At 68.6% G+C, this 57,502-nt stretch carries 45 protein-coding genes, 1 tRNA gene and 1 other RNA gene (1 of these 47 cut by a window edge); 23 read left to right on the forward strand and 24 right to left on the reverse strand.

Annotation, left to right across the window (positions count from 1 at the left end; translation table 11 throughout):
* Window positions 1-36: 36 nt before the first annotated feature.
* The 6 genes from ompA to MKD38_RS02440 all read left to right on the forward strand — a co-directional run bounded on the left by ompA (window position 37) and on the right by MKD38_RS02440 (window position 4,613).
* Window positions 37-690: an outer membrane protein OmpA gene (gene ompA / locus MKD38_RS02415; RefSeq protein WP_012352078.1), complete on the forward strand. Its 654-nt coding sequence runs from the start codon at window positions 37-39 to the stop codon at window positions 688-690.
* Window positions 691-805: 115 nt separating this feature from the next.
* Window positions 806-1,564 carry a bifunctional 2-polyprenyl-6-hydroxyphenol methylase/3-demethylubiquinol 3-O-methyltransferase UbiG gene (gene ubiG, locus MKD38_RS02420; protein WP_252674482.1) on the forward strand — a complete coding sequence of 253 codons (759 nt, stop codon included), beginning with the start codon at window positions 806-808 and terminating at the stop codon, window positions 1,562-1,564.
* A complete protein-coding gene (gph, locus tag MKD38_RS02425; protein ID WP_252674483.1) occupies window positions 1,561-2,235 on the forward strand; it encodes a phosphoglycolate phosphatase in 675 nt (224 codons plus the stop codon). The genes ubiG and gph overlap by 4 nt, the downstream gene beginning before the upstream one ends.
* Before the next feature lie 85 nt (window positions 2,236-2,320).
* Window positions 2,321-2,679: a transfer-messenger RNA gene (gene ssrA, locus MKD38_RS02430) on the forward strand.
* 410 nt (window positions 2,680-3,089) lie between these two features.
* Window positions 3,090-4,112, forward strand: coding sequence for a fimbrial protein (locus MKD38_RS02435; RefSeq protein ID WP_252674484.1), 1,023 nt, complete (start codon window positions 3,090-3,092; stop codon window positions 4,110-4,112).
* A 99-nt stretch (window positions 4,113-4,211) separates the two neighbouring features.
* Window positions 4,212-4,613 (forward strand): hypothetical protein, encoded by a 402-nt coding sequence (locus tag MKD38_RS02440; protein WP_062802065.1) that lies wholly within the window; start codon window positions 4,212-4,214, stop codon window positions 4,611-4,613.
* Between the two features lie 15 nt (window positions 4,614-4,628).
* Here MKD38_RS02440 and MKD38_RS02445 read toward each other — a convergent pair whose 3' ends face one another.
* Window positions 4,629-5,123, reverse strand: a complete 495-nt coding sequence (locus MKD38_RS02445) for a cyanophycin metabolism-associated DUF1854 family protein (protein ID WP_252674485.1) — start codon at window positions 5,121-5,123, stop codon at window positions 4,629-4,631.
* On the reverse strand, window positions 5,113-7,407 hold the full coding sequence (locus MKD38_RS02450; protein WP_252674486.1) for a cyanophycin metabolism-associated ABC transporter: 2,295 nt from the start codon (window positions 7,405-7,407) through the stop codon (window positions 5,113-5,115). Before MKD38_RS02450 ends, MKD38_RS02445 begins: the two co-directional genes overlap by 11 nt.
* Before the next feature lie 239 nt (window positions 7,408-7,646).
* On the opposite strand from MKD38_RS02450, the gene cphA (MKD38_RS02455) reads away from it, so the two are divergent.
* Entirely contained in the window at window positions 7,647-10,280 is a 2,634-nt protein-coding gene (gene cphA / locus MKD38_RS02455; protein WP_252674487.1) for a cyanophycin synthetase, read from the forward strand.
* A gap of 43 nt (window positions 10,281-10,323) precedes the next feature.
* Window positions 10,324-12,894, forward strand: coding sequence for a cyanophycin synthetase (cphA, locus tag MKD38_RS02460; RefSeq protein ID WP_252674488.1), 2,571 nt, complete (start codon window positions 10,324-10,326; stop codon window positions 12,892-12,894).
* A 61-nt stretch (window positions 12,895-12,955) separates the two neighbouring features.
* Here cphA (MKD38_RS02460) and MKD38_RS02465 read toward each other — a convergent pair whose 3' ends face one another.
* The 4 genes from MKD38_RS02465 to MKD38_RS02480 all read right to left on the reverse strand — a co-directional run bounded on the left by MKD38_RS02465 (window position 12,956) and on the right by MKD38_RS02480 (window position 17,039).
* The gene (locus tag MKD38_RS02465) at window positions 12,956-13,615 is read right to left on the reverse strand and encodes an amino acid ABC transporter permease (RefSeq protein ID WP_252674489.1); all 660 of its coding nucleotides are present in this window, start codon (window positions 13,613-13,615) and stop codon (window positions 12,956-12,958) included.
* 106 nt (window positions 13,616-13,721) lie between these two features.
* Window positions 13,722-14,543, reverse strand: coding sequence for a transporter substrate-binding domain-containing protein (locus MKD38_RS02470; protein WP_062797317.1), 822 nt, complete (start codon window positions 14,541-14,543; stop codon window positions 13,722-13,724).
* A gap of 195 nt (window positions 14,544-14,738) precedes the next feature.
* Window positions 14,739-15,650, reverse strand: coding sequence for a glutamate/aspartate ABC transporter substrate-binding protein (locus tag MKD38_RS02475; RefSeq protein ID WP_252674490.1), 912 nt, complete (start codon window positions 15,648-15,650; stop codon window positions 14,739-14,741).
* Between the two features lie 105 nt (window positions 15,651-15,755).
* Window positions 15,756-17,039: a D-amino acid dehydrogenase gene (locus tag MKD38_RS02480; protein ID WP_252674491.1), complete on the reverse strand. Its 1,284-nt coding sequence runs from the start codon at window positions 17,037-17,039 to the stop codon at window positions 15,756-15,758.
* A gap of 144 nt (window positions 17,040-17,183) precedes the next feature.
* Here MKD38_RS02480 and MKD38_RS02485 point away from each other — a divergent pair, with 144 nt between their 5' ends.
* On the forward strand, window positions 17,184-18,149 hold the full coding sequence (locus MKD38_RS02485; RefSeq protein WP_252674492.1) for a LysR substrate-binding domain-containing protein: 966 nt from the start codon (window positions 17,184-17,186) through the stop codon (window positions 18,147-18,149).
* An 83-nt stretch (window positions 18,150-18,232) separates the two neighbouring features.
* Complete coding sequence (gene paeA, locus MKD38_RS02490) at window positions 18,233-19,552, forward strand: polyamine export protein PaeA (RefSeq protein WP_252674493.1); 1,320 nt, start codon at window positions 18,233-18,235, stop codon at window positions 19,550-19,552.
* Here paeA and MKD38_RS02495 read toward each other — a convergent pair.
* From MKD38_RS02495 to MKD38_RS02520, 6 genes are all read right to left on the reverse strand, one after another.
* Window positions 19,434-20,564 carry a phosphatase PAP2 family protein gene (locus MKD38_RS02495; RefSeq protein WP_252674494.1) on the reverse strand — a complete coding sequence of 377 codons (1,131 nt, stop codon included), beginning with the start codon at window positions 20,562-20,564 and terminating at the stop codon, window positions 19,434-19,436. The two genes, paeA and MKD38_RS02495, sit on opposite strands and share 119 nt — an antisense overlap.
* Window positions 20,557-21,504, reverse strand: coding sequence for a DUF1653 domain-containing protein (locus MKD38_RS02500; protein ID WP_252674495.1), 948 nt, complete (start codon window positions 21,502-21,504; stop codon window positions 20,557-20,559). Before MKD38_RS02500 ends, MKD38_RS02495 begins: the two co-directional genes overlap by 8 nt.
* 167 nt (window positions 21,505-21,671) lie before the next feature.
* Window positions 21,672-21,761, reverse strand: a tRNA-Ser gene (locus MKD38_RS02505).
* 102 nt (window positions 21,762-21,863) lie between these two features.
* Entirely contained in the window at window positions 21,864-23,168 is a 1,305-nt protein-coding gene (gene serS / locus MKD38_RS02510; RefSeq protein WP_252674496.1) for a serine--tRNA ligase, read from the reverse strand.
* A gap of 75 nt (window positions 23,169-23,243) precedes the next feature.
* Window positions 23,244-24,638 (reverse strand): replication-associated recombination protein A, encoded by a 1,395-nt coding sequence (locus tag MKD38_RS02515; protein WP_252674497.1) that lies wholly within the window; start codon window positions 24,636-24,638, stop codon window positions 23,244-23,246.
* Between the two features lie 87 nt (window positions 24,639-24,725).
* Window positions 24,726-25,859 (reverse strand): ABC transporter ATP-binding protein, encoded by a 1,134-nt coding sequence (locus MKD38_RS02520; protein ID WP_252674498.1) that lies wholly within the window; start codon window positions 25,857-25,859, stop codon window positions 24,726-24,728.
* Between the two features lie 153 nt (window positions 25,860-26,012).
* On the opposite strand from MKD38_RS02520, the gene MKD38_RS02525 reads away from it, so the two are divergent.
* Window positions 26,013-27,656 (forward strand): ABC transporter permease, encoded by a 1,644-nt coding sequence (locus MKD38_RS02525; RefSeq protein ID WP_252674499.1) that lies wholly within the window; start codon window positions 26,013-26,015, stop codon window positions 27,654-27,656.
* Window positions 27,657-27,761: 105 nt separating this feature from the next.
* Window positions 27,762-28,433, forward strand: a complete 672-nt coding sequence (locus MKD38_RS02530; protein ID WP_252674500.1) for a hypothetical protein — start codon at window positions 27,762-27,764, stop codon at window positions 28,431-28,433.
* Between the two features lie 99 nt (window positions 28,434-28,532).
* Here the strand turns inward: MKD38_RS02530 and MKD38_RS02535 are convergent, their stop codons facing one another.
* Both MKD38_RS02535 and MKD38_RS02540 read right to left on the reverse strand, forming a co-directional pair.
* Window positions 28,533-29,570: a Fe(3+) ABC transporter substrate-binding protein gene (locus MKD38_RS02535; protein WP_252674501.1), complete on the reverse strand. Its 1,038-nt coding sequence runs from the start codon at window positions 29,568-29,570 to the stop codon at window positions 28,533-28,535.
* 183 nt (window positions 29,571-29,753) lie between these two features.
* A complete protein-coding gene (locus MKD38_RS02540) occupies window positions 29,754-30,110 on the reverse strand; it encodes a hypothetical protein (protein WP_252674502.1) in 357 nt (118 codons plus the stop codon).
* Between the two features lie 243 nt (window positions 30,111-30,353).
* Between MKD38_RS02540 and MKD38_RS02545 the strand changes: the two genes are divergently transcribed.
* Window positions 30,354-31,454, forward strand: a complete 1,101-nt coding sequence (locus tag MKD38_RS02545; protein WP_252674503.1) for an NAD(P)-dependent alcohol dehydrogenase — start codon at window positions 30,354-30,356, stop codon at window positions 31,452-31,454.
* 29 nt (window positions 31,455-31,483) lie between these two features.
* Here MKD38_RS02545 and MKD38_RS02550 read toward each other — a convergent pair whose 3' ends face one another.
* Entirely contained in the window at window positions 31,484-31,921 is a 438-nt protein-coding gene (locus MKD38_RS02550) for a hypothetical protein (RefSeq protein WP_252674504.1), read from the reverse strand.
* A gap of 8 nt (window positions 31,922-31,929) precedes the next feature.
* Entirely contained in the window at window positions 31,930-32,565 is a 636-nt protein-coding gene (gene lolA / locus MKD38_RS02555; protein WP_252674505.1) for an outer membrane lipoprotein chaperone LolA, read from the reverse strand.
* A 339-nt stretch (window positions 32,566-32,904) separates the two neighbouring features.
* Here lolA and MKD38_RS02560 point away from each other — a divergent pair, with 339 nt between their 5' ends.
* A complete protein-coding gene (locus MKD38_RS02560; protein WP_252674506.1) occupies window positions 32,905-33,372 on the forward strand; it encodes a hypothetical protein in 468 nt (155 codons plus the stop codon).
* A gap of 49 nt (window positions 33,373-33,421) precedes the next feature.
* Here the strand turns inward: MKD38_RS02560 and MKD38_RS02565 are convergent, their stop codons facing one another.
* On the reverse strand, window positions 33,422-35,758 hold the full coding sequence (locus MKD38_RS02565) for a DNA translocase FtsK (protein ID WP_252674507.1): 2,337 nt from the start codon (window positions 35,756-35,758) through the stop codon (window positions 33,422-33,424).
* Window positions 35,759-35,990: 232 nt separating this feature from the next.
* Here MKD38_RS02565 and trxB point away from each other — a divergent pair, with 232 nt between their 5' ends.
* The 3 genes from trxB (at window position 35,991) to MKD38_RS02580 (ending at window position 38,399) form a co-directional block, all read left to right on the forward strand.
* Window positions 35,991-36,956 carry a thioredoxin-disulfide reductase gene (gene trxB, locus MKD38_RS02570; protein ID WP_252674508.1) on the forward strand — a complete coding sequence of 322 codons (966 nt, stop codon included), beginning with the start codon at window positions 35,991-35,993 and terminating at the stop codon, window positions 36,954-36,956.
* 114 nt (window positions 36,957-37,070) lie between these two features.
* On the forward strand, window positions 37,071-37,745 hold the full coding sequence (locus MKD38_RS02575; protein ID WP_092308121.1) for a Smr/MutS family protein: 675 nt from the start codon (window positions 37,071-37,073) through the stop codon (window positions 37,743-37,745).
* 12 nt (window positions 37,746-37,757) lie between these two features.
* Entirely contained in the window at window positions 37,758-38,399 is a 642-nt protein-coding gene (locus MKD38_RS02580; RefSeq protein WP_115662816.1) for a trimeric intracellular cation channel family protein, read from the forward strand.
* Window positions 38,400-38,481: 82 nt separating this feature from the next.
* On the opposite strand, the gene glnK is transcribed toward MKD38_RS02580, so the two are convergent.
* A complete protein-coding gene (gene glnK, locus MKD38_RS02585) occupies window positions 38,482-38,820 on the reverse strand; it encodes a P-II family nitrogen regulator (RefSeq protein WP_006162803.1) in 339 nt (112 codons plus the stop codon).
* A gap of 243 nt (window positions 38,821-39,063) precedes the next feature.
* Entirely contained in the window at window positions 39,064-41,112 is a 2,049-nt protein-coding gene (locus MKD38_RS02590) for an NAD(+) synthase (protein ID WP_252674509.1), read from the reverse strand.
* 182 nt (window positions 41,113-41,294) lie between these two features.
* Between MKD38_RS02590 and MKD38_RS02595 the strand changes: the two genes are divergently transcribed.
* Entirely contained in the window at window positions 41,295-42,536 is a 1,242-nt protein-coding gene (locus MKD38_RS02595) for a GNAT family N-acetyltransferase (RefSeq protein ID WP_252674510.1), read from the forward strand.
* 12 nt (window positions 42,537-42,548) lie between these two features.
* On the opposite strand, the gene MKD38_RS02600 is transcribed toward MKD38_RS02595, so the two are convergent.
* The gene (locus MKD38_RS02600) at window positions 42,549-43,106 is read right to left on the reverse strand and encodes a cytochrome b (protein WP_252674511.1); all 558 of its coding nucleotides are present in this window, start codon (window positions 43,104-43,106) and stop codon (window positions 42,549-42,551) included.
* A gap of 123 nt (window positions 43,107-43,229) precedes the next feature.
* Window positions 43,230-43,757: an inorganic diphosphatase gene (ppa, locus tag MKD38_RS02605; protein ID WP_252674512.1), complete on the reverse strand. Its 528-nt coding sequence runs from the start codon at window positions 43,755-43,757 to the stop codon at window positions 43,230-43,232.
* A gap of 225 nt (window positions 43,758-43,982) precedes the next feature.
* On the opposite strand from ppa, the gene MKD38_RS02610 reads away from it, so the two are divergent.
* The 5 genes from MKD38_RS02610 to MKD38_RS02630 all read left to right on the forward strand — a co-directional run bounded on the left by MKD38_RS02610 (window position 43,983) and on the right by MKD38_RS02630 (window position 48,876).
* Entirely contained in the window at window positions 43,983-45,419 is a 1,437-nt protein-coding gene (locus tag MKD38_RS02610) for an aldehyde dehydrogenase family protein (protein WP_252674513.1), read from the forward strand.
* Entirely contained in the window at window positions 45,412-45,654 is a 243-nt protein-coding gene (locus MKD38_RS02615; protein WP_010813008.1) for a hypothetical protein, read from the forward strand. The genes MKD38_RS02610 and MKD38_RS02615 overlap by 8 nt, the downstream gene beginning before the upstream one ends.
* 45 nt (window positions 45,655-45,699) lie before the next feature.
* A complete protein-coding gene (locus MKD38_RS02620; RefSeq protein WP_252674514.1) occupies window positions 45,700-46,458 on the forward strand; it encodes an SDR family oxidoreductase in 759 nt (252 codons plus the stop codon).
* Between the two features lie 104 nt (window positions 46,459-46,562).
* Window positions 46,563-47,870: an MFS transporter gene (locus tag MKD38_RS02625; protein ID WP_252674515.1), complete on the forward strand. Its 1,308-nt coding sequence runs from the start codon at window positions 46,563-46,565 to the stop codon at window positions 47,868-47,870.
* 172 nt (window positions 47,871-48,042) lie between these two features.
* Window positions 48,043-48,876: a hypothetical protein gene (locus MKD38_RS02630; protein ID WP_252674516.1), complete on the forward strand. Its 834-nt coding sequence runs from the start codon at window positions 48,043-48,045 to the stop codon at window positions 48,874-48,876.
* A 123-nt stretch (window positions 48,877-48,999) separates the two neighbouring features.
* On the opposite strand, the gene MKD38_RS02635 is transcribed toward MKD38_RS02630, so the two are convergent.
* The 3 genes from MKD38_RS02635 to MKD38_RS02645 all read right to left on the reverse strand — a co-directional run.
* Entirely contained in the window at window positions 49,000-54,888 is a 5,889-nt protein-coding gene (locus tag MKD38_RS02635; protein ID WP_252674517.1) for a hybrid sensor histidine kinase/response regulator, read from the reverse strand.
* A 13-nt stretch (window positions 54,889-54,901) separates the two neighbouring features.
* Window positions 54,902-57,124, reverse strand: a complete 2,223-nt coding sequence (locus MKD38_RS02640; RefSeq protein WP_252674518.1) for a methyl-accepting chemotaxis protein — start codon at window positions 57,122-57,124, stop codon at window positions 54,902-54,904.
* Window positions 57,125-57,236: 112 nt separating this feature from the next.
* Window positions 57,237-57,502, reverse strand: the 3' end of a protein-coding gene (locus tag MKD38_RS02645; RefSeq protein WP_252674519.1) for a chemotaxis protein CheW. 298 nt of this gene lie beyond the right edge of the window; 266 of the gene's 564 nt are visible here — the last part of the coding sequence; its start codon lies beyond the right edge, outside the window; its stop codon occupies window positions 57,237-57,239.

The following is a 57,502-nucleotide window of genomic DNA, read 5'->3' on the forward strand; positions in this document are numbered from 1 at the left end:
GTAACCCTGCGGTGATCTCATCCTGAGAGGAGAAATATGAAAAAATTTGCCAAGCTCGCGCTCGTTGCAGCTACCGCAGTAATGGCTGCATCCGCTCAAGCTCAGTCCGTCCCTTATGAAAAGAAGGCAGTGAACGACAACTGGGGCAACGGTACGAGCGAGTACGTGTGGAAGAATGGCACGAACGAGCTCTGCTGGCGCGACAGCTCCTGGACCCCGGCCACGGCCAACGCGCTGTGCGACGGCGCCCTGGCCCCGGCCGTAGCGGCACCGGCCCCGGCTCCGGTGGCTCCGCCGGTCGTCTCGAGCGAGAAGGTCACTTTCGCTGCTGACACCCTGTTCGACTTCGACAAGGCTGTGCTGAAGCCCGAAGGCAAGGCCAAGCTGGACGACCTGGTCTCGAAGCTGCAAGGCATCACCCTGGAAGTCATCATCGCCGTTGGCCACACCGACTCGTTCGGCTCGGACAAGTACAACGATCGCCTGTCGATCCGCCGCGCTGAATCGGTCAAGGCTTACCTGGTGAGCAAGGGCGTCGAAGCCAACCGCGTCTACACCGAAGGCAAGGGCAAGCGCCAGCTGAAGGTTGATCCGAAGTCGTGCAAGGGCAACCGCAAGTCGCAGATCGCCTGCCAGCAGCCGAACCGCCGCGTGGAAGTCGAAGTGGTCGGCACCCGCAGCGCACGTTAATCGGAACCCTTCCGATCCAAGAAGCCCAGCGCAAGCTGGGCTTTTTTTTTGGTACAGTTGCCCGGACTGTCCCCTTCCTCCACCGCCGCGGCCAGCGCCGCCGGACCCGCATACGATGACGTTGCAATCGCACACCCTCCCCGCAGCCGACGCCGCCAGCCAGCACCCGCCGCGCCGGAATGCCGACCCCAAGGAAATCGACAAATTCAGCGAACTGGCCCACCGCTGGTGGGATCCGCAGAGCGAATTCAAGCCGCTGCATGAGCTGAATCCGCTGCGCCTGGGCTGGATCGATGGTATCGCCGGACTGGCGGGCAAGCGGGTGGTCGACGTGGGCTGCGGCGGCGGCATCCTGTCCGAGAGCATGGCGCGCCTCGGCGCCACCGTGCGCGGCATCGATCTCTCCACCAAGGCGCTGAAGGTGGCCGACCTGCACAGCCTCGAGTCCGGCGTCGCCGTGACGTACGAGGAGATCGCCGCCGAAGCGCTGGCCGCGCGCGAGCCGGCCAGCGTGGATGTGGTCACTTGCATGGAAATGCTGGAACACGTGCCGGATCCGGCTTCGATCGTGCAGGCGTGCGCGACGCTGGTGCGGCCGGGCGGCCATGTGTTCTTCTCGACCATCAACCGCAACCTGAAGGCGTACCTGCTGGCCATCGTCGGCGCCGAATACGTGCTCAACATGCTGCCGCGCGGCACCCACGACTACGAAAAGTTCATCACGCCCTCCGAGCTTGCCCGCTTCGCGCGCCAAGCCGGCCTGGACCTGGTCGAAATGCGCGGCATGACCTACAACCCGCTGTCGCAGGTCTATACCCTGGGCCGCGACACGGACGTGAATTACCTGATGGCGTTCCGCCGGGTGGCGGCATGAGCGCGGCGATCGCAGGCGTCTTCTTCGATCTCGACGGCACCCTCGCCGACACCGCGCCGGACCTGGCTGCGGCGGCAAACCGGCTGGTGGTCGAACGCGGCCGCCCGCCGGTGGCCTATGACAAGCTGCGCCCCGTTGCCTCGCATGGCGCGCGCGGACTGCTGGGCGCGGCGTTCGGCTTGCGCCCGGAGGATGCCGAATTTCCGGCCCTGCGCGATATCTTCCTGGATTACTACGAGGCCGACATCGCGGTGCACACGCGCCTGTTCGACGGCATGCCGCAGGTGCTGGACGCGCTCGAGGCGGCGGGCATCCCGTGGGGCATCGTGACCAACAAGATCGCGCGCTTCACGGTGCCGCTGGTCGCCGCGATCGGTCTGGCGCCCCGCGCCAGCGCCGTGGTCAGCGGCGACACCACGCCGCACGCCAAACCCCACCCCGCCCCGCTGCTGCATGCCGCCGCGAGTGCCGGCGTCGACCCGAGCCGCTGCGTCTATGTCGGCGACGACCTGCGCGACATCCAGGCCGGCAAGGCCGCCGGCATGATCACCGTGACCGCCGCCTATGGCTACTGCGGCGACGGCGACCCGCCCGAGGCCTGGGGCGCGGACCACCTGATCCGCCACCCGGCGGAGCTGATCCCGCTGCTGGTGCCCGCCGCGGTCGCCTGAAAGTGCGCTGGCAGTATCCGGGGACCCGGCCTGGAACTCCCCAAGACAGCTTGCGTCCAACCGGGTACAATCCAGCTTCCTCACTGGGGCCGACCTGGTTTCGACGTGGGTTACAAAGCAGTGGAGGGCATACCGAGGACCCGTCACCTCGTTAATCAATGGGAATGCAATAACTGCTAACGACGAACGTTACGCACTGGCAGCCTAAGGGCCGCCGTCCTCGCACTGGCTCGCTGACGGGCTAGGGTCGCAAGACCACGCGAGGTCATTTACGTCAGATAAGCTCCGGAAGGGTCACGAAGCCGGGGACGAAAACCTAGTGACTCGCCGTCGTAGAGCGTGTTCGTCCGCGATGCGCCGGTTAAATCAAATGACAGAACTAAGTATGTAGAACTCTCTGTGGAGGGCTTGCGGACGCGGGTTCGATTCCCGCCGGCTCCACCAGTATTCAGTCCGATGCAGTACCAGCAGGGCCAGAAACCCGCGACAGCTCAGGCTGCGCGGGTTTTTCTTTATTCGGCCGCGCCACCCGCATGCGCCAGGAAAAAACAACATCCCCAGATTTGGGGATGCGGGGCGCGCCGCACAGGCCCATGATGCGATACGGGCGATCCGCGACTCGCCCGCTGCCACTTCGAGCCCTCGTCCACCCGGCCGAGGGCTTTTTCTTTTTGTGCGACGGTTAGGGACGGGAAAATTTCCGACCCCAAAATAGGCCAAGCCTTATCGCTTCACGAGTGTGCGGGTCCTATCGTAGCAAGGAACTTTGACTGGCATGCCGCTGGCTGTCATGGGCTGGATTCCCGCGCACCCGCGGGAGTTCGACAAGGCAAGCCGCATCCCTGACCCCTGCTATGAACCGAACCCAACTGTTCCATCTCCTGCGCCGCTGGCTGGTCGTGGTGGCGTGCTTCGCGGCACCACACCTTGCTGATGCGAAGTGCACTGCCACGCCATCTCTGCCTTATGACCAGACCCTCAACAGCATGGCCATCGCGGTCAACCTTGAAGAAGGCAGCACGATTCCCGGAACGGTGCGCCAATACCAGTTCAGCGGCAGCTGCGCCAACGTGCTGCCCTGGGTGGTGCCTGGCGCCCCGATCGTCTCGTGCTACTACGGGTCCGGTATCGAAGTGAAGCCAGGGGTCTATTCCACCGGCGTCCCGGGCGTCGGCATACGCCTGCGCAATGCCGCGGGCCAGCCGATGACCAATGCCGCAGGGGTCTGGTGCGACACCCGTGCGGCCAACCTGGGCTACCTCAATGCCGACATGACCTATTCCGTGTCGGTCACCATCGAGTTCGTCAAGACCGGACCAATTTCGCCCGGCAATCTCGACCCCGCCCAGACCCGCTTCGGTTTCGGGGTCTATGGCGGGTCGTTGGAAGGCGCGCTGGGCGGCACGGGCAACCGCGACAACTACATCGGCTTTTCCGGCACTATCGCAACGCGCGAGATCGCCTGCAATGTCGTCGCGCCCACCACGGTGAGCCTGCCTGCGATCAGCGCCAGGACGCTTGCGACGCAAGGCTCCGGCGGCAACACGCCGTTCGCCGTCCAGCTGAGCTGCAACAGCGCAGCCATCGTCGGCATGACGCTGGACGGCGCCGCCGGCACGCCGGTGATGGCGGCCGCGGCCGGCATCCTCGGCCTCAGCAACGCCGGCGCTGCCGATGCAGCGAGCGGCACGGGCGTGCAGATCATGAATGCCGGCGGCACGGCGCCGGTACCCCTGCAGGTGCGCAATGCCATGGGGAGCATCCAGGCGAACGTACCGGCCACCTATCGATTTGGCGCCCGCTATGCCCGCCTTGGCGGCAACCCGTCGCCGGGTAACGTCAGCAGTTCGATGGTGTTTACGCTGGACTACCAATAAGGGCCAGCGCGGCAGTGATGTAGCGGAGGCATGGTTCATCGCTACATCCCGGAACCGAAGGACTACAATAGCCCGCTGCAGTCCTTCAAGGCTTTCGCGATGTCCGACCATCCCCGCTTCACCATCAACCGCTCCATGATCGCCCTGGTTCCGGAACAGCCGTTCCTGGACTGGATCCAGGCGGTCGATCCCCAGCCCGTGGCCGGCCTCACGCTGGAGCAGGTGCGCGAAGACCAGAGCGTCTTCCTGCTGCCCGAGGAGCTGGCCGACACGCACGAGAATGCCGTCCACTGGGTCGAAAAGCGCTGGCAGGATTTCTTCGAATTCATGCTCGGCGAATGGTTCGACGACTCGGCATGGCCCGAGGAACTATCGCTGAAGATGTTTCGCGAGTGGTTCAGCGTGCGCTATCACTCGATGGTGTTCGACATGGCACCCGACGTGCCGGTGATGCACGACGACTGGGACGACGAGGACGATTCGTCCGAGCTGCTGCACTGATCTCCCGGCCGCTCCTCAGAGGAAGCGGTCCAGTATCTTGCGGCTGTGCTTGTCCAGCGCCATCAGGTCGCGGATCAGGTAGTGGATGCCGTGCGTGTCCGAGATCAGCAGCGTGCTGCCGGCCAGGCGCCGGATCGCTTCTTCGCCGCGCAGCACCAGGTCGGTCTGGCCACGGTCGGTCTTGACCGTCCACACGCTGGGCGTGGCGTAGGTCGACACACTGACGATGCGCTCGATCTCCGGCATGAATTCACGCGAGGCCAGCTCCGCCTCGATCATGTCGCGCTCGGCGATGGGCAGGTCTTCCAGCCTGGGAATCCATACCACCTCGTGCCCGTCCGCGCTCATCATGCCGATGCCGCCCTGCGGCGCCGAGATCGGGAAGGCGCGCACCGGCACCACGCCCTCATGGACGGTGCCGTCCTCGGCGATCAGCACCAGGCGGCCGAACGGATTGCGGTCCAGCGTGAACACGGGCGTCGGCGCGGCGGCGGCGATGTCATTGAGCATGGGCAGTCTCCGGGATCTGGATGGCCTCTTCGGTGTCTTCGTCTTCGGTGTCGACATTGCGCGCCTGCGCCTGGTACAGCTTGTAGTACGCGCCTTCGCGCAGCAGCAGTTCGTCGTGGCTGCCCACTTCGACGATCTGGCCGCGGTCCATCACCACCAGCCGGTCGGCCTTGCGCAGCGTCGACAGGCGGTGCGCGATGGCAATGGTGGTGCGGCCCTGCACCAGGTTGTCGAGCGCCTTCTGGATTTCCTTCTCGGTGGCGGTATCGACCGACGAGGTGGCCTCGTCCATGATCAGGATGCGCGGGTTGATCAGCAGCGCGCGCGCAATCGAGATGCGCTGGCGCTCGCCGCCTGACAGGGCCTGGCCACGCTCACCGACCAGCGAGTCATAGCCGTGCGGCAGCCGCAGGATGAACTCGTGCGCATGCGCGGCGCGCGCCGCGGCAATGATCTCCTCGCGCGTGGCGTCCGGCTTGCCGTAGGCGATGTTGTCGGCAATCGTGCCGAAGAACAGGAACGGCTCCTGCAGCACCAGGCCGATATGGCGGCGGTACTCCGATACCGGCAGCGAGCGGATATCGACCCCGTCGACGCGGATCGCGCCTTCCGAGACATCGTAGAAGCGGCAGATCAGGTTGACCAGCGTGCTCTTGCCCGAGCCGCTATGCCCGACCAGGCCGATCATCTCGCCCGGCGCGATCGACAGGTTCAGCCCGCGGATCACCGCGCGGTTGCCGTAGCGGAAGCCCAGGTCGCTCATGTCGATGGCGCCCTCGACCCGGTCCAGCCGGGCCGGCCGCGCCGGCTCCGGCACGCTCGACACATGGTCCAGGATGTCGAAGATGCGCTTGGCGCCGGCGGCAGCTTTCTGCGTTACCGAGACGATCCGGCTCATCGAATCCAGCCGCGTATAGAAGCGGCTGATATAGGTCAGGAACGCCACCAGCACGCCCACCGTGATGGCACTGTGCGATACCTGCCAGATGCCGAACACCCACACGATCAGCAACCCGATCTCGGTCAGCAGCGTCACCGTCGGCGTGAACAGCGACCACACCGCGTTAACGCGGTCGTTGATCGCCAGGTTGTGCTTGTTGGCCTCGCGGAAGCGCGTGACTTCACGCTTTTCCTGCGCAAACGCCTTGACCACGCGAATGCCGGGGATGGTGTCGGCCAGCACGTTGGTGATCTCCGACCAGATCCGGTCGATCTTCTCGAAGCCGTGACGCAGCCGGTCGCGCACCAGGTGGATCATCCAGGCGATGAACGGCAACGGCACCAGCGTCACCAGCGCCAGCCACGGGTTGATCGAGACCAGGATCACCGCCGTCATCACGATCATCAGCACATCGGTGGCGAAGTCCAGCAGGTGCAGCGACAGGAACACGCAAATGCGATCACTTTCCGAGCCGATGCGCGCCATCAGGTCGCCGGTGCGCTTGCCGCCAAAATACTCCAGCGACAGCTTGAGCAAATGTTCATACGTTGTCGTGCGCAGATCGGCGCCGATGCGCTCGGATACTCGCGCCAGCAGGTAGGTGCGCGCCCATCCCAGCGACCACGCCACCAGCGCCGCGCCGAGCAGCCCTGCGAGGTACAGGCGTACCAGCCCATAGTCGATCGGCACGCCGTTCTGGAACGGGATCAGCACCTTGTCCATCAGCGGCATGGTCAGGTATGGCGGCACCAGCGTCGCGGCGGTCGACAGCAGCGTCAGGAAGAAGCCGCCCAGCAGTTGCCAGCGGTATGGGCGGGCAAAGCGCCATAGCCGCAGCAGCGCCCACGTCGACGGCGGCGTCTCCAGCTCTCGGCTGCATTGCGGGCACTGTTCCTCGTCCGGCGGCAGCGGCGCCTTGCAGCTCGGGCACAATACCTCGCCCGCCACGGTGGCCGGTTGCGAGGCGGCGGCATCGCGCTGGGCCTCGAACTGGTCCGCCAGCCGCAAAGCGGCGGGATTGTAACCAAGCGTATATCGCCAGGTGGCGAGCCGGCCTGCCGGGCCGCTCAGTTCCAGCGTGCCCACGCCCGCGTGGTCGGTATGCGACAGGCGCAGCGCCGGGGCGATGTTCCATTCCCGCACATTTTTTTCACCGGGGGCGCGGGCAACGATGCGCTGGTCCGTCACAACCAGCCACCCTTGGGTAAAATGCAGCCTCGCGTCGAGGTCCAGTGCCAGTCCGGCCAGGACAGTCTCGCCGGGTCGGAGCCACGATCCGGCATCAGCCCGCCAGGGTTCATCGGCGGCAGTGGCGATAGGGACAGGCAGGGAGGACTGGGTCATGGATGGCGCGGCGTGCGTCCAGGGATTGCGGACATAACTTGAAACAAATTTAGGCCGGGCACGCGCTGGCGGCCCGCGAATTCGCCCGCAGTATACATAACGACGAACGCGCGGGTAGCCCTGATGCATTGCACAATCACTTTTACACCAAGAAAGTCAACCCGCTTCGTGCTGTAACGTTACTGAAAGGTTAGGCTTCCATTTCTCGGGCGTTCCGCCCACTGCCTCAAGCTAATTCAATGAAAAAGAAGGACATTGAGATTTTCGATGTCATGTCGCTGCGCGGCCCGAATATGTGGACATATCGGCCCGTTTTGGAGGCATGGGTCGATATCGGGGAACTGGAGGACTTTCCCTCCAACACGATTCCGGGGTTCTACGAGCGCCTGTCGGCCTGGCTGCCGTCGCTGATCGAGCATCGCTGCAGCATCGGCGAGCGCGGCGGCTTCCTGCAGCGGCTGAAGGAAGGCACCTGGCCGGGCCATATCCTGGAACACGTGACGCTTGAGCTGCAAAACCTGGCGGGCATGCCGGGCGGCTTCGGCAAGGCGCGCGAGACGCCGGTCCGTGGCGTCTACAAGGTGATCGTGCGCGCCTGGCACGAGGAAGTCACCCGCGCCGCCCTGTTCGGCGCGCGCGACCTGGTCATGGCGGCGATCGAGGACCGCCCGTACGACGTCGCGGCCACGGTGGAGCACCTGCGCCGCCTGGTCGACAAGCATTGCCTGGGCCCCAGCACCGCCTGCATCGTCGATGCCGCGGACGACCGCGACATCCCCGCGATCCGCCTGTCGGACGGCAACCTGGTGCAGCTGGGCTACGGCGCGCGCCAGCGCCGCATCTGGACCGCCGAGACCGACCGCACCAGCGCCATCGCCGAAAGCATCTCGCGCGACAAGGACCTGACCAAGAGCCTGCTCGAATCATGCGGCGTGCCGGTGCCGGAAGGCCGCCTGGTCGAATCGCCGGAGGACGCCTGGGACGCCGCCGAGGACATCGGCGTGCCGGTGGTGGTGAAGCCCTATGACGGCAACCATGGCCGCGGCGTGTTCACCAACCTGATGACCCGCGAGGAAGTGGAAACCGCCTACGGCGTGGCCATCGACGAAGGCAGCGGCGTCATCGTCGAGCGTTTCATCCCCGGCAACGAGCACCGCTTGCTGGTGGTGGGCGGCCGCCTGGTGGCCGCCGCCATGGGCGAGAGCGCCAGCGTGGTCGGCGACGGCAAGTCCACCATCGACGAACTGATCGAGCTGCAGATCAATTCCGATCCGCGCCGCGGCAGCACCGAAGACCACCCGCTCAACCGCGTGCGGCTCGACTCCGCCGCACGGCTGGAACTGAAGCGCCAGGGCATGGACGGCAGTTCGGTGCCACCGGAAGGCCGCACCGTGCTGATCCAGCGCAACGGCAACGTCGCCTTCGATGTCACCGACCGCGTGCACCCGAGCGTGGCCGCGCATGCCGCGCTGGCCGCGCGCGTGGTGGGGCTGGATATTGCCGGCGTCGACCTGGTAGCCGAGGACATCTCGCGCCCGCTGCACGAACAGCGTGGCGCCGTCGTCGAAGTCAACGCCGGCCCCGGCCTGCTGATGCATATCAAGCCGGCCGAGGGCACGCCGCGCCCGGTGGGCCGCGCCATCGTCAACCATCTGTTCCCCGAGTCGGAAGACGACCAGGGCCGCATCCCGGTGGTGGGCGTGACCGGCACCAACGGCAAGACCGTGGTGGCACGCCTGGTGGCGCGCCTGCTGCAGCTGTCGGGCAAGCATACCGGCCTGGCCTGCAGCGACGGCCTGTTCCTGGACCGCCGCCAGGTCGAAAGCGGCGACCGCGCCAACTGGGAAGCCGGCCACCGCATCCTGATGAACCGCGCGGTCGAGGCCGCCGTGTTCGAGAACGACAGCGGCAGCATCCTGTCCGAGGGCCTGCCCTATGACCGCTGCCAGGTCGGCGTGGTCACCAACTTCGACCAGCCCGACCATCTCGGCGACTATTACGTCGAGGACGAAGACCGCATGTACAACGTGCTGCGCACGCAGGTCGACGTGGTGCTGCAGAACGGCGCCGCCGTGCTCAACGCGCGCGACGAGCGCCTGGTCGAGATGGCCGAACTGTGCGACGGCGACGTGATCTTCTTCGGCCTGACCCCGGAGCTGCCTGCGATCATGTCGCATCGCGCCGCGGGCAAGCGCGCGGTGTACGTGCGCGAAGGCAAGGTCGTGCTGGCCACCGGCAACAGCGAGACCGCGCTGGTGGACGTGGCCGCGGTGCCGCTGACCTACGCCGGCCGCGTCGGGTTCCAGATCGAGAACGTGCTGGCCGCGGTCGCCGCCGGCTGGGCGCTGGGGATCTCCAATGACCTGATCCGCGCCGGCGTGGTGACCTTCGATGTGGGCCAGGTCGACGTGCCGGGCCGCTTCACGCTGTTCGAGCGCAACGGCGCCACCGTGGTGGTCGACGACGCCCACAACGCCCCCGCGCTGGAAGCGCTGGCGACCGCGCTGGAGCGCTTTCCGGCCGAGCGCCGCATGGTGGTCTACGGCGCCGGCGTGCAGCGCCGCGACGACGATCTGAAGCGCCAGGGCAAGGCCCTGGGCCAGCATTTCGACCGCGTGTTCCTGTGCGAGGACCGCAGCGTCAAGCGCGCCCTGCCCGACGCCGAGGCGCGCGCGCTGCTCAAGCAGGGCCTGTACGAAGGCCGGCGCGTGACCAAGATCATCGACGAAGGCACGCGCGCCAGCGCCATCGATGCCGCCCTGAGCCAGCTGGTGCCGGGCGACCTGCTGGTGCTGCAGTGCGACGAGGCCGCCACCGGCGCCACCGTCGACCTGGTGCACCACTGGATGGGCCAGCCTGCCCGCCGCGCCTGACGCCCCCAGCCCAACCGCGCATAGAAGACACGGAAACCGTTCTATGGAAGTCTCCCGTATCCGGGCCCTGCGGGGCCCGAACCTGTGGTGCCGCCACACCGCCATCGAGGCGATCGTGGCCTGCCAGGACACCGCCAACATGCTGTCGGCCCTGCCCGGCTTCGAAGACCGGCTGCGAGCCCGCTTCCCCGAGATCGGGCCGCTGCGCCCGGACGAGGAATCGGTCGAGCTGTCGCTGGCCCACGTGCTGGAAGTGACCGCGCTGCGCCTGCAGGCCGCCGCCGGCTGCCCGGTGACATTCAGCCGCACCGCGCAGACGGTCGAGCCCGGCATCTACCAGGTGATCGTGCAATACAGCGAGGAGGAAGTCGGCCGGCTCGCCTTCGAACTGGCCGAGGCACTGTGCCAGGCCGCGCGCCACGACACCCCGTTCGACCTCGCCGACGCGCTGCACCGCCTGCGCGAGCTGGACGAAGACGTGCGCCTCGGGCCGAGCACCGGCTCGATCGTCTACGCCGCGGTCGCGCGCGGCATCCCGTACCGGCGCCTGACGCAGGGCTCGATGGTGCAGTTCGGCTGGGGCAGCAAGCAGCGCCGCATCCAGGCGGCCGAGACCGACCGCACCAGCGCCGTGGCCGAGTCGATCGCCCAGGACAAGGAACTGACCAAGACCCTGCTGCACGCCGCCGGCGTGCCGGTGCCGCTGGGCCGCTCGGTGCGCAGCGCCGACGAAGCCTGGGCCGCGGCGCAGGAAATCGACGCCCCGGTGGTGGTCAAGCCGCGCGACGGCAACCAGGGCAAGGGCGTCGCGGTGCGCATCCGCACCCGCGAGGAAGTGATGACCGCCTATGAGGTCGCCTCGGACATCAGCTCCGACGTGATCGTCGAGCGCTATATCCCGGGCCATGATTTCCGCCTGCTGGTGGTCGGCAAGCAGCTGGTCGCCGCCGCGCGCCGCGATCCGCCGCAGGTGATCGGCGACGGCGTGCATACCGTGCGCCAGCTGGTCGACGAAGTGAACCGCGACCCGCGCCGCGGCGAAGGCCATGCCACCTCGCTGACCAAGATCCGCTTCGACGATATCGCGCTGGCGACGCTGGCCAAGCAGAACCTGACCGCCGATTCCTTACCGGCCGCCGGCACCCGCGTCGTGCTGCGCAACAACGCCAACCTGTCCACCGGCGGCAGCGCCACCGACGTGACTGACGACGTCCACCCCGACATCGCCGCGCGCGCCGTGGCAGCGGCGCAGATGGTGGGGCTGGACATCGCCGGCGTCGACGCGGTCTGCGAGACCATGCTCAAGCCGTTCGAGGAACAGGCCGGCGGCATCGTCGAGGTCAACGCCGCGCCGGGCCTGCGCATGCACCTGCAGCCGTCCTACGGCAAGGGCCGCGCGGTCGGCGAAGCCATCGTCTCGACCATGTTTGCCGACGGCGACGACGGCCGCATCCCGGTGGTGGCGGTGTCGGGCACCAACGGCAAGACCACCACGGTACGGCTGATCACCCATGTCATGGCCAGCAGCGGCCTGCGCATGGGCATGACCGGCACCGACGGCGTCTATATCCAGGGCGAGCGCATCGACACCGGCGACTGCAGCGGCCCGCGCAGCGCGCGCAACGTGCTGCTGCACCCCGACGTCGACGCCGCCGTGTTCGAGACCGCGCGCGGCGGCCTGCTGCGCGAGGGCCTGGCCTTCGACCGCTGCGATGTGGCGGTGGTGACCAACGTCGGCGAAGGCGACCACCTGGGCCTGTCCTACATCAACTCGGTGGAAGACCTGGCGGTGCTCAAGAGCGTGATCGTGCAGAACGTGGCGCCGCACGGCATGGCCGTGCTCAACGCCGCCGACCCGATGGTGGTGCGCATGGCCGACGCCTGCCCCGGCAGCGTCACCTTCTTCGCACACGATCCCGACCAGCCGGCCATGGCCACGCACCGCGCGCAGGGCAAGCGCGTGGTGTTCGTCGACGGCGCCGACATCGTCGCCGCGGAAGGCGATGCCGAAGTGCGCATCGCGCTGGCGGAGATCCCGCTGACGCGCAACGGCACCATCGGCTTCCAGGTCGAGAATGCGATGTCGTCGATCGCCGCCGCGTGGGCGCTGGGCATCGACTGGCCGGTGATCCGCCGCGGGCTGGCCACCTTCGTCAACGATGCGCAGACCGCGCCCGGACGCTTCAATGTGTTCGACTACCGCGGCGCCACGCTGATCGCCGACTACGGCCACAACCCGGATGCCATCCTGGCGCTGTGCAACGCGATCGAATCGATTCCCGCCACGCGACGGGTGGTGGTGATCAGCGGCGCGGGCGACCGCCGCGACGACGACATCCGCCGCCAGACCCAGATCCTGGGCGGCGCCTTCGATGAGGTCGTGCTGTACCAGGACCAGTGCCAGCGCGGCCGCGCCGACGGCGAGGTGCTGGCGCTGCTGCGCGAAGGCCTGCAGGGCGCGCAACGCGCCAGCCAGGTCGAGGAAATCCGCGGCGAGTTCCTGGCCATCGATACTGCGCTGTCGCACCTGCAGCCGGGCGACCTGTGCCTGATCCTGGTGGACCAGGTGGAAGAGGCGCTGGGGCATATCGCCGGGCGCATCGCGCAGGGCTGAACGGTCCGCTGATGCACAAAGGCCAGCTCCGTGGAGCTGGCCTTTTGCTTTGGCGCGGATCTCAATGCCGCCCGGGCAGCGACAACCTGCGCTCCAGCCGGTGCTGCAGACCGGACAAGCTCGTGCTCAGCACCCAGTAGATCGCCGCCACCGCCAGATACAGCGGCAACGGCTGGTAGGTGGCGGCGATCACCTCCTGCGCGGTGCGCAGCAGCTCGGTCACGGTGATGACCGATACCAGCGAGGTATCCTTGATCAGGCTGATCAGGCTGTTCGACAAACTCGGCACCGCCAGCCGCAGCGCCTGCGGGCCCACCACGTAGCGCAGCGCCTGCGCCGGCGTCAGGCCCAGGCTGTAGGCCGCCAGCCACTGCCCGCGCGCCACGCCCAGGATGGCGCCGCGCATGCTTTCCGACAAATAGGCGCCGACATTCAGGCTCAGCGTCAGCACGCCCGCGGGCGTCGGCTCCAGCGCGATGCCGATGCCGGGCAGCCCGTAATAGACCACGAAGATCTGCACCAGCAGCGGCGTGCCACGCATGATGCTGACGTAGCCGCGCGCCACCGCCTTGAGCGTACGGCTATGGCTGATGCCCATCAGCGCCACCACCGTGCCCAGCATCAGCCCGAACACCATCGACCACAACGCAAACTTGATGGTCAGCAGCGTGCCCTGCAGCAGCACGGGCAGGGAATCGACGACGAGCTGGAGAGCGGACATGGCGTGGCGGCGCGAAAAGGATCAGCAATAAAAGGGCACAAAGCAAAGCGGCGCGGCAGCCATGCAGGCCGCCGCGCCGCGACATGATAACGCCCTGCCGGCCGGCTTACTTGACCGGCTTGCCGGCGGGCTTGGTCACATCGGTGCCGAACCACTTCACCGACAGCTTGCCCAGCGTGCCGTCCTTGGCCAGGTCCTCCAGCGCATGGTTGATCGCCTGCGCGAACTTGGGATTGTCCTTGCGGAACGGGATCGCCACCTGCGTGGTTGCACCCGCCACGATCGCGCCAGGGCGCAGCGGCAGGTTGGCGGTCTTGACCAGGTACGCGACCATCAGCCGGTCGTTCAGCGCGGCGTCGACGCGCTGTGCCGCCAGGTCGCGCAGGTACTCCGGCGCGCCGGGATAGGTCTTGACCTCGATGCCGGCCACGGACTTGGCCAGGTCGTTGTAGTTGCTGCCCAGGCTGACGCCCAGCTTGTGGCCTTTCAGGTCTTCCAGCGACTTGAACTGGCGCTTGTCATCCTTGCGCTGGATCAGCTGCGCATCCGAGTAGACGTAGGGCGTGGAAAAATCGAGCACCTGCTGGCGCTGCGGCGTGACGTTGACCTGGTTGACGATGATGTCGAACTTGCCCGCCTGCAGGCCGGCGATGATGCCGCTCCATTCGGTGGTGACGAACTCCGGCTTGACGCCGAGCTTGCCCGCCACAGCTCGCGCCACGTCGACGTCGAAGCCTTCCAGCTCGTTCTTTGCGCCACGGAAGCCGAACGGGGGATAGGTGCCCTCCAGCCCGATCTTCAGCACACCGGCCTGCTTGACGGTGTCCAGCAGGTCGGCGGCATGGGCCGCCGTGGCCGCCAGGCCGGCGCCGGCCACCAGGGAAGCGGCCAGCAGGGATTTGAACCAGCCAGTACGAAGCGATCGCATATGTTCTCCAGTCGATGCGGATAAGCAGTGTGGGGCAGCGCCGGCCGGCCTCTTTTGGAGCGCCGCCGGCTGTTGTGCTGCTATGAGCCTATATCGGGCTCAACACTACCGCAAACACTATCGAATGCTAAATATCGATTCATCATGGCTAAATAACCGCGGGGCCCGGTTCCGCCCCGCGCGGCCCGCCCCGCCCTACTGGTAGGCCTTGTCGTTGGGCGCCGCGAACAGCGCCTTCATGTCGGCCGACATGGGATAGTTCATGTTGATGCCGCGCGGCGGGATCGGTGCCATGAACCACTTGTTGTACAGCTTCTCGGCGCGGCCGCTGGTCTGCAGGTCGGCGATCACGCCGTCGGCCAGCTTCTTGAACGAGGGATCGTCCTTGCGGAACATGCAGGCGTAGTTCTCGGTCTGCAGCGGCGCGCCCACCACCACCCATTCGGCCGCATTCTTGGCCTTGGTGCGCTCGCCGTACAGCAGCGGCTCGTCCATCACGAAAGCGGCGGCACGGCCGGTTTCCAGAATCAGGAAGGACTGGCCGTGGTCCTTGGTGCTGATCAGGTTCATGTTCATGGCCTTCTCGCCGTTCATCTTGACCAGCAATCGCTCGCCGGTGGTCCCCGCCGTGGTGACCACGTTGCGGTCCTTCAGGTCGGCAAACTCCTTCACGCCCGAATCCTTCTTGGTCAGCATCTTGATGCCGTAGACGAACAGGCTGTTGGAGAACGCGACCTGCTTCTGGCGCTCGAGGTTGTTGGTGGTGCTGCCGCATTCGATGTCGATGGTGCCGTTCTGCACCAGCGGGATCCGGTTCTGCGAGGTGATCGGCGTCAGGCGCACCTGCAGGTTGGGCATCTTCAGTTCGCTTTTCACCTTGTCGACGATCTGTAGCAGGATCTCATGCGAGTAGCCCATGACCTCCTTGCCGTCGGTGTACGAGAACGGGATCGACGATTCGCGGTAGCCGAGCGAGATCACGCCGCTGTCCTTGATCTTCTTCAGCGTGTCGCCGTCGGCGGCATGGGCGGCGCCGGCGGCCAGCAGCAGCGTGGCGGCCGCAAGCGCGCGGCGGGTGGCGGATCGATGGGGGTGCAGTGTTTGCATGTGGCGCTCCTTGTAGTGGGGCTTGGTCATTGAGGCATGTTTCATGGACAGCTTCAGGTACTGCAGACTTACCGGTAAGGCAACAACCCCTGCTCAGCCGCGGCGCTAGGCGCGCGCGGCGTCGAAATCTTCTGCGTCGATGGCGGGACGGCGCCCCGCCAGGCGGTCGGCCAGCAAGCCGGCACTGCCCATCGCCAGCGTAAACCCCAGCGCACCGTGGCCCAGGTTGAGCCACAGCCCCGACACCCGCGACGGCCCCACCAGCGGCAGGCCGTCCGGCGTGGCCGGTCGCAGCCCGGCCCACGGCTGCAGTTGCGCCAGCGGCTGGTCCGGCACGATGCCGGGAAACAGCGCGCGGGTCTGGGCCACCAGCGTGCCGACCCGTTCCGGATCGATGCGGGTGCCGCCGCGCACCAGGTCGGCCATGCCCGCCACCCGCAGTGTATTGCCGATCCGGGCATAAACGATCTTGTTGGCAAAATCCGTCACGCTGATATGCGGCGCGGGCGCGCCGCCGGCCAGCGGCACCGTGATGCTGTAGCCCTTGAGCGGCCACAGCATCGGCCGTACCCCGAGCGGACGCAGCAGCGGCACGCTGCCGATGCCGCCCGACACGATCACCACGTCGGCGGGCACCACCCCGGCCGGCGTGCGCACCCCGGTGACGCGCCCGCCCTGCTGCACCAGCCCTTGCACCACGGTGCCAAAGCGCATCGACACGCCCGCGTACGCGCCATCTTGCAGCAAGCGTGCCAGCGACAGGCAGAAGCGATGGCAGTCACCCACCTCCTCGCTGGGGGTATGGATGGCGCCGGCGATGTCGTCGCGGATGCCGGCCAGCGCCGGTTCCAGCGCCACGCAGGCAGTGCGGTCCAGCGCCTGCTGCTCGCAGCCCAGGCTGGCCTGGTAGTCCAGCAGCCGGCAGGCCGAAGCGAACGCCGCCGCGTCGCGGTGCACCACCAGCTTGCCGCGCCGCGCAAAATGGAAGCCGGCGCCGCCGTCGTCATGCTGGTGCCGGGCCACGAAGGCCTGCATCAGGTCGCGCGAATAGAAGCCCAGCCGCAGCAGCTTGCGCGTGGTCGCCTCGCTGGTGGCGGCGTTGCAGGCGGACATGAAGGCAGCCAGCCAGCGCCACTGCGCCGGGTCCGCCGCCGGGCGAAAGCGCATCGGCGAATCGCGCCGCAGCAGCCAGCCCGGCACCTTGGCCATCACGCCCGGCCCCGCCAGCGGCGCCACGTAGCTGTAGCTCAGCTGTCCGCCATTGGCAAAGCTGGTTTCCTCGCCGGGCCCGTCGTGGCGCTCGAGCACCGTCACCTGGTGGCCCTCCTCGGCCAGGCGCCATGCCGTCGTCATCCCCACCACGCCCGCGCCCACGATCACCACCTGCATTGCCGTTCCTTTGCTTGCATCCATCAGGCAGAGCGTAGTGCAACCGCACCGGCTTGCCCAATGCGAATACGTGCCAGAATATGTCTTCAGGCTATGGGCGCCATCGCCGCCTTGCCACGCCCTTTCCAACACGCCCGAGATGCCATGCGCCTGCGCCAGATCGAAGTGTTCCGCGCCGTGATGCTGACCGGCACCGTCAGCGAGGCCGCGCGCCTGCTGCACGTGTCGCAGCCGGTGGTCACGCGCGTGCTGCAGCATGCCGAGGCCTCGCTCGGCTTCCGGCTGTTCGAGCGGGTGCGCGGGCGGCTGCAGGCCACGCCCGAGGCCAACGCGCTGTACGGGGATGTCGAAAGGCTATATGGCGAAATCGAACGCGTGCGCCGGGTCTCGGAAAGCCTGCGTCACAAGGGTGCGGGCCGGCTGCGCGTGGCCGCCACGCCGAGCCTGGCCAACCCGCTGCTGGTGCCGGCGGTGCGCAGCTTCTGCGCGCGCCACCCCGACACCCAGGTGCAGGTGCTGACGCACCATACCGACGAGATCGTCGGCGCGCTGCTGGCCAACCAGATCGACCTGGGCTTTGCCTTCGCCCCGCCGCGCCACGAGGCCATCTCGAGCGAGCCGGTGGCGAGCGGCCGCATGCTGCTGGCGGTGCCGCGCGCGCAGCCGCTGCCCAGCGGCGGGCGCCGCCGCGTGGTGCCGATGCAGCGGCTGATGGAGCGCGCCTTTATCGGCTATGACGACAACAGCTCGCTCGGCCTGCTGGTGCGCCAGACCCTGGCCCGGCACGCGCTGGAACCGCGCTCGACGCTGGAGGTGCAGACCTACTCGCTGGCGCTGGCGCTGGTCGACGCCGGCCTGGGCATGACGCTGCTGGACCAGTACACCGCGCTCAGCGCCAGCGCGGAGCGCGTGGCACTGCATGACGTGGCGCCGGTGCTGCCGTTCGAGATCCAGATGCTGCGCGCCAGCCATCGCGCCGGTTCGAGCCTGGCCGACGATCTGCGCGCGCAGTTCGCGCAGGCCGCCGCAGCGCTGGCGGCAACGCTGCCACAGCGGCTGGAAGCGCCGACGGCAAGCTTCGATGCCGCCCCCGCCAGGCGCCGCGACTGACGGCAGTACAGATTGACAGCCGCGCGCGCCCTGCACCATCATCAAGCCGCCTGCAGGCACAACCTGCCAGCGCAATCCTGCCTATGTTCGTCCTGACCCTGATCCTGCTCGTCCTTGTCAGCGCCTTTTTCTCGATCTCCGAGATCGCGCTGACCGCTGCCCGCCGCACCAAGCTGCAAGTGCTGTCCGAACGCGGCGACGGTCGCGCCACGCGCGTGCTGCTGCTCAAGGAAGAGCCCGGCAACTTCTTCACCATCGTGCAGATCGGAGTCAACAGCGTCGCCATCCTGGCCGGTATCCTGGGCGAGAAGCACGTGTCCGACCTGCTGCTCGAAACGCTGTCGCCCTACATGCAAGTGGTGCACGCGCAGCGCGCCGCCAACATCGGCTCGTTCCTGATCGTGACGCTGCTGTTCATCCAGTTCGCCGACCTGATCCCCAAGCGCATCGCCATGACCTTTCCCGAGGCCTGCGCGCTGGCGGTGATCGATCCGATGCTGACGCTGCTGCGCGTGCTCAGGCCGCTGGTGTGGGTCTTCAACGCCGCCGCCGATGCCATGCTGCGGCTGCTGCGCCTGCCGACCAAGCCGGTCGACCAGATCACCACCGAGGACATCGCCGCGATGGTCGATGCCGGCGCCGAGGCCGGCGTGCTGCACAAGCATGAACTGCATCTGATCGAGAACGTGTTCGAGCTCGACTTCAAGGGCATCACCGCGATCATGACGCCGCGCGACGAGGTGGTCTACCTGAGCCTGGACGAGCCCGCCGACAGCGTGCGCCGCAAGCTGGTCAACCAGCCGCACGCGCAATACCCGGTGTGCGGGCACGACCTGGACGACGTGCAGGGCTATATCGATTCCAAGGACATCCTGCAGCTGCTGCTGGCCGATGAAAGCGCCGCGGTGATGGGCAATATCGGCCGCTACCACGACAAGAACGTGCTGGTGATTCCCGACACGCTGACCCTGTCCGAATCGCTGACGCGTTTCCGCGAGATGCACCAGAGCTTTGCCGTGGTCATGAACGAATACGGGCTGGTGGTGGGCATCGTCACGCTGGACGACATCGTCGGCGCGCTGATGGGCGACATCCTCTATTCCAGCGAAGACGAGCAGATCGTGCGGCGCGACGACAGCTCGTGGCTGGTCGATGGCCTGACGCCGCTGGTCGACCTGAAGAAGGCGCTGGAACTCGATACCCTGCCCGGCGAGGATTACGTCGATACCGCGGCCGGGCTGGTGATCTATGCGCTCAAGCGCATCCCGAAGAAGTCGGAGTCGATCACCGTGGCGGGCTATCGCTTCGAAGTGCTGGACATCGACCATCACAAGATCGACCAGCTGCTGGTGTCGCGCCTGCCGCCAGCACCCGAGGCGGAAGCGGCGGCGACGCCAGCGTAGCCGCGCCGGCCTGGCGATAGCGCTCGAGCGTGTCCGGCAGCCGGAACCACGCCACGTAGCCGAACGCCGCCACCACCGCTACCGCCGCCACCACACCGAGCCGCGACGGCGCCACCGAGCCCTGCGGCGCCGGCCCGTGCAGCGTGCGGTAGGCCGTGCCCAGCAGCGCGATCCACGCCAGCCCGAGCGCATAGCCGGCGGCCACGTCGGACAGCCAGTGCATGCCCAGGTACAGCCGCGACACGCCGATCGCCGCCACCGCCACCACGGTCAGCGCCAGCACCGGAATGCGTACGCGCCACGGCTGGCGCAGGCACATCAGCAAGGCCAGGAAGCCGTACGTGACCATGCTGCTGGTGGCGTGACCGCTGGGGAAGGAATACGACTCGAGGCCGCTGTAGATGCTGGCCGGACGCACCCGCGCCATGCCCAGCTTGAGCGCCATCACGCAGGCGCGCGCGCCGAGCAGCGCGGCCGCCCAGTACAGCGACACGATCCAGGCCCGGCGCCAGCACAGCCACGCGAACACCGCCACGCCCACCGCAACGGAAATGCGCCCGCCGCCCAGCTCGGTCACGGCCACCATCGCCAGGTCGAGCCAGTCGCTGCGCAAGGCGCGCAGGGCCGCGTACACCTGCTGGTCGAGGCGCACCACGTCCGCGTTTTCCGCGACCTCGCCGGCCAGCCAGAACAGCGCGCTGCCGCAGGCCAGCAGCACGGCGCCGGCCAGCAGCACCAGCAGCAGCTCGGCCACGTCGCGCTCGAGCACGCGCAGCGTAAGCGCGTCCAGCCGCCGCGGCCGCGCCGCCACGCGCGACGACAGTGCGCCCGCGCCCCACACGCGCCAGCGGTCCAGCCAGCGCAACACGGGCCGTAACAGCGCCACCAGCAGCGGCACCAGGCTTAGCAGCAGCAACGTCACCAGCGCAAACAGCGCAAGCAGCCCCAGCGCCGTGCCCGGCGTAAGCCAGGCCTGCACCAGGGCGCCCGCGCGCGCCGGCGCGTCAGCCACCGGAGGCCTCCGCCGTGCCGGCGCTGCCGCCGATCCTGGCGAGATTGGCGCGAGCCGGGGCCTCGCAGTCGGCGAACGCCGCGGTCAGGAACAGTCGCGGCCGCTGCGCCAGGTGGTCCAGCAATGCCGCGCGGCGGCGCATGAACTCGGCCCACAGCGCATCTCCCTGCAAGCCGGTGCGCGCCGCCAGCAGGGCGCGGTTCTCGGCGAAGACGTCGAGGCTGTGGGCATCGAACACGTCCGGCGGCGCGGCCAGCCTGAGCAGGTCGAGATCGAGCACGGTGTCGGCGCCCGCGCAGCTGGGTCGATGGCCGCGCGTATCGAGCACGATCTGCGCGGCACGATCCAGCACTGCGCGTGCTTCACCCGGCGCAACAGATTCGATCATGGCGGCCGAGGCGGCTTCGTTGTGCTCGCAGCCTGGCACATAGACCGCGTCATGGCACAGCACCGCCAGCGCCTGCGCGCGGTCCAGCGCCACGCCGCGCGCATGGGCGGCCTCGAACATTTCCAGGATATGGCGGCGGTCGTGGTAGCGCCGGTACGGCGTGTCGTGCAGCGCCAGCACATCGAGCACCGCCTGGCGCGGCAGGAAGTCCAGGCAGGCCATCGCCGCGGGCCAGTCCGGCGCGAAGCGCGGCTCCTCGCCCTGCGGCGTCGCCACCGGCTCGCTGAACACATCGGCGCGGCGCACCCACAGCAAGGACGGATCGCGCATGGCGCGGTAGACCACCACCGGCGCCAGGTCGGCCTCGAAGCGGCCGAGGCCTACCGCCGTATAGGCGCCGCCCTTGTAATGCCGGTACGGCATGCCGTAGACCAGGTCGGGATCGGCCGGCAGTTCGGACGGATCGCCGTGAAAGGCCTGGGAGGCCGATGCGGCGGCTGCTTTGTCGGAGGGCTGGGTCATGGTGCGGCGTCCTGCGTTGCGGATCGCCATGATAGTGCACCGGCCCGCGCGTCCGGCGGCACCCAGGCGCCACGCGTGGCCGCACCACAAAACCGGCCGTGGAAAAAACAAAACCGACGCGCACTTTCGTGGGCGTCGGCCTGAGTTTTACTACGCTGTTGTTGCCTGCCGGTGGTCGAGCCGGTCAGCTTCTTGTATGGCGGAGAGGGTGGGATTCGAACCCACGGTACCGTCGCCGGTACGCCTGATTTCGAGTCAGGTACATTCGACCACTCTGCCACCTCTCCGGTAACTTGTTGCCGTGTGGCGAAACCGAGATTATAGCCACGCTCTGCCAGCCGATGCAAGAGGCTGGCAGCAGATTTTTTGCGGCGCGTTATTGCGGCGCCTTATAGTTCCGGCTCCAGGCGGGTGGTGCCGCCCATATACGGCTGCAGTGCGGCCGGCACCGTGACCGAGCCGTCGGCGTTCTGGTAGTTTTCCAGGATCGCCACCAGCGTGCGGCCAACGGCCAGGCCCGAGCCGTTCAGCGTGTGCACCAGTTCCGGCTTGCCCTGCCCCGTGCGCATGCGCGCCTGCATCCGGCGCGCCTGGAAATCGCCCATGTTGGAGCACGAGCTGATCTCGCGGTAGGTGTTCTGCGCGGGAATCCACACTTCCAGGTCGTAGGTCTTGGTGCTGCCGAAGCCCATGTCGCCGGTGCACAGCACGATGGTGCGGAACGGCAGCTCCAGCTTCTTCAGGATCGCCTCGGCGTGGCCGGTCAGCTGCTCGAGCGCGTCGAAGGACTGGTCGGCGGGCACCACCTGGACCAGCTCGACCTTGTCGAACTGGTGCTGGCGGATCATGCCGCGGGTGTCCTTGCCATACGAACCGGCTTCGGAGCGGAAGCACGGCGTATGCGCGACGAAGCGCAGCGGCAGCTTCTCGCCGGCAATGATGGCGTCGCGCACGATGTTGGTCAGCGGCACCTCGGCGGTGGGGATCAGGTAGAAGTTCTCGATGCGCTCACCTTCCTCGCTGCCGACCTTGCGGGGCACCTTGAACAGGTCTTCCTCGAACTTGGGCAGCTGGCCGGTGCCGCGCATGGAGGCGGCATTGACGATGTATGGCACGTACATCTCGGTGTAGCCGTGTTCCTGCGTATGGGTGTCGAGCATCAGCTGCACCAGCGCGCGGTGCAGGCGCGCCATGCCGCCGCGCAGCATCGAAAAGCGCGAACCGGTGACCTTGACCGCGGTGTCGAAATCCAGCCCCAGCTTCTCGCCCACGTCGACGTGGTCGCACACGGCAAAGTCGAACTGGCGCGGCTCGCCGACGCGGCGCACCTCGACGTTCTGGGTCTCGTCGTTGCCCACCGGCACGCTGTCGTGCGGCAGGTTCGGGATCGACAGCATCAGCTCGCCCAGGTGCGCCTGGATCTCGTCCAGCCGCGCAGCCGAGGCCTTGAGCGTGTCGCCGATGCCGCCCACTTCCGCCATCACGGCCGAGGCATCCTCGCCCTTGCCCTTGAGCATGCCGATCTGCTTGGACAGGCTGTTGCGGCGCGCCTGCAGTTCCTCGGTCTGGGTCTGCAGTTGCTTGCGTTCGGCCTCGAGTGCCTGGAACGCCGCCACGTCGAGTTGGAAGCCGCGCGTGGCAAGGCGTTGCGCCACGGCGTCGATGTCTTTGCGGAACAGCTGGATGTCGAGCATGTTGCTAAGGTGGAGTGCAGGGCCAGCGACATGCCGGCGGACCCGCCATTTTACTGCACAGCCGTTAGCAAGCCGTCAAACCGGTTCGCCCGACTTGCCGCCCTTCGCGCCGTCCTTCGCGCTGTCCTTCGCGCCATCCTTCGCCTTCGCGGCGCGCTGTTCGCGATGCCAGGCCTGGTCCAGTTCGCGCAGGTGGCGCAGCTTCTCGGCGATCTTGCCTTCCAGCCCGCGCGGCACCGGCTGGTACCAGCCCTGCGCCTTGAGGTCGTCCGGGAAGTAATGCTCGCCGGCGGCATAGGCCTCGGGCTCGTCGTGCGCGTAGCGGTAGGCGTGGCCGTAACCCAGCTCCTTCATCAGCCGGGTCGGCGCGTTGCGCAGGTGCACCGGGACCGCGCGCGACTTGTCCTTGGCGACGAAGGCGCGCGCGGCGTTGTAGGCGTTGTAGCCGGCGTTGGACTTGGGTGCCACGGCCAGATAGATCAGGGCCTGGCCCAGCGCCAGCTCGCCCTCGGGCGAGCCCAGCCGTTCATAGGTCTCGGCCGCGTCCAGCGTGATGCGCGCGGCGCGCGGATCGGCCAGGCCGATGTCCTCCCACGCCATGCGCACGATGCGGCGCGCCAGGTAGCGCGGGTCGGCGCCGCCGTCGATCATGCGGCAGAACCAGTACAGCGCGGCGTCCGGGTCCGAGCCGCGCACCGACTTGTGCAGCGCGCTGATCTGGTCGTAGAAGGCATCGCCACCCTTGTCGAAGCGGCGCAGGTTCTCCGATAGCGCACTGCCCAGCAGCGCGGTATCGATCTGCGCGGCGCCGGCATTGCGCGCGGCACGCGCGACGATCTCGATGTTGTTCAGCAGCTTGCGCCCGTCGCCATCGGCCGAGGCGACGATCAGCTGCAGCGCTTCATCCTGCCAGCTGATGCCGCCCAGCTCCTCGGAGGCGCGCAGCGCCAGCTGGGTCAGTTCGGCATCGTCCAGGCTCTTGAGCACGTAGACCGCCGCGCGCGACAGCAAGGCGCCATTGACCTCGAACGACGGGTTCTCGGTGGTGGCGCCGATAAACGTGAACAGGCCGCTTTCCACATGCGGCAGGAACGCGTCCTGCTGGCTCTTGTTGAAGCGGTGCACCTCGTCGACGAACACCAGCGTGCGCCGGCCATGGGCGCGGAACTGCTCGGCGCGCTCGACCGCCTCGCGGATGTCCTTGACCCCCGACAGCACCGCCGACAGCGCGATGAATTCGGCGTCGAACGCATCCGCCATCAGCCGCGCCAGCGTGGTCTTGCCCACCCCGGGCGGGCCCCACAGGATCATCGAATGCGGCTCGCCCGACTCGAACGCCACGCGCAGCGGCTTGCCCGCGCCAAGCAGGTGCTGCTGGCCGATCACCTCGTCGATGGTGCGCGGGCGCAGGCGCTCCGCCAGCGGTTGCCGGGAACGGTCGGGAGAATCGGAAAACAGCGTGTCCGCCACGGTAGTCAGGCCCTGTCAGTGCGCAAGATGCAGAACGCCACAGTGTAGACCATCGGCGCCGGCGCGCTTGTGCGCTTGCGCGCGCGCTCAGGCGGCAAACGCCACCACGTCCTCGATCTCGACGCGGATGCCGATGCGTTCGCCCACGGCGTGGTTGTGGTGCGAGGGCACCAGCGCCAGCACGCGGCCGCCGCTGGCCAGGCGCAGCGTGTACAGGATCTCGGCGCCGCGGAAGGCCTTGTGCACGACCTCGGCGCGCATCGGGCTGGCGTCGTCGTGGATGATGTCGTCGGGGCGCACCAGCACGTCGACCGCCGCGCCGGCCGGCAGGTCCAGCGGCACGGCCGGGCGCAGCAGGCCCAGTTCCAGTTCGATCTGCGCGGCATCGCGCATCCGCCCAGCCATCAGCACGCCCTGGCCGATAAAGCCGGCGACGAAGCGCGAGGCCGGGCGGTGGTACAGGTCGTGCGCGCTGCCCCATTGCTCGATCACGCCGTCGTGCATCACGCCGATCTCGTCGGCCATGGCGAAGGCCTCGTGCTGGTCGTGCGTGACCAGGATGGCGGTGGTGCCCTGCGCCTTCAGGATCGCGCGCACTTCCAGGCTCAGGCGTTCGCGCAGGTCGACGTCGAGGTTGGAGAACGGCTCGTCGAGCAGCAGCAATTCCGGGCGCGGCGCCAGCGCGCGCGCGAGCGCGACGCGCTGCTGCTGGCCACCCGACAGCTCGTGCGGATACTGGCTTCCGGCGCCGTCGAGGCCCACCAGCTGCAACACCTCGTCCACCCGCGCCGCGCGCTCGGCCCGGCTGGCACGGTTCAGGCCGAAGCCGACGTTGGCCGCCACGTCCAGGTGCGGAAACAGCGCGTAGTCCTGGAACACCATGCCGATGCGGCGCTGCTCCGGCGCCAGCAGCGCACCCGACGAGGACACGGTCTGCCCGTCCAGCACGATGCGCCCGTCCTGCAGCGGCTCGAAGCCGGCAATCGCCCGCAGCACCGTGGTCTTGCCGCAGCCGCTGGGGCCCAGCAGGCAGGCGATATGGCCACGCGCGACCGAGAACGACAGGCCCTTGACCACCGCATGGCGGCCGAAGGCGTGACGGATACGATCCACCTCGATCACTGCCGGGGCGGGAACGGCGGCATCCAGGGCATCGGCACGGGTGGCCGGACGGCTGCGCGCCTGGGCGCCGGGCAGTCGTGAATAGGAATCGGTTCGCATGTGCGCATTATAGGGAGGTGCAGGGGACGTGCGGCCCGCGCATGACCTCCCGCGGCGCGCCGACGGCGCCGGCATTGCTAGAATGCGTCAGCCCGCACGCCGCGCCACCAGGCCAAGGTTCGGCGGGCGGCACTTTGCTCACTGTTCCCGCGCATGCTCCTGTCCAGCCGCCGCCGCTTCCATCCCCTGACCCTGGCCACCGTGGCGATGGCGCTGCTGATCGCCGTGCCGGTGCTGGTGATCGCCTCGGCCGTGCTGCTGCCCGCCGGCGACACCTGGCGCCACCTGATCGACACGGTGCTGGCCGAGTACGTGCTCAATACCGTCTGGCTGCTGTGCGGCGTCGCCGCAGGCGTGCTGCTGCTGGGCGTGACCACCGCCTGGCTGGTCTCGACCTGCCGTTTCCCCGGCCACGGCGTGATGGAATGGGCGCTGGTGCTGCCGATGGCGATGCCGGCCTATGTGATCGCCTACGCCTACACCGACGCGCTGCAGTTCGCCGGCCCGGTGCAGGGCTGGCTGCGCGAGCTGACCGGCTGGCGCGCGCGCGAATACTGGTTTCCCGAGATCCGCTCGCTCGGCGGCGCGATCGCGCTGTTCTCTCTGGTGCTGTACCCGTACGTCTACCTGACCGCGCGCGCCGCCTTCCTGCAGCAGACGCAGAACACGCTCGAGGCCGCGCGCCTGCTTGGCCACGGCACCTGGAGCCGGCTCTGGCGCGTGGTGCTGCCGCTGGCACGCCCGGGCATCGTCGCCGGCACCGCGCTGGCGATGATGGAAACGCTGGCTGACTTCGGCACCGTGGCCTATTTCGCCATCCCGACGTTCTCCACCGGCATCTACCGCGCCTGGTTCTCGCTGGGCGACAAGAACGCCGCGGCGCAGCTGTCGGCCTGCATGCTGCTGTTCGTCGCCGCGATCCTGCTGATGGAGCGCGCCAGCCGCGGCCGCGCGCAGGTGTTCGGCAATCAGCGCCGCGCCGCGGCCTGGACGCTGGACGGCGCACAAGGCTGGCTGGCTCTGGCGGCGTGCCTGGTGCCGGTGCTACTGGGTTTCGTGGTGCCCGCGCTGATGCTGTGCCGCATGGCCTTTACTGATGGCGACGCGCAGTTCGGCCCGCGCTTTGTCGGCCTGGTGCGCAACAGCTTCCTGCTCGCCAGCGCCACCGCGCTGGCGGCGGTGGCGGTCGCGCTGGCGGTGGGCTATGCCGCGCGCGCCGTCAACGGCAAGCGCAGCTGGCTGATGCGCGGGCTGACCCGGGTCTGCGGCATGGGCTATGCGCTGCCGGGCTCGGTCATCGCGGTGGGAGTGCTGGTGCCGGTGGCGCGGCTGGACAATGCGCTGTCGGCCTGGCTGCAGCAGCAGTTCGGGGTCTCGGTGGGGCTGCTGCTGACCGGCGGCATCGCCGCGCTGGTCTATGCGCTGCTGGTGCGCTTCCTGGGCGTGGCGCTGCAGACCGTCAACGCCGGGCTGGGCAAGATCACGCCCAGCATGGACGCCGCCGCGCGCAGCCTGGGCCACGGCCCAGGCGCCACGCTGCGGCGCGTGCATTTGCCGATGCTGCGCGGCAGCCTGCTGACCGCCGCGCTGATCGTCTTTGTCGACGTGATGAAGGAATTGCCGGCCACCTTCGTGATGCGGCCGTTCAATTTCGACACGCTGGCGGTGCAGGCCTACAACCTGGCCGCCGACGAGCGGCTGACCGAGGCCGCCACCGCCTCGCTGGTTATCGTGGCGGTCGGGCTGCTGCCGGTGATCGTGCTGTCGCGCACGATCCGCCGCCAGGCCCAGCGCTGAATCGCAACGGTTGCGCTAAAGTCGCGCGCGCCTCGCGCCGATAGCCTCTTATGGCCCGGCATCCGCCCGGGCGCGACCCGCGGCATGCCCGCCGTGCAAGAGCCTATGCTGCGATATCACATCCTGCTGTTCAAGTTGAACCGGCTCAGCCGCACCAGGCTGAGCGGCGTGGAAGAAGTCTCGCTGGCCGGACAGCTGGCCGAGATGATCGGCTCGGCCGACACCGCCGCGCGCGTGATCAACGACCTGTTCGACCACGCCAACCCGCAGGTACGCCGCATCGCCCTCAATGCGGTCCGCCGCGCGCGGCAATTCTCCGCCTCCGCGCTGCAGCCCGCGCTGGTGCGCCGCATGGCCGATGCCGAGGCGGCGGTGCGCCACGATGCCGTGTGGATCGTGCAGGAAACCCGCATAGACGGCGCCGAACTGCGCGCCGCGCTGCGCCGGCTGGCCGGCAAGGTGCAACTGCCATGGGATGCCGAGCGCGCCCGCGCCAACCCGGGCGATACCGCGCTGGCGGCACAGGTGCGGGCGCGCATGGCGCTTGACAAGCTGCTGGAGAAGAGCGCCGCAGAGCGCAACCAGGCGCTGGCGGCGATGGCGCTGGGCTCGACCTCGGACCAGCCCTATGCCGAAGGCACGGTCGGCCACAAGGGACTGCTGCACCGGGCGCTGGTGCGACGGCAGGCTGGGCGGCGGCTCAACAGCAGCGTCAAGCTGACGTTCCGCAAGGTCGAACCGACGCAGGTGACGGGGAACAAGCGGTTCTTGCTGTGACAGCAAGGTCTGGCTGCCGACAACTTGGCAACCGCTTGTTTGCCCCCTCTCCCGCGCGCGGGAGAGGTGAGAAAACCAGAGTCAAGCAATCCTTCGGCTTTACTTGAACCCCGCCCGATCCACCAGCTTCTGCGCCTGGGGCTGGTACTTGCCCAGCTCGGCCACGTTGATGGTGTCGGACTTGAACTCGCCCAGCGCCTCGAGCACGGGGTTGCTGACCTTCACGCCCTTCACCACCGGCCATTCGTTGTTGCCGTCGGCAAAGTAGCGCTGCGCCTCGTCGCTGGCCAGGTATTCCAGGAACTTGACCGCCGCTTCCTTGTTCGGCGCGTGCTTGAGCATGCCGCCGCCGGACACGTTCATGTGCACGCCCTGGCTCGACTGGTTGGGCCACACCACGCCCAGCTTGTCGGCCACGGCCTTGTCTTCGGGCTTGGTCGACTTCAGCAGGCGCGCGATGTAATAGGTATTGGCGATGGCCACGTCGCACTCGCCGGCGGCAACCGCCTTGAGCTGGTCGGTATCGCCGCCCTTGGGCACGCGTGCCAGGTTGGCGGCCACGCCGCGCGCCCATTGCTCGGTGCGGGCCTCGCCGTCGTGGGCGATCAGGCTGGAAATCAGCGACAGGTTGTAGACATGGCCGCTGGAACGCGTGCAGAGCTTGCCCTTCCACTTGGGATCGGCCAGGTCTTCATAGCTGGCAATGTCGCCGGCCTTGACCGCGGCCTTGTTGTAGGCGATCACGCGGCCGCGTGCCGAGAAGCCGAACCACTCGCCATTCGGATCGCGGTAGTTGGCCGGGATGCGCGAGTCCAGCACCTTCGACTTCACCGGCGCGAACACGCCGGCCTGCTGGGCGCGCCACAGGCGCCCGATATCCACCGTAATGAACACGTCCGCCGGGCTGTTGGCGCCTTCGTTGCGGATGCGCTCCAGCAGCGGATCTTCCTGGCCTTCGATGCGGTTGATCTTGATGCCGGTCTGCTTGGTGAAGTTGGCGTACAGCGCCTCGTCGGTCTGGTAGTGCCGCGCGGTGTAGAGATTGAGGACCTTTTCCTGCGCCGCCGCGGCAAGCGGCAGCGTCAGCAGGGCCAGTGCCGCGGCGCGCGGCAACAAGGTTCGGATGGTGGTTTTCACGCGGTTGGCTCCCCAGCATGGTTTGGGCAGCCGCCGGACACCCCAGGCCGCCCGGTGTTTGGATTCCGGTCAGCGGAAAACAATATTGATTCTTGTTCAGGTGGTCAAATTACATTTCTGTCATGTTGGGGCGGCGCTTGCGCCGCGTCAAGATGACCCGTCAACACCGGCATGAACGCGGCCTCAGCCGCGCCGCACCCACACCACCTTGCCGGCCTTGATGCCGAGCGTGCGCCGCTGCGGGTTGTAGTCCATGGTGCCGGGAAACTGCTGGCCGTCGCGTTCGCCCAGGCGCCATGTGCAGCCTTGCAGCAGGCCGATGACTTCGGCCTCGGGCTTGCCGACCAGCGCATCGTCGGCCAGCTTGTCCGCCGCACAGCCGGCCGGCGTGCCGAGCGAACCTTGCGGGCCCGGCGCCGGTGCCGGCGCCGCCCCTGGCTCCGCCGGGGCGGCCGCACAGCCGGCCAGCAAAGCGCCGCCCGCGGCCAGCCACAGCAGTTGATGGGTCCGGCTACGCATCATGGCAAGCATCGTAATCATGGGGGCTCCTGTCAGGGTTGGCGAGTCAGAGGATTCTGGGACACATGGCGCCACATCGGGTTCAGTTTCTTTTCACCCAGATCTGAAACTTTTGCCGAGTTGCCGCAGGAACCGCGTTTCTGCTGCCTGGTCCGCGCTTGACCTGGATAGACCAGCCTAACAGCCATGCGTGCTATCAAGGATCAGGCAGGCCCGGCGACGGCCGGGCCGACTCGCCCCACCCGTACCTACTGGGAGAAACGCATGACTGCAATGATGAAAGCCGCCATCTTTGTCGAGCCCGGCCGGATCGAACTGGCCGACAAGCCCATCCCCGACGTCGGCCCCAACGATGCGCTGGTCCGCATCACCACCACCACGATCTGTGGCACCGACGTGCATATCCTCAAGGGCGAATATCCGGTCGCCCGGGGCCTGACGGTGGGCCACGAGCCGGTCGGCGTGATCGAGAAGCTGGGCAGCGCGGTGGCCGGCTACCGCGAAGGCCAGCGCGTCATTGCCGGCGCGATCTGCCCCAACTTCAATTCCTACGCCGCGCAGGATGGCGTGGCCTCGCAGGACGGCAGCTACCTGGTGCCGCAGGGGCTGTGCGGCTGCCATGGCTACAAGGCCACCGCGGGCTGGCGCTTCGGCAACCTGATCGACGGCACGCAGGCGGAATATGTGCTGGTGCCCGATGCGCAGGCCAACCTCGCGCCGATCCCCGACGGGCTCACCGACGAGCAGGTGCTGATGTGCCCCGACATCATGTCGACCGGCTTCAAGGGCGCAGAGAACGCCAACATCCGCATCGGCGACACCGTCGCGGTGTTCGCCCAGGGCCCGATCGGCCTGTGCGCGACCGCCGGGGCGCGGCTCTGCGGTGCCACCACCATCATCGCCATCGACGGCAACGACCACCGGCTCGAGATCGCGCGCAAGATGGGCGCGGACGTGGCGCTCGATTTCCGCAACTGCGACGTGGTGGACGAAATCATGAAACTGACCGGCGGCCGCGGCGTCGATGCCTCGATCGAGGCGCTCGGCACCCAGGCGACCTTCGAGCAGGCCTTGCGCGTGCTCAAGCCCGGCGGCACGCTGTCCAGCCTGGGCGTGTACTCCAGCGACCTGACCATCCCGCTGTCGGCGTTTGCCGCCGGGCTGGGCGACCACCAGATCAACACGGCGCTGTGCCCCGGCGGCAAGGAACGCATGCGCCGGCTGGTCAACGTGATCGAGTCGGGCCGCGTCGACCTGGGCCTGCTGGTGACCCACCACTATCCGCTGGAGCATATCGTCGCGGCGTACGACCTGTTCACCAACCAGCGCGACGGCGTGCTGAAGATCGCCATCAAGCCGCACTGAGCCGCAGCAGGCGCCGGCTCGCCGCCGACTCAGCCCCTGGCGCGCTTGGCCAGGGTCTTCATCGCATCGGCCGGCAACGGGCCGTGGCAGGTGCGCTCGCCGCCGGCCTCACTGACCACCAGCCATACCTGGCCTGGCTGGTCCTTCGGGTGCAGCAGCCAGGCCGGGCCGCGCGCGTTGCTGCTGGGCGGCAGGTCTTCCAGCACGCCGGTGCTGGCCGATTGCAGCATCACCGCGCATTCGTTGGCGGGCACACGGGTGGCCGCGAGGAAGGCCGGATTGCCAACCACTTCGGGCAACGCCGAGTCCGGCGCGCGCAGGAAGGCATCGACATCGAACTTGCTGGCGCCACCGCCGCTGCTGGCGCACGCCGCCAGCGCGAGCACACCAGCGCTGGCGAGCAACGCCGCGCCACCGCGACGATACGTGCTGCCCGATCCTGCCGACCCTTCGTGCGCATCGATCATGGCGGCCCTCATTGCTTCATCACGTCGGCGCCCTTGGGCACCGTGAAGCGGAACGCATCGGCCGCCAGCGGCGGGTTCTTCTGCATGCCGGTGAAGGTTAGCAGCGTGGTGTTGCCGAACGCGTCGCGCAGCTCCATCGCCTCGAGATTGCCGGCCTTGAAGCCGATGCCGATGCGCTCGAACTGCGTGTCCTTGGCCTTGGGCGTCAGCTCCAGCCATTCCACGCCATCGCGCGTCGGCCCGTTCCTGACCACGAAGTTCTTATCGAGGTCGTTGCTGCCGAACAGGATCGCCGCCGGGCTGGAGCCCAGCGCGCCGTCAAGCTTGCGCTCGGTGACCTGGTTCAGGTCCTTGTCATAGATGTACAGGGTCTGGCCGTCGGCCTGCAGCAGTTGCTCGTAGGGCTTGGTATAGCGCCAGGTGAACTTGCCCGGACGCGAGAACACGAAAGTGCCGCTGGACGTGCCGGTCACCTTGACGTTGGCGCCCTGCCCCTTGACCTGGCGCTGCGTGAATTCGCCGCGCGCGCTCTTCACGCCGGTGACGAAGCTCTGCAGCTGGTCGGTGGCGGCGGCATGGGCCGGCGCCTGCATGGCGAACATCGCCAGCGCGACGCAGGCCGACACGAGGATGCGGTTGCGCATGATCTGGATCCTGGTTGTTATCGAATGCGTTGCCACGGTGCGGCGCCTGCTCAGGCAGCCCGCTGTATGGTCAACGTCTGGTTAGAGCAGGCAACTGGTGCAGGATTCCGCGCCGCGGGTAACCGGATATTACGGCAGATGGTGCGCGAACTGCGCCGGTTCGGGCACGAAAACTCTCAATTTGCGGTAAAGGGGCGAGTCAGGCGAAATTCGTATCGAGACGAAACACATCCTTACCTGCCGTGGAAGACAATGCCAAGCATGCACGTAGAGCACTCGCCACGCTGCCTCTTGCCTGTTGCTTCGCCGGGAGGCGGCCAAACACACTGGGCCGGCAATATGACCACCACCAAACCTACGGCCGGGCGTCAGCCATTCCGGCACGACGCCCGGCGCCTTGACCGCGACGAGATGAAGAGGATCGCGACGCGCCAGGTCAGGATTGAACTCGAAGCCCGGCAGGAAAAGAACGCTGCCAAGCCAGTAAATACTGCCATGGTAGTCACGGGCATTCTGGCCGGTGTAGCGTTCGTCTTTTCCGTGATGTCGTGGCTGAATGAGAGCACCCAGGACAAGATCGACAAGGCCACTGGTCCGCTCGCCTCCGGGATAACGGAGATGGATCGCCGCCTCACGGGTCGCCTCGATGCTGTCGATGCACGCATCGACCGCCTGGAGGTGCGGGTCGAAAAGGAGTTTGAAAACGTCAACGCCAAATTAGGGAGCGTCAACGCGAAGGTCGACAACGTCAACGCGAAGGTCGAGAACATCAACGCGAAGCTCGATTTGGTGCTCAAGCGCCGCTAGCACACAGGCTGGGCAATCTACGGCTAGCCGGGATGCCCGCCTCTGCTAGTCACTCATCATCCCGCGCGGCACCGCCACCCTGTACCAGGATGTCGCGGTTGCCGTTGCCCGACATGGCCGAGACCAGCCCGGCCTTCTCCATGTCCTCAAGCAGCCGCGCGGCACGGTTGTAGCCGATGCGCAGGTGGCGCTGCACCAGCGAGATTGACGCGCGCCGGTTCTTCAGCACCACCTCGACCGCCTGGTCGTACAGCGGATCGGCTTCGCCGCCGCCGCCACCGATGCCGGCACCGCCCCCAAAACTGTCGCCACCGCCGCCGTCATCGGCCAGGCCACCTTCGAGGATGCCCTCGATGTAGTTGGCCTCGCCGGATTCCTTGAGCTTTTCCACCACCCGGTGGACTTCGTCGTCCGAGACAAAGGCGCCGTGCACGCGCACCGGCAGGCCGGTGCCCGGGGCGAGGTAGAGCATGTCGCCCATGCCCAGCAGGGTTTCGGCGCCCTGCTGGTCGAGGATGGTGCGCGAATCGATCTTGCTGCTGACCTGGAATGCGATCCGGGTCGGCACGTTGGCCTTGATCAGGCCGGTGATCACGTCCACCGACGGGCGCTGCGTGGCCAGCACCAGGTGCAGGCCGGCCGCGCGCGCCTTCTGCGCGATGCGCGCGATCAGTTCTTCCACCTTCTTGCCGACCACCATCATCAGGTCGGCCAGCTCGTCGATGACGATGACGATGGTGGGCAGCTTGTCCAGCGGCTCGGGCGCGTCCGGGGTCAGGCTGAACGGGTTGGGAATCTTCTCTTCGCGGGCCGCGGCCTCGTCGATCTTCTTGTTGTAGCCGGCCAGGTTGCGCACGCCCAGCTTGCTCATCAGCTTGTAGCGGCGTTCCATTTCGCCGACGGCCCAGTTCAGCGCGTTGCCGGCCTGGCGCATGTCGGTCACCACCGGGCACAGCAGGTGCGGGATGCCCTCGTAGACGCTCATTTCCAGCATCTTCGGGTCGATCAGGATCAGGCGCACGCTTTCGGGCTTGGCCTTGTACAGCAGCGACAGGATCATCGCGTTGATGCCCACCGACTTGCCCGAGCCGGTGGTGCCGGCCACCATGCAGTGCGGCATGCGTGCCAGGTCGGCCACCATCGGCTTGCCGGCGATGTCCTTGCCCAGCGCCATGGTCAGGCTGGACGCGCTCTCGTTGTAGACCTGCGAGCCCAGGATTTCCGACAGGCGCACGGTCTGGCGCTTGGGGTTGGGCAGCTCCAGCCCCATGTAGTTCTTGCCCGGGATGGTCTCGACCACGCGGATCGACACCAGCGACAGCGAACGCGCCAGGTCGCGCGCCAGGTTCACCACCTGGCTGCCCTTGACCCCGGTGGCGGGCTCGATCTCGTACCGGGTGATGACCGGGCCCGGGTAGGCCGCCACCACCTTGACCTCGACGCCGAAGTCCTTGAGCTTTTTCTCGATCAGGCGCGAGGTGAATTCCAGGGTCTCGGCGCTGACGGTTTCCTGGTGCGGCGGGATCGGGTCCAGCAGCGACAGCGGGGGCAGGTCCGAATCCTGGATATCGGCGAACAGCGGCTGCTGCTTCTCGCGCTCGACGCGCTCGTGCTTGGGCACCGCCTGCGGGCGCACGATCTGCACCGGCGCCGCCTCTTCGATGCGCACGCGCTGGCCCTCGACGGTTTCCTTGCGCTCGGTCTTGGCGGCCTCGCCGATGATGCGGTCCTGCTTGCTCTCGCGGCGGGCCTTGAAGCCCAGGAACAGGGTCTCGACAAAGCCGCCGATCTGCTCGGCCACGCTCAGCCACGAAAAATGGAAGAACAGCGAAAGCCCGATCGCCAGCAGCAGCAACAGCAGCAGGGTCGCGCCGGTAAAGCCCAGCGCCACCTGCAGCCAGCCGCCGAGCAGGTCGCCCAGCACGCCGCCGGGCGCGCGCGGCAGCGCGGCGCGCAGCGGATACATGCGGATCGCCTCCAGGCCCATGCTGGAGAACAGCGTCAGCACGAAGCCGATCCAGCTGACGGTCACGCCCTGGCGGTGCAGGCCGTGGTCGGTGCGCTCCGGCAGTTCGGCGGTCAGCGTGCGCCAGCCGCGCCAGCAGCGGCGCACCAGCAGCACCGCCAGCCAGTAGGCGGAAAAGCCGAAGATGAAGAACAGCACATCCGCCACCCAGGCGCCGACGCGGCCGCCCAGGTTATGGATATCGGCGACCTGGTTGGCATGCGACCAGCCGGGATCGGTCTTGCTGTAGCTGGCCAGCACGCACAGGAAACCCAGCGTGACGGCCAGCAGCAGGAACCAGCGGACTTCGCCCAGCAGTTTGCCGATGCGGGATGGCAAGGCTGAGGGATCGGTGCGGGTGGTCGTGGTAGCTCGGGCCATGCCTGGTTGAAACTCGCGTGTTAGGGGATTCCGGATCGGTTTCGGACCGATGCCGCCGGCGGCCGGCGTCTTTGCCGGGTGACGGACAGGCATCGTGGCGGCCATTTTAACGTGGCCCGAGACTATCGCACCCATTGGAATTTGCAACAGTGAGCAAATGCGGCTCCTCTTATAATGTCGCTTTCGAGCAATGCCGGTGGGCACCATGCCGCACCGGCCACAGGAACGCATCATGGCAAAACACGCAAAAGTGCTGATTCTCGGTTCCGGTCCCGCCGGCTACACCGCCGCGGTCTACGCGGCCCGCGCCAACCTGGAACCGGTGCTGATCACCGGTCTGGCCCAGGGCGGCCAGCTGATGACCACCACCGACGTCGAGAACTGGCCGGGCGATGCCAAGGGCGTCCAGGGCCCGGAACTGATGCAGCGCCTGCTGGCGCATGCCGAGGAATTCAAGACCGAAATCATCTTCGATCACATCCATACCGCGAAGCTGGTCGACGAGCACGGCCAGCCGACCCGCCCGTTCACGCTGATCGGCGACGCCGGCGAGTACACCTGCGACGCGCTGATCATCGCCACCGGCGCCTCGGCCCAGTACCTGGGCCTGCCGTCGGAGGAATCATTCATGGGCCGCGGCGTGTCGGCCTGCGCCACCTGCGACGGCTTCTTCTACAAGAACCAGGAAGTGGCCGTGGTCGGCGGCGGCAACACCGCCGTCGAAGAAGCGCTGTACCTGTCGCATATCGCCAGCAAGGTCACCGTGATCCACCGCCGCGACAGCTTCCGCGCCGAGCCGATCCTGGTCGACCGCCTGCTGCAGCGTGAAAAGGAAGGCCGCGTGGTGATCCGCTACGACAGCGTGCTGGACGAAGTGCTGGGCGACGAGTCCGGCGTGACCGGCATCCGCGTGCGCGGCACCAAGACCGGCCAGGCCGAAGACCTGAAGCTGGCCGGCGTCTTTATCGCCATCGGCCACAAGCCCAATACCGACCTGTTTACCGGCCAGCTGGCCATGGAGAACGGCTACCTGGTGACCAAGTCGGGCCTGCAGGGCGACGCCACCGCCACCAGCGTGCCCGGAGTGTTCGCCGCGGGCGACGTGCAGGACCATGTCTACCGCCAGGCCATCACCAGCGCCGGCACCGGCTGCATGGCCGCGCTGGACGCCCAACGCTTCGTCGAAGCCCTGAAGTAAGCAACCCCTCCGCCGGCGGCTCATCACCGCCGCCGGCGCGTCACACGGGCGCGGGCCCCGCCCGCGGCCCGCCAGTCGATATAATCGGCGCCGAGCCTCCGGAGATTTTTTTCAATGACGCACGGCGCCCGCAAACCCGACCGACCGCCCCAACGCCTCGGCCTGAACGACCTTGCCAGGCTGCGCGACACCCTCAAGGCCGATACCGAGCGCCGCGAAGCCGAGCGCCTCGCCGCCGAGCAGGCGGCCGAGCGCGCCCGCGCCGAAGCCGATGTGTTCCGCACCAGCGTGGGCCAGGTCAGCCAGCTGCGCGACCGCAACCGCGCCCACCATCCCCCCAGCAAGCCCGCGCCGGTGCCGGTGCAGTCGCAGCGCAACGACCAGGCGGTGCTGCAGGCGTCGCTGTCGGACGAGTTCGATGTCGAAAGCCTGCTCGAGACCGACGAGACGCTGTCGTTCCGCCGGCCCGGCATCGGCATGGACGTGGTGCGCAAGCTGCGCCGCGGCGAATGGGTGCCGCAGGACAAGGTCGACCTGCACGGCCTGCGCAGCGACGAGGCGCGCGAGGCGCTGGCCGAGTTCCTGCGCCGCTCGGTACGCAATGGCGTGCGCTGCGTGCGCGTGATCCACGGCAAGGGCCTGGGATCGCCCGACAAGCTGCCGGTGCTCAAGGGCAAGGTGCGCAGCTGGCTGGTGCAGAAAGAGGAAGTGCTGGCCTTCGTTCAGGCACGCGAGGCCGAAGGCGGCGCCGGCGCGCTGATGGTGCTGCTGCGCCAGCCGCGCGCCTGACGCCGCGCCCGGATGCACGTTCCGCTCGAGTTGCTGATGGGGCGGCTGCCCCTGATCCTCCACATCATGGAGGTGATCGGCGTGCTTGCCTTCGCGGTCTCGGGCGTGGTCGATGCACGCAAGCAGCGCCTGGACGTGGTCGGCACCTTCGTGGTGGCCTTTGCCACCGCCTTCGGCGGCGGCACCGTGCGCGACGTGCTGCTGGACCGGCGCCCGTTCTACTGGGTCGACCATGAAGGCTATGTGCTGCTGATCTTCGTGATGTCGTTCGGCGCGTCGTTCGTGCTGCGCGTGGTCAGCCGGGTGGCCTCGGACCGGGCCATGATCGTGGCCGACGCCATCGGGCTCGGGCTGTTCTCGGTGACCGGCGCCTCGCTGGCGCTGGTGGCGCAGATGACGCCGACCGTGGCGGTCATGATGGGCATCATCTCGGCGGTGTTCGGCGGCGTGGTGCGCGACGTGCTGTGCAACGAAGTGCCGATGATCCTGCGCGACCGCTCGCCCTATGCCACCTGCTCGTTCGTCGGCTGCTGGATCTATATCGGCCTGACCTGGGTCGAGGTGCAGCAGGAGGCGGCGCTGCTGACCGGCGCGCTGGCGATCATCGCCATGCGCCTGGCGTCGGTGCGCTATGGCTGGAAGCTGCCCAGCTGAGCAGGGTCTAAAGCGGACCCACCAATGAAAACGCCGCCCTGCAAGGCGGCGTGTCGCTGCGCTGGCCGATCCGGCCGATCGCTCAGACCGCGGCTTCGTCCTGCTCGCCGGTGCGGATGCGGATCACGCGCTCGATCTCGGTGACGAAGATCTTGCCGTCGCCGATCTTGCCGGTGTGGGCGGCCTTGACGATGGCATCCAGCACGGTATCCAGCTGGTTCTCGGCCACCACCACTTCGATCTTGATCTTGGGCAGGAAGTCGACCACGTACTCGGCGCCGCGGTACAGCTCGGTATGCCCTTTCTGGCGGCCAAATCCCTTTACTTCGGTCACCGTCAGCCCGGTCACGCCGACGTCAGCCAGGGCTTCACGCACCTCGTCGAGCTTGAACGGTTTGATGATGGCGGTAATCTGCTTCATGACTGGCCCCTGTTTATCGTTTGTTCACGCGCCCGGCGGCGCATCGCCGCGGACGCGGCGCTCTCCGGGGGGCATTTTAACAGCCCTTGGACGCTTGCATTTTGGCCAGGGCCACAGCCGGCGCGGCCGCTGCGTGGGCTGGCGCGCATCAGGCGCCATTCGTGCCTGTGGATAACCCTGTGGGCAGCCGTTGGAGAACCTGTGCACAAACCAGCACTCCAGTACCGTGTCCGCCCCCGGCGCTCAATCCGGCACCTTCTCCAGATCCGCCAGCCACACCACCGACTCCGAGTCGCTGGGCGCGCGCCAGTCGCCGCGCGGCGACAGGGAGCCGCCCGAGCCCACCTTGGGCGCATTGGGCACGCATGAGCGCTTGAACTGGCTGGTGCGGAAGAAGCGGTCCAGGAAGATCGCCAGGTTGCGCTTGATGTCGGGCAGGCCGTACTGGTTGCGCACCACGTGCGGGCCGTTGGGCCAGATGCCGCGCTCGCGGTCGCCCCAGGCATGCTGCGCCAGGAAGGCGATCTTGGACGGGGCAAAGCCGAAGCGCAGCGTGTAGTAGAGATTGAAGTCCTGCAGCTCGTACGGGCCGATGGTGCTCTCGGTCTTCTGCTCGGGGCCGTGGTTGCTGTCGCCGGGAATCAGCTCGGGGCTGATATCGGTATCGAGCACCGCCAGCAGCACGTCCGAGCCGCCCTCGCCCACCTGTCCGGTCTCGGCGACCCAGCGCACCAGGTGCGAGATCAGCGTCTTGGGCACGCTGGCGTTGACGTTGTAGTGCGACATGTGGTCGCCCACGCCATAGGTACACCAGCCCAACGCCAGCTCGCTCAGGTCGCCGGTGCCGATCACGATGGCATGGTTGTAGTTGGCCAGCCGGAACAGGTGGTTGGTGCGCTCGCCCGCCTGCACGTTCTCGAAGGTCACGTCGTAGACCTTCTCGCCGGCGGCATAGGGGTGGCCCAGGTCCTTCAGCATCGCCAGGCACGACGGCCGGATATCGATCTCGGTCGCGCTGCAGCCGACCACCTGCATCAGCTGGCGCGCCTGCTGCAGCGTGCGCCCGCTGGTGGCAAAGCCGGGCATGGTGTACGCGAGGATATTGGCGCGCGGCAGGCCCAGCCGGTCCATTGCCTTCGCACAGACCAGCAGCGCATGGGTGGAATCGAGTCCGCCCGAGACGCCGATCACCACCTTGCTGATCTTGCTCGCCGACAGCCGCTGCACCAGCGCCTGCACCTGGATGTTGTAGACCTCCATGCAGCGTTCGTCGCGCTGGCGCGGATCGGCCGGCACATACGGGAAGCGCGCCACGTTGCGCTCCAGCGGCAGCGACTTTTCCAGCGTCAGGTCGAGCGGGAAGCGGACCACGCGGAACCGGTCCACCTCGGCCTTGTGCCGCCGCACCGAGTGGCCGAAGGTGACCTGGTGCATGCGCTCGCGCGACAGCCGCTCGACGTCGATATCGGCGAACAGCAGGTGCGAGGTATCGGCAAAGCGCTCGGACTCGGCCAGCAGCTCGCCGTTCTCGCAGATCAGTGCCTGGCCGTCCCAGGCCAGGTCGGTGGACGACTCGCCCTTGCCGGCCGAGGTGTACAGGTAGGCCGCCAGGCAGCGCGCTGATTGCTGCGACACCAGCTGGTGCCGGTAGCCCGACTTGCCCACCACGATATTCGATGCCGACAGGTTGACCAGCACCGTGGCCCCGGCCAGCGCCGCGAACGACGACGGCGGGATCGGCACCCACACGTCCTCGCAGATTTCGGCGTGGAAGCGGAAGTCGGGGATGTCTTCGAGCTCGAACAGCAGGCCGGCGCCGAACGGCACCTGCTGGCCCTGCAGCTCGATCGAATCGACCGCAGCGTTATCGGCGGCGCTGAACTGGCGCGCCTCGTAGAACTCCCAGTAGTTCGGCAGGTAGCTCTTGGGCACCACGCCCTGGATGCGCCCGCGCGCCACCACCACCGCGCAGTTGAACAACTGGTGCTCGACCCGCAGCGGCATGCCGACCACCAGCGCCGCCGGCAGCTTGCGCGAGGCCTCGACGATGGTGGCCAGCGCCGCCTGGCAGGCGTCCAGCAGCGCGCGCTGGTGGAACAGGTCGTCGCAGGTGTAGGCCGACAGCCCCAGCTCCGGGAACGCGACCAGCACAGCGCCGCGCTGCGCCGCCTGCGTCGCCAGGGTAATGGTCTCGTTGGCGTTGAAGGCGGGGTCGGCCACGCGGCAGACCGGCACGCCCACCGCGACGCGCGCAAAGCCATGCGAATACAGGTTGAAAAACAGGTTTTTCATATCGGGCCTTGGTGATGGGAGTCGTGCGGTGGGCCGTTGGACCAGCCGCAAGCGTGCGGGTCGCCCGCAGCATCCGTGGATGCCGGGGAAAGCACTATTGACCAGGATGCTCCATTTTACGACGCCGACCCCGGCGCGGGGTTTCCGGTAGACTCGACCGGTCCACAGAGGGAACTGGTGCAATGCAGTCTGAACCATGCGTGCCCGGCCAGGGCGAGCCGGCACGGGAATCGCTCGACCGAGCCGGCGCTGCCGACGCGCAATACCGTACCGAGATCGTCTCCGACCTGGGCCAGGTCGATGCCGCCGCCTGGGACGCCCTGGTGGCCCGCCACGCCGACGCCACGCCCTTCCTCAAGCACGCCTTCCTGCACGCGCTGCACGCCAGCGGCAGCGCCTGCCCGGATACCGGGTGGCATCCGCGTTACCTGACCTTATGGGCGCCGCCCGCAGCGGGCCGTCCGCAACGGCTGGCCGCCGCCATGCCGCTGTACGCCAAGGCGCATTCCTATGGCGAGTATGTCTTCGACTGGGCCTGGGCCGACGCCTATGCGCGCAACGGCATCGAGTACTACCCCAAGTGGCTGGCGGCGATCCCGTTCACGCCGGTGCGCGGCGCGCGGCTGCTGGCCGAAGACGCCGAGGCGCGCCGGCTGCTGCTGCAGATGGCGCTGGCGCTGGCCGCCGACAGCCAGATGTCGTCGTTGCACATCCTGTTTCCGGACCAGGCCGAGGCCACGCTGATGGCGCAGGCCGGCATGCTGATGCGGCACGGCGTGCAGTTCCACTGGACCAATGACGGCTACGGCAGCTTCGATGACTTCCTCGCCACGCTGTCGCAGAAGAAGCGCAAGAACATCCGCGCCGAGCGCCGCCAGGTGGCCCAGGCCGGCATCACCTTCCGCCGCCTGCGCGGCGCCGAGATCGACGACGAGGCGTGGAAGTTCTTCAACCGCTGCTATCGCCAGACCTACCGCGAGCACCATTCCACCCCCTATCTGAACCTGGACTTCTTCCGCCGCATCGGCGCCGCCATGCCGCAGCACCTGCTGCTGGTGATCGCCGAGCGCGCGGGCAAGCCCATCGCCAGCTCGCTGCTGGTCTATGACGCGGCGCCCGAGGTCAGCACGCTCTACGGGCGCTACTGGGGCACGCTGGAATACCACCCGTGCCTGCATTTCGAGACCGCTTACTACCAGCCGCTCGAGTTCTGCATCGAACACGGCATCGGCACCTTCGAGGGTGGCGCGCAGGGCGAGCACAAGATGGCGCGGGGCTTCCTGCCGGTGGCGACGCGCTCGGCCCACTGGCTGGCGCACCCGGCCTTCGCCGATGCCGTCGAGCGTTTCCTCGCGCGCGAGCGCCAGGGCATCGACGCCTACCTGGACGAGCTGGGCGAACGCAACCCGTTCGCGCGTGCCTGACGCCTGCGTCGCTCAGCGCCACATGCGCCGCAGCGTGTCGTCGCCCAGCATGTAGTGGTGGAACAGCGATGCCATCGCATGCAGGCCGATGACCAGGTAGAACGCGGTGCCCAGGGTTTCGTGGAGGTCCTTGACAGTGTCCTTCAGCGCCGGGTCGGGCGCGACCAGTGCCGGCACTTCGATGCCCAGCGCAGGCAGCGCCAGCAGATGGCCGCCGGCATTCATCGCCAGCAGGCCCAGCAGCGGCTGGGCCAGGATGAACAGGTACAGCACCCAGTGCATGGCCGCGCCGGCCAGTTGCATCCAGCGCGCGCCCGGCTCCGGCGCGGGCGCGCCGCGCAGCAGGCGCCACAGCAGGCGCGGCACCGCCAGCACCAGCGCCAGCGCGCCGGCCCATTCATGCACCGCCATGGCCAGTGCGCGCGGCGGCGTGCCCCTGGCGAAGCTGCCCTTCAGCTCGATCGCGGCATAGGCCAGTGCCACGAGCACGAACACCGTCCAATGGAAGGACACCGCCAGCCGGTCATAGCGGCGCTGCGGCAAAGCCTGGATTTCGGTGATGGGATGCATGGGGACTCCTCTTGTTAGTACCCGCCTAGCGTAGCCCAGGCCACTTTACCGGGTGCTAACGCGCATCAAGCGCGCCACAAAAAAAACCCCGCCGGAGCGGGGTCTGTTCAGCGAGCGTTCAGCTTACTTCTTGTAGTTGGCCACGCCGTCGGTGATTTCCTTATGGGCTTCCTCGATGCCGGCCCAGCCTTCGACCTTGACCCACTTGCCGGCTTCCAGTGCCTTGTAGTGCTCAAAGAAATGCTTGATCTGGTCCAGCTGATTTTGCGGCACGTCCGACAGGCCCTTCATGTAGGCGGTGGCCGGCGACAGCTTGTCCACCGGCACGGCGACCAGCTTGGCGTCGACGCCGGCTTCGTCGGTCATCTTCAGCATGCCGAGTGCACGGCAGCGCACCACGGCGCCGGCCAGGATCGGGAACGGCGACAGCACCAGCACGTCGACCGGGTCGCCATCGCCCGACAGCGTCTGCGGGATATAGCCGTAGTTGGCCGGATAGCGCATGCCGGTGCCGATGAAGCGGTCGACGAACAGCAGGCCGGTCTCCTTGTCGGCCTCGTACTTCACCGGATCGCTCTGGGCCGAGATCTCGATGATGACGTTGAAATCGTTGGGGATGTCCTTGCCCGGGGTGACGAGGTTGAAGCTCATGCGGTTCTCCAGATGCCTGCGCTGTGTTGTCGGATGGCGGGCATTATAGCGGCTCGCGCCTGACCGGTTGCTGACAAGCCCCCGCCTGTCCTGACTTCGCTGGCCCGCTGCAACGCGTTGCAGCGACGCCGGCGTGGGCGATAATGGCGCATTCTTCAGCCGACACTGAATAGCCGCAGCCCCGATGCTGCCCTTACGCAGCCCCTAGCTGCCCCGGAGCCCCTCATGCACGCCCAGCACTTCGTCGCCAACCGCCTGATCGCGCCCGACAACGGCCTGCGCATCAAGGTCTTCGATCCCTCCAACGGCGAGCCCTTCGCCGAGATTGCGCGCGGCAACGCCACCGATATCAACGTCGCCGTCCATGCGGCGCGCCAGGCCGCCGACGGCGCCTGGGGCCAGATGGCCCCGGCCGAGCGGGTGCGCCTGCTCAACCGCGTCGCCGTGGCGCTGATCGCCCATGAAGAGGAACTGGGCGCGCTCGAGGCCCGCGACACCGGCAAGCCGCTGCGCCAGGCGCGCGCCGATGCCCGCGCGGTGGCGCGCTACTTCGAGTTCTACGCCGGCGCGGTCGACAAGCTGCACGGCCAGACCATTCCCTACAACCCCGGCTACACCGTGCTGACGGTGCGCGAGCCGCACGGCGTGACCGGCCACATCATCCCGTGGAACTACCCGCTGCAGATCTTCGGGCGCAGCGTCGGCGCCGCGCTGGCCGCCGGCAACGCCTGCGTGGTCAAGCCGGCGGAGGATGCCTGCCTGTCGCTGCTGCGCGTGGCCGAGATCGCCGCCGAGGCCGGCCTGCCCGAAGGCGCGCTCAACATCATCACCGGCTATGGCCACGAGGCCGGCGCCGCGCTGGCGCGCCATCCCGGCATCAACCACATCTCGTTCACCGGCTCGCCGCAGACCGGCAAGCTGGTGTCGCAGCTGGCCGCCGAGAACCACGTGCCGGTCACGCTGGAACTGGGCGGCAAGTCGCCGCAGATCGTGTTTGCCGATGCCGACCTCGACGCGCTGGTACCGGTGGTGGTCAACGGCATCGTGCAGAACGCCGGCCAGACCTGCTCGGCCGGCAGCCGCCTGCTGGTGGAGCGGCCGGTGTACGACGCGCTGCTCGACCGGATTGCCTCGGTATTCGAGTCGCTGCGCGTAGGTCCGGCCGAACTCGACCTCGAATGCGGCCCGCTGATCAGCCGCAAGCAGCAGCAGCGCGTGTGGGACTTCGTCTCCGACGCGCAGCACGCCGGCGTGGCGGTGATGGCGCAGGGCCAGATCGTGGCCGAGGCGCCCGAGGCCGGCTACTACCAGGTGCCGATGCTGTTCCGCGACGTGCCGCCCGCGCACCGGCTGGCACAGGAAGAAGTGTTCGGCCCGCTGCTGGCCGCGATGCCGTTCGACACCGAGGCCGAAGCCATCGCGCTGGCCAACGGCACGCCCTACGGGCTGGTCGCCGGGGTCTGGACCCGCGACGGCGGGCGCCAGCTGCGCCTGGCGCACAAGCTTCGCGCGGGCCAGGTCTTTATCAACAACTACGGCGCCGGCGGCGGCGTGGAACTGCCCTTCGGCGGCAGCGGCCAGTCCGGCTACGGCCGCGAAAAGGGCTTCGAGGCCCTGTACGGATTCACCACCCTGAAAACCATCGCCATTCAACATGGGTAACATCAATTTCCTGTCGGTCGCCTTCGCCATCTTCTTTTTCTGGATGGCCTGGCATGTGCGGAACAAGCGCGCCACCAATCCTTCCGGCATGCCGCGGCTGCAGGTGTTCAAGCGCAAGTGGGGCGACGTGGTCGGCGACCGCGTGCACTGGTGCCTGTATGTCGCGCTGCCGTTCCTGCTGGCGCTGATGATGGTGGCGAATGCCCTGAGGGGGCGCGGGCCGTTTTCGCATTAATCCCGCCCTGCACCGAACATCACCAAAACACTGAGGAGACAAGCCATGAGACTGGCCAACAAGGTAGCGATCGTCACCGGCGGCGGTTCCGGCTTCGGCGAAGGCATTGCCCATACCTTTGCGCGCGAGGGCGCCAACGTGGTGGTGGCCGACCTGCGCGAGGACGCCGCCGAGCGCGTCGCCGCGGCGATCCGCGACGCCGGCGGGCGCGCCCGCGCGGTGCGCGCCGATGTCTCGCGCGAAGCCGACACCGAGGCCATGCGCGAAGCCGCCCTGTCCGTCTTCGGCGACGTGCATATCGTCGTCAACAACGCCGGCACCACGCATCGCAACAAGCCCATCCTGGAAGTCACCGAGGACGAGTTCGACCGCGTCTACGCCGTCAACGTCAAGAGCATCTACTGGTCGGCGCGCGCGTTCGTCCCGCATTTCCGCCGGCGCGGCGGCGGCGTGTTCGTCAATATCGCGTCCACCGCCGGCATCCGGCCGCGGCCGGGGCTGGTCTGGTACAACGGTAGCAAGGGCGCGGTGATCACCGCCAGCAAGGCCATGGCCGCGGAGCTGGGCCCGGACAATATCCGCGTTAACTGCGTCAACCCCGTGATCGGTGCCACCGCGCTGCTCGAGGAATTCATGGGCATGCCCGACACGCCCGAGAACCGCGCACGCTTCCTCGCCACCATCCCGATGGGCCGCATGTCGACGCCGCAGGACGTGGCCAACGCCTGCCTGTACCTGGCCTCCGACGAAGCCGCCTTCATCACCGGCACCTGCATCGAAGTGGACGGCGGCCGCTGCGTCTGAAGCCGCGCCGCTAGTATTTCTGCTTGCTCAATCTTTCTGCTTGCTCAGTCGTACCGTAGCTGTAACAACGCGTCACACAGAAACGCATTGCCCCAGGAGACAGCATGACAACGACCGCAGTGACCCCCGGCGTCAGCGACGCCGCCTTTGAAGACGCCACCTACCGCAAGGTCAGCTGGCGCCTGGTGCCCTTCCTGCTGCTGTGCTACGTGGTGGCCTACCTGGACCGCGTCAACGTGGGCTTCGCCAAGCTGCAGATGCTGAACGACCTGCAGTTCAGCGAGACCGTCTACGGGCTGGGCGCCGGCATCTTCTTCATCGGCTACTTCCTGTTCGAGGTGCCGAGCAACGTGATCCTGCACAAGGTGGGCGCGCGCATCTGGATCGCGCGCATCATGATCACCTGGGGCGCGATCTCGGCGGCGATGATGTTCGTCACCACGCCGACCATGTTCTACGTGCTGCGCTTCCTGCTGGGCATTGCCGAGGCCGGCTTCTTCCCCGGCATCATCCTGTACCTGACCTACTGGTACCCGGCCAACCGGCGCGGGCGCACCACCACCTTCTTCATGACCGCGATCGCGCTGTCGGGCGTGATCGGCGGGCCGCTGTCGGGCTGGATCATGCAGTCCTTCGACGGCCACAACGGCTGGGCCGGCTGGCAGTGGATGTTCCTGCTGGAAGGCATTCCGTCGATCCTGGTGGGGCTGTGGGTGCTGGCCTACCTGGATGACCGCATCGCCCACGCCAAATGGCTGTCGGCCGAAGAGAAGGCGCTGCTGGAGCGCAATATCGCCAGCGAGAACGCGCACAAGGAAGACCCGCCGATCCGCACCGTGTTTGCCAGCCCGCGCGTGTGGCTGATGAGCGCGATCTACTTCTGCTTCGTGATGGGCCTGTACGGCGTCAGCTTCTGGCTGCCGACCATCATCAAGCAGACCGGGGTCAAGGGCGCACTCGACATCGGCCTGCTGACCGCCATTCCCTATGGCTGCGCGGTGGTCGGCATGGTGCTGGTGGCCTACAGCGCCGACCGCAGCGGCGAGCGCCGCTGGCATATCGCGGTACCGGCGCTGGCCGGCGCGCTCGGGCTGCTGCTGTCGGTGCAATGGCGCGGCGACACCACGCTGGCAATGGTGGCGCTGACGCTGGCGACGATCGGCATCCTGACCACGCTGCCACTGTTCTGGAGCCTGCCCACGGCGTTCCTGGCCGGCACCGGCGCGGCCGCGGGCATTGCGCTGATCAACTCGCTGGGCAACCTCGCCGGCTTTCTCAGCCCGTATGCGGTGGGCTGGCTCAAGGACCTGACCCACAGCACCGATTCCGGCATGTACCTGCTGGCCGCGTGCCTGGTGGTCGGCGCGGCGTTGACGCTGTCGGTACCGAAACGGCTGGTGAGCCGGAAGTGAAGTCGCGCGCGCGCCGCTTGCCGGCGCGAATGCGCTGTCGACTGACGCCGATGTAGGACCACGCCCGGCAGTGTCGCCCATTCCTGGGCCCTAGCATGGAAAAGAGACACCCGGAGTGATCCCGACGGGGTCCTCCGGGGCATCTGATTCCCAGCTTGCGAAGGAGGCCACGATGCCGCAACTGCCCCCGTTTGCCCCTACCCGTTCACTGAAGGTGGTCGAAGCGCGCCTGGCACGCCGCTCGCGCGTAAAGCGCCTGGTGCTGGCGCTCAGCGCCGGCGTGGTCGCGCTGCTGGCCCTGATGCCCGCCGCCAGCCATGCGCAGGCCCCCGTGGTGGATGCCAGCGCCGTGCCGGCAACCCCGGCAACGCCCGCTGCCGCCCCGGCCCCTGCGCCAGGCACGATGGCACCGACGCCGGGCGTCACCACGCCGCCCGCCACCACCGTCGCGCCGGCTGCCACGGTGCCGCCCTCCACCACAGTGCCGCCAGCGGCCACCATGCCGCCCGCGACCCAGCCAGCGCCCGGCATAACGGCGCCGGCCACGGCCGCGCCCCCGCCAACCGCTTCACCGATGCCGCCGCCCACCGGCACGCCGCCTGCGGTGCCCGCGCCGCCGCCGGTGGCAGCCCCGTCGCAGCCCCGGCCGCCGCTGAGCGTGCCGCCCGCGCCGCCGCCGCGCGACGCGATGGTGCAGCGCCAGGCCGGCCCGGTCGCCTATATCTGCGGCGGCGTGGCCGAGGACGAACAGGTCGCGCTGCAATCGCAGGCGCGCAAGTACAACATGAGCCTGCTGTTCACACAGGGCGCGCGCGGCGAGTACCTGTCGGATGTCGACGTCAAGCTGATGCGCGGCGGTAAGGAAGTGGCGAGCTTTGTCGCCGACGGACCGCGATGCCTGCTAAAGGCGCCGTCTGGCACCTACAACGTGCGTGCGACCTATCAGGGCCGGACCAAGAACATGACGGTCAGCACCAACAGCAAGAATGCGCAGATGCGGTGGTAGTGCGCTGAACCAGTGATGCCGTGATGCGCCCTGGGTGACCGCTTGGGTGCCCCCTCTCCCGCTTGCGGGAGAGGGGAGCAAACAAGCGGCGGATGGAACTGCGAGAGGCCATAAAATCCGCCCTCACCCCCCCTGCCCATCCCCCAGCATCTGCGCCACCGACCCCGCCGTTCCCGCCGCCCGCTCACCCAGCAAGCGGTGCAGCGTCCCCAGCAGCTCATCCTCGTTATACGGCTTGCCGAGGTACACGTTGACGCCGATTTCCTCCGCATAGCGGCGGTGCTTGTCGGCGGTGCGCGAGGTGATCATCACCAGCGGCAGGTGCGCGGTGCGCGCGTCGGAACGCACGTTGCGGGTCAGGTCGAAGCCGTCCATGTGCGGCATCTCGATATCGACCAGCATCGCGTCCGGCATCACGTCCTGCAGCTGCTTGAGCGCATCGACGCCGTCGCGCGCCAGCACCACGTGGTAGCCGGCGCGGCCCAGCAGGCGCTGAGTGGCCTTGCGCACGGTCAGCGAATCGTCCACCACCATCACGGTAGGCTGCGCCGCCAGGCCGGGCACGGGTTCGGCGGTGCCGTCGCCCGCCAGCTCCGCGACCGCGCCCGGTGGCGCGGACACGGCCTGCCGTTGCTGCGATGACGGCAGCGGCAGATCCAGCGGCAGCGAGCGGCCGCGCTCGCGCACGAAGCGCTGCGCCAGCACCACCGGGTTGTAGATCAGCACGATCTCGCCATCGCCGAGCGTGGTCGCGCCGGCGATGCCCTCCAGCCGCGCCAGGTGTGGGCCAATGTGCTTGACCACCACTTCGCGGTTGCCGACCACGTCGTCGACATGCACGGCGACGCGCTCGGCGCCGCTGCGCACCACCACGACGGGCGAATATTTGCGCCCCGCGGGCGCGGCCTCGCCCTGTTCCAGCAGCGCGCCGAAGTAGAAGAACGGCACCTCGGCGCCGGCCACGGTCGCGCGGCCATGGTTGTACGCGTCCAGCAGCGCCGGCCCCCGCAGTTGCTGCACCTGGTCGATCATGCCGCTGGGCACCGCATAGCGGCGCGCGCCCAGCGCGAACACCAGCACCTGCGTGATGGCCGTGGTCAGCGGCAGATGCACGGTGAAGGTGGTGCCCTGGCCGGGCTGCGATGCCAGCGTGATACGACCGCCCAGCGCCACGGTCTCGGCGCGCACCACGTCCATGCCCACGCCGCGGCCGGCGAGTTCGGACACCGCCTCCGCGGTGGAAAAGCCGGGGGTGAAGATCATCTCGGTCAGGCGCGCCTCGCTGGCGTCGTCGTCCGGCGCCAGCAGCCGGCGCTCGACCGCGCGCGCGCGGATGCGCGCCAGGTCCAGCCCGCCGCCGTCGTCGATGAAATGCAGCACCACCTCGTTGCCTTCCTGCTGCACCTCCAGCGTGAGCGCGCCGGTGACGGGCTTGCCCGCGCCGCGGCGTTGCGCGGCGGGCTCGATGCCGTGCGCCACCGCGTTGCGGATCAGGTGCTCGATCGGACCGGCCATGCGGTCCAGCACCGAGCGGTCGATCTCCACCGTGCCGCCCTTGATCAGCAGCCGCACTTCCTTGCCGGTCTCCGCTGCGGCCTGCCGCGCCACGCGGTAGAGCCGCTCGGCCAGCGCGTCGAACTGCACCATGCGCGCCTGCATCAGGCCGCGCTGCAGCCCGCGCGTCAACCGTGCCTGCGCAGCCAGGTCGCCGGCGGCGCGGTCGAAGCCGCGCTGCAGGTTCTGCTCGACGGTGGCGACGTCGTTGACCGACTCCGCCATCATCCGCGTCAGCTCCTGGAAGCGCGTGAAGCGGTCGAACTCGAGCGGATCGAATTCCTGCTTGTGCTGCGCATCGGCAATGCGCGATGCCATCTGCGATTCGGCCTGGATCTCGATCTCGCGCAGCTGCCCGCGCAAGCGCGCGACGTTGTCGTTCAGTTCGCCCAGGTAGGCGCGCATCGACTCCAGCTCGCTGTCCAGGCGCGCGCGCGTGGCACCGACCTCGCCGGCCTCGTTGATCAGCGTGTCGAGCGCGCGCGCCTGCACGCGCACCAGCGCGCGCTGCGGTTCCGCCGGTGCCAACGGTGCGAGCGGGGCGAGCGGCGCGGCCTGCGGCATCGGCACCATCACGTCGGACGGTCCCGGCACTACGGGCAGTTCAGGCAGAGGCGCCTCCGCGGGCGATGCGCCGGGAGCTTCGGCGTCTTCAGGCTCGGGCACGGCGGCATCGGCCGCTTGCTCGGGATCGGCCAGGCCGTTGACCACATCGGCATCGTCGGCCGGCAGCAGGCGGCCGGCCTGCAAGGCCTCGGCATGCGCCAGGATGCGGTCGTACCAGGCGTAGAGCCGCTCGAACACCTTCGGCGCAACCGGCTGCTGCCCCTGCGCGCGCAGCGTGCCGTCGAGCAGAGTTTCCATCTCGTGCGCGGCCTGCCCCAGTGCCATCGCTCCGGCCATGCGCGCGCTGCCCTTGAGCGTATGCAGCGCGCGCAGCACCAGCCCGCCATGGCGCGCGTCGTCGGGCGCGGCCTCCCAGCCGCGCAACAGCTTGCCCAGCTCGGGCAGCGAGCCCTGCGCCTCTTCCAGAAAGATCTGCACCAGCGCTGGGTCCGGTGCGATGCCAGCGTCGGCGGCCGGCGCCTCGGGCGCGCGCGGCGCCGTCGGCAGCGCGATCACCACCGCGTCATTGGCGGTGACAGGCGGCGCCGCAGGCGCTGCCCCGGCTTCGTCTGCCGGCGGCACGTCGGGTGCGGACTGTGCCGCGGGCGGCAGCCGGCCGAATACCTGCGCCATCGCATCATCGGTCTCCGCCGGCGGCGGCGCGGGCAGCGCCACGCGCGGCCGCAGCAGCGCGCGCTCGCCGAACTCGACCAGGCTGCGGCGCAACGCGGCATCGGCCTGCGGCCAGATGCCGGCGGCAAACTGGTGCAGCATGCCGCGCATGCGCTCGGCGGCCTGCTCCAGCAGGCGGAAATCGCCGGCATGCATCGCCACCGGATGCGAGCCCAGTTGCAGCAGCAGCGCTTCCAGCGCCTCGGCGATCTCGCGCACCGGCTCCAGGCCCACGGTCGACGCGCTGCCCTGCAGCGTGTGGGCGACGCGCAGCGCGAGCTCGCTCGGGCATGGATGGGCTTCGTGCCGCCATTCGGAGATATCGGTGGCGAACTGGCGCAGCAGGCCGTCGGCCTCCTGCAGATAGACGTTGTACAGCGCCAGGCCGATGCGCACCGGACCGATGACCTTGTAGTGGTCGTCCTCGTCCGACAGGCCGCCGGCCAGGCGGAACGGGATCACGTTGTCGTCGGGCGTGCCGGTGTCGGCAGGGGCGTCAGTATCGGCGGCCGTTGCGGCTGGGTCCGGATGCTCGTTCGACGCCGCGTCGCCAACCACGTCGGGCGCGGCCTGCGCCATGTCCGCGGCGGTGCCGGCATCGCGCACCGCCTCGGCGGCTGCCACCAGCGGCGCGATGTCGTGCCATGCCGCGGCGTCGCCGTGCAGCCGCGCCACCCACGCCGACAGCTCGGCATGCGCGCGGCGCAGCAGCCCCAGCAGCGCCGGCGCGGGCTCGCGCGCTTCGGCCAGCCACAGGTTCATCACCTGCTCCACCGCCCATGCCGCCTCGCCGTAGCGATGCAGGCCGACCATGCGGCTGGAGCCCTTGAGCGTGTGGAACGCGCGCCGCAGCCGGCTGAGCATGTCGGCATCGCGCAGCGCCTCGACACCGGCGCCAAGGTCGCCGGCGATGCCGCCCAGCACCTCGTCGGCCTCGTTCAGGAAGATGTCGAGCAGCTCGGCATCGATGGCGGCGTGGTCGCCGGCCGCGGGCATGGACGGCGTGGACGGCGTGGTCGCACCGGCCGGCACCGGCGCGGGCTCCGCGGGGATCGCGGCGAGCGCCATCACCATGCGCGCGCCGGCGTCGTCGCTGCCGGCAAGCCAGGCGTTGCACTGCGTGACGGCATCGGCGGCCTGGCGGCGCAGCGCGGCGTCGTCGTCGATGGCGGCCTGATCGGCCAGCGCCTGCAGCGCGGCCCGCAGCCGCTGCACCGCCGGCGCGTCGGCAACGGCGCCGGCACGCAGCGCTTCGTCGGCGGCGGCGCGCGCCGCGTCGAGCGGATCCTGCGGCGCGTGCGCATCACCCGCGGCAGCAGCCTCCGGCAAGGCCTCGGCGTGGCGCGCACGGCCGAACTCGAGCGCATCGGCGAACGCATGGACCACGCCAAGTTCCGCCGCCACCGTGCGCAGCAGCGCCGCGCGCGCGCCGGCGTCGGCAAGCTCGCCCTCATCGGCAAGGCGGGCCTTGACGGCCTCGACGGCAGCGCCGGCCTGCACGGCCTCGCCGGCCAGCGCGCCCGGCAGCGCCGGCGACGCCTGCAGCTGCGCCAGCGTCCCCGCCAGCGCGGCGAAGGCCTGGCGCGCGTCGCGCAGATGCGCGGCGCCGTCGGGGCGCGCCGCATTGCGGTCATAGCTGTCGAGCCAGGATTCGCCACTGTCGAGTTGCGCGCGCAGTTGCGCCACGGCCTCGCTGCGCTGCGCCTGGGCGCGCGCCTCGTCGACCATGCGCGCCAGCCAGGCCGGCGCGGCAGCGGCGCGGTCCGCCAGGCAGGCGGCCAGCGCGTCGCACTGCGCGGCAAAGTGCGCCGCGGCCGGATGGGCGGACTGTCCGTGCACGCGCCACGGCAGCGCCAGCGCACGCGACAGGAACAGCGCGATGCCGGCGGCGCCCAGCGCATCGCCCGCATCGCGCGCGCGCCCCGGCATCGCGGCCTGCGCCAGGCAACGCTGCAGCCCCGGCTGCGCCAGCGGCTGCGCGGCCTCGGCCAGTGCGGCCAGCGCGATCTCCCACGCGGCCTGGTCGGCGGCGGCGGCGCGTTCCAGCCCGGCCGCGGCCTGCTGCAGGTTGCGCGTGTCGATCGGGTCGAGCCAGCCGTAGTAGCGCAGCCGGAAATCGGCTTTTGCCTGCGCGTGGGCGGCATCGAGGCGGAACGCCGCCAGCGTGCGCGCGATGTCGGCGCGCAGTGCCGCCGCGTCGTCATTGGCGCCCTCGGCCAGCCCGGTGCATACCAGCAGGAACACCGCGTCGTTCAGCAGCGCCTGCGGCACGCGCACATGGCCCTGCTGGTACTGGCGCAGCAGCAGGTTGGCGCGGCCGGCAAAGCGCTTGGCGAGCAGGTCCGACGGCAGCAGGCCCAGCCCCAGCGCGCGGCACACCAGCCCGAGCACGTGCCAGACGCCGCGGTCGGGATGGTCGGCGGCACGGCGTGCTTCCTGCTCGTTGGCACGCAGCGCTTCCAGCGCCGCGTGCAGCGGCAGCCAGGCTTCGCGCAGCAGCGCCGCGTCGGCGCACGGCGTGGGCAGGCGCAGCGCCTTGAGCAAGGCCGACTCAAACTGCTGGCGCGCGCGCGTGACCGGAGCCGGCCCCTGCGCCGGCAGCAGCATGCCGGGCAGCATCTGCAGCTCGTCGAGCCACAGGTCGGCCGGATGCACACGCTCCTCCCCCAGCCTGGCGAGCACCGCGGCATAGGGCTGGAACAGGCGCAGCGGAGCCTCGTCGTCGCCGGCCATCAGGTCGTCGACATACTCGGCCAGCGCCTGCACGCCGGCGCGGAATACCGCCAGCGCCTCGGGGCCGGCGGCAACGGTGCCGGCGTCGATGGCGTCGAGCAGGCGGCGCAGCGCCTGGCAATACGGATCGGTCCCGCGCAGCCCGACGATATGCACCGCGCCGGCGGCCTGGTGCAGATGCTGGCCGGCCAGCCGCAGCGAGGTGGTATCGCGCGCGCCCAGCGCCTCGGGCGCCTGGCGCACTTCATCGACATAGTGGCCCAGCTCCGCGGCGGCGTCTTCGAGGGCGCTGCGCAGGCTGGGCGCCAGCCAGGCCAGGCCGGACAGGTCGCGCGCGGCGCCGCCGTCGGGCGACGGCTGCGCGCTGGCGGGCAACGGTGCGGGTTCGGGTTCAGGCACGGCGCCGGGGCCTGCCGGCTCGCGCGGGATCGGGGAATTCAGGGACATGACGGCTTCCCACTCAGGCGATCTTGAAGCGCGACACCGAGTTGCGCAGCTCCTCGCTCAGCAGCGTCAGCTGGCGCACCGACTGCGCGGTCTGGCGCGTGCCGGTGGTGGTCTGCTCGGTGACCTGCAGGATGCGTTCGATATGGCGCGCCACGGTGGTGGCCAGGTCGGCCTCGTGCGAGGTCGACTGCGAGATCTGCTCGATCAGCTCGGCGAGCTGGCGCGACACGCGCCCGATCTCGACCAGCGCGGCACCGGCGTGGTCCGACAGCCGCGCGCCTTCGACCACGCCCTGGGTGCTGCGCTCCATCGCGTGCACCGCGTCCTGGGTATCGGTCTGGATGGTGCGGATCAGCGCGCCGATCTGCTTGGTGGCCTCGCCGGAGCGTTCGGCCAGCCGCTGCACTTCTTCGGCCACCACCGAGAAGCCGCGCCCGGCCTCGCCCGCCGAGGCCGCCTGGATGGCGGCGTTGAGCGCCAGCACGTTGGTCTGCTCGGTAATGTCCGAGATCAGCTCGACGATCTCGCCGATCTCCTGCGACGACTCGCCCAGCCGCTTGATGCGCTTGGAGGTTTCCTGGATCTGCTCGCGGATGTCGTTCATGCCGGCAATCGCGTTCTGCACCGCGTGCTGGCCCTGTTCCGCGGCGGACAGCGAGGCACGCGCCACGTTGGCGGATTCGGCCGCGCCGCGCGACACCTGCGTGATGCGGTCGGCCATCTCCACCACCGACTCGCCGGTCTGGCGGATCTGGCGCGACTGCTCTTCGGTGGTCGACACCAGCTGGGTCGAGGTGGCCTGCACCTGCCCCGAGGCGTGCGTCACCTCGCCCGCGGTCTGCTGCACCCGGCCGACCAGCTCGCGCAGTTCTTCCACGGTGTAGTTGACCGAGTCGGCAATCGCGCCGGTGATGTCCTCGGTCACGGTGGCCTGGCGCGTCAGGTCGCCGTCGGCGATGTCCTGCAGCTCGTTCATCAGCTGCAGAATCGCCTTCTGGGTGTTGTCGTTGTTGCGCTTTTCGTCGAGCCGGCGGGCCTCGGCCTCGCGCTCGCGCGCCTCCGCTTCGAGCGCGCGCACGCGCGAATCGCGCAGGTACAGCGCCGCCAGGCCGACCAGGCACAGCAGCGTCAGCGCCGCCGACACCACGGTCGCGCCCAGCGTCAGCGGGCGGCTGCGCGCCGACTCCGCGTAGGCGCGCTGCAGCGCCGACAGTTCGGCGCGCAGCGCCTCGTTGTCGTTGAAGATCTGCTGCTGCGCGCGCTTGGCGGCGATCAGCCCGGGCAGGTTCTGCAGGATGGTCTGGGTGGTCTTCTGCACCGCCTCGAAGCGCTGCGACAGCTGCTGCAGGTAGCCGCGCGTCTCCTCGTCCGCGGCGGCGGACAGCCGCAGCGCCTCGCTGCCGTTGAGCAGGCCGTCCAGGGTCTCGCGGAAGGTATTGGTGTCCTTGCCCAGCAGGAACGCGGTCTCCGGGTTGACGCCTTCGCCGGCCAGGAACTCGTTCAGGTTCTTGCCCAGGCGCTGGGTCAGCATCACCAGCTGCGCCGAGGCCGCCACCTCGCGCGCATTGGCGCCGGACTGCAGCTTGATCGCGGCCACCTGTTCGGCGGACTCGAGCAGCTCGGGGTTGGAGGCGTTGAAGATCTGCAGGGTCTGGCCGATGGTGGTCAGCACCGGCTGCTGCGCCAGCACGTCGGCGGCGCTTTTCTCGGAGCGCTGCCAGGACTGCATCGCGGCCTGCAGCAGCGGCTCGGCCGCGCCGGTAGTGGCGCGCACGCGCTTTTCGTCGCTGCCCTGCTGCAGCGCCTTCAGGTCGCCCGACAGCGCATCCCGGGACTGGCGCAGCTGGGTGAAGGCCTGCGCATTGCCCAGCAGCGCGACCGGCACCGCCTTGCCCAGGCGCTGCGAGTGCATCAGCATGTCGCCGGCCACTTCGATCTGCGCGGCGGCATTGTTGGCGATGCGGTTATCCAGGTACACCGAGCCCAGCAGCGCCACCAGCGACACCACCACGCCCACGGTCAGCAGGCGCTGCTGCGAGGCGAACGGCATGCGCCCGAGCCAGCGGCCGAGGTGCTCCAGCGGGGTCGCGCCCAGCCCCGCGGCGACGGGCGGCACGGGCGCGGGTTCGGGGCCTCCGGCATAGGCCACGTCGGACCCGTCCGGAGCACCGGCGAGGCTGGTGGCAGCGTCGGCTGCCGGCGTGCGCCGGCCCAGGCTGAAATTCTTGAAACCCATGGCACCCTCTTCCGTTTTATCGTTGTCATTCCCCGGCGGCTCGTGCCGGGTGCGGCAGGCGATGGCCTGCGCGCCGTCATTGTCTGTGCCTGGCGTGACCGGCCCGCGCGCGTCAGGCGGCGACCTTGCCCGCCTGCAGGAAGGCTGGCGCGTCCAGCAGCGCGCGCACGTCCAGCACCTGCCAGTCGCGCCCCTCGCGGTCGGCATAGCGCTGCCCCTCCCAGGCCGGCGCCGGGTCGGGTCCGGCGGCAGCGGCGTCGCCGTGCGGCAAACCCAGGTCGGCGGCATGGCGCAGGCCGGCCACGCGCGTGGCCACGATCGCGCAGGCGCGCTCGGCGTCGCGCGACAGCACCACGATCTTGCTGCCCGGCTGCAGCG

The organism is Cupriavidus sp. WGlv3, assembly GCF_023952475.1.
GTDB lineage: Bacteria > Pseudomonadota > Gammaproteobacteria > Burkholderiales > Burkholderiaceae > Cupriavidus > Cupriavidus phytorum.

What these genes read in the sequence shown, in the direction of transcription:
- ompA (WP_012352078.1), top strand. Translation starts at nt 37, where the DNA reads ATGAAAAAATTTGCCAAGCTCGCGCTCGTTGCAGCTACCGCAGTAATG.
- ubiG (WP_252674482.1), top strand. Translation starts at nt 806, where the DNA reads ATGACGTTGCAATCGCACACCCTCCCCGCAGCCGACGCCGCCAGCCAG.
- gph (WP_252674483.1), top strand. Translation starts at nt 1,561, where the DNA reads ATGAGCGCGGCGATCGCAGGCGTCTTCTTCGATCTCGACGGCACCCTC.
- MKD38_RS02435 (WP_252674484.1), top strand. Translation starts at nt 3,090, where the DNA reads ATGAACCGAACCCAACTGTTCCATCTCCTGCGCCGCTGGCTGGTCGTG.
- MKD38_RS02440 (WP_062802065.1), top strand. Translation starts at nt 4,212, where the DNA reads ATGTCCGACCATCCCCGCTTCACCATCAACCGCTCCATGATCGCCCTG.
- MKD38_RS02445 (WP_252674485.1), bottom strand. Translation starts at nt 5,123, where the DNA reads ATGCTCAATGACATCGCCGCCGCCGCGCCGACGCCCGTGTTCACGCTG.
- MKD38_RS02450 (WP_252674486.1), bottom strand. Translation starts at nt 7,407, where the DNA reads ATGACCCAGTCCTCCCTGCCTGTCCCTATCGCCACTGCCGCCGATGAA.
- cphA (WP_252674487.1), top strand. Translation starts at nt 7,647, where the DNA reads ATGAAAAAGAAGGACATTGAGATTTTCGATGTCATGTCGCTGCGCGGC.
- cphA (WP_252674488.1), top strand. Translation starts at nt 10,324, where the DNA reads ATGGAAGTCTCCCGTATCCGGGCCCTGCGGGGCCCGAACCTGTGGTGC.
- MKD38_RS02465 (WP_252674489.1), bottom strand. Translation starts at nt 13,615, where the DNA reads ATGTCCGCTCTCCAGCTCGTCGTCGATTCCCTGCCCGTGCTGCTGCAG.
- MKD38_RS02470 (WP_062797317.1), bottom strand. Translation starts at nt 14,543, where the DNA reads ATGCGATCGCTTCGTACTGGCTGGTTCAAATCCCTGCTGGCCGCTTCC.
- MKD38_RS02475 (WP_252674490.1), bottom strand. Translation starts at nt 15,650, where the DNA reads ATGCAAACACTGCACCCCCATCGATCCGCCACCCGCCGCGCGCTTGCG.
- MKD38_RS02480 (WP_252674491.1), bottom strand. Translation starts at nt 17,039, where the DNA reads ATGCAGGTGGTGATCGTGGGCGCGGGCGTGGTGGGGATGACGACGGCA.
- MKD38_RS02485 (WP_252674492.1), top strand. Translation starts at nt 17,184, where the DNA reads ATGCGCCTGCGCCAGATCGAAGTGTTCCGCGCCGTGATGCTGACCGGC.
- paeA (WP_252674493.1), top strand. Translation starts at nt 18,233, where the DNA reads ATGTTCGTCCTGACCCTGATCCTGCTCGTCCTTGTCAGCGCCTTTTTC.
- MKD38_RS02500 (WP_252674495.1), bottom strand. Translation starts at nt 21,504, where the DNA reads ATGGCGATCCGCAACGCAGGACGCCGCACCATGACCCAGCCCTCCGAC.
- serS (WP_252674496.1), bottom strand. Translation starts at nt 23,168, where the DNA reads ATGCTCGACATCCAGCTGTTCCGCAAAGACATCGACGCCGTGGCGCAA.
- MKD38_RS02520 (WP_252674498.1), bottom strand. Translation starts at nt 25,859, where the DNA reads ATGCGAACCGATTCCTATTCACGACTGCCCGGCGCCCAGGCGCGCAGC.
- MKD38_RS02525 (WP_252674499.1), top strand. Translation starts at nt 26,013, where the DNA reads ATGCTCCTGTCCAGCCGCCGCCGCTTCCATCCCCTGACCCTGGCCACC.
- MKD38_RS02530 (WP_252674500.1), top strand. Translation starts at nt 27,762, where the DNA reads ATGCTGCGATATCACATCCTGCTGTTCAAGTTGAACCGGCTCAGCCGC.
- MKD38_RS02540 (WP_252674502.1), bottom strand. Translation starts at nt 30,110, where the DNA reads ATGATTACGATGCTTGCCATGATGCGTAGCCGGACCCATCAACTGCTG.
- MKD38_RS02545 (WP_252674503.1), top strand. Translation starts at nt 30,354, where the DNA reads ATGACTGCAATGATGAAAGCCGCCATCTTTGTCGAGCCCGGCCGGATC.
- MKD38_RS02550 (WP_252674504.1), bottom strand. Translation starts at nt 31,921, where the DNA reads ATGATCGATGCGCACGAAGGGTCGGCAGGATCGGGCAGCACGTATCGT.
- lolA (WP_252674505.1), bottom strand. Translation starts at nt 32,565, where the DNA reads ATGCGCAACCGCATCCTCGTGTCGGCCTGCGTCGCGCTGGCGATGTTC.
- MKD38_RS02560 (WP_252674506.1), top strand. Translation starts at nt 32,905, where the DNA reads ATGACCACCACCAAACCTACGGCCGGGCGTCAGCCATTCCGGCACGAC.
- MKD38_RS02565 (WP_252674507.1), bottom strand. Translation starts at nt 35,758, where the DNA reads ATGGCCCGAGCTACCACGACCACCCGCACCGATCCCTCAGCCTTGCCA.
- trxB (WP_252674508.1), top strand. Translation starts at nt 35,991, where the DNA reads ATGGCAAAACACGCAAAAGTGCTGATTCTCGGTTCCGGTCCCGCCGGC.
- MKD38_RS02575 (WP_092308121.1), top strand. Translation starts at nt 37,071, where the DNA reads ATGACGCACGGCGCCCGCAAACCCGACCGACCGCCCCAACGCCTCGGC.
- MKD38_RS02580 (WP_115662816.1), top strand. Translation starts at nt 37,758, where the DNA reads ATGCACGTTCCGCTCGAGTTGCTGATGGGGCGGCTGCCCCTGATCCTC.
- glnK (WP_006162803.1), bottom strand. Translation starts at nt 38,820, where the DNA reads ATGAAGCAGATTACCGCCATCATCAAACCGTTCAAGCTCGACGAGGTG.
- MKD38_RS02590 (WP_252674509.1), bottom strand. Translation starts at nt 41,112, where the DNA reads ATGAAAAACCTGTTTTTCAACCTGTATTCGCATGGCTTTGCGCGCGTC.
- MKD38_RS02595 (WP_252674510.1), top strand. Translation starts at nt 41,295, where the DNA reads ATGCAGTCTGAACCATGCGTGCCCGGCCAGGGCGAGCCGGCACGGGAA.
- MKD38_RS02600 (WP_252674511.1), bottom strand. Translation starts at nt 43,106, where the DNA reads ATGCATCCCATCACCGAAATCCAGGCTTTGCCGCAGCGCCGCTATGAC.
- ppa (WP_252674512.1), bottom strand. Translation starts at nt 43,757, where the DNA reads ATGAGCTTCAACCTCGTCACCCCGGGCAAGGACATCCCCAACGATTTC.
- MKD38_RS02610 (WP_252674513.1), top strand. Translation starts at nt 43,983, where the DNA reads ATGCACGCCCAGCACTTCGTCGCCAACCGCCTGATCGCGCCCGACAAC.
- MKD38_RS02615 (WP_010813008.1), top strand. Translation starts at nt 45,412, where the DNA reads ATGGGTAACATCAATTTCCTGTCGGTCGCCTTCGCCATCTTCTTTTTC.
- MKD38_RS02620 (WP_252674514.1), top strand. Translation starts at nt 45,700, where the DNA reads ATGAGACTGGCCAACAAGGTAGCGATCGTCACCGGCGGCGGTTCCGGC.
- MKD38_RS02625 (WP_252674515.1), top strand. Translation starts at nt 46,563, where the DNA reads ATGACAACGACCGCAGTGACCCCCGGCGTCAGCGACGCCGCCTTTGAA.
- MKD38_RS02630 (WP_252674516.1), top strand. Translation starts at nt 48,043, where the DNA reads ATGCCGCAACTGCCCCCGTTTGCCCCTACCCGTTCACTGAAGGTGGTC.
- MKD38_RS02635 (WP_252674517.1), bottom strand. Translation starts at nt 54,888, where the DNA reads ATGTCCCTGAATTCCCCGATCCCGCGCGAGCCGGCAGGCCCCGGCGCC.
- MKD38_RS02640 (WP_252674518.1), bottom strand. Translation starts at nt 57,124, where the DNA reads ATGGGTTTCAAGAATTTCAGCCTGGGCCGGCGCACGCCGGCAGCCGAC.